The sequence below is a fragment of the Paenibacillus sp. FSL R10-2788 genome (genome assembly GCF_038003885.1).
In the GTDB taxonomy this organism is placed as follows: domain Bacteria; phylum Bacillota; class Bacilli; order Paenibacillales; family Paenibacillaceae; genus Paenibacillus_AQ; species Paenibacillus_AQ odorifer.
The window spans coordinates 4613149-4670466 of record NZ_JBBOQA010000001.1 but is presented as its reverse complement, the minus strand read 5'-3'; the positions used below and the strand labels follow the sequence as shown (position 1 = coordinate 4670466).

64 protein-coding genes, 1 riboswitch and 1 other annotated feature (2 of these 66 cut by a window edge) are annotated in these 57318 nt (G+C 45.1%); of the genes, 54 read left to right on the top strand and 10 right to left on the bottom strand.

Annotation, left to right across the window (positions count from 1 at the left end):
* From NSQ50_RS20835 to NSQ50_RS20780, 12 genes are all read left to right on the top strand, one after another.
* On the top strand, positions 1–240 hold the 3' end of the coding sequence (locus NSQ50_RS20835) for a D-alanyl-D-alanine carboxypeptidase family protein (RefSeq protein ID WP_178420405.1). Its footprint begins 960 nt before the window's first position; the window shows 240 of its 1200 coding nt (coding positions 961–1200); its start codon lies beyond the left edge, outside the window; its stop codon occupies positions 238–240.
* Positions 241–276: 36 nt separating this feature from the next.
* Positions 277–942: a nucleoside recognition domain-containing protein gene (locus tag NSQ50_RS20830; RefSeq protein ID WP_036676157.1), complete on the top strand. Its 666-nt coding sequence runs from the start codon at positions 277–279 to the stop codon at positions 940–942.
* Positions 943–949: 7 nt separating this feature from the next.
* Positions 950–1483 carry a spore maturation protein gene (locus NSQ50_RS20825; protein ID WP_036676158.1) on the top strand — a complete coding sequence of 178 codons (534 nt, stop codon included), beginning with the start codon at positions 950–952 and terminating at the stop codon, positions 1481–1483.
* A gap of 60 nt (positions 1484–1543) precedes the next feature.
* On the top strand, positions 1544–1888 hold the full coding sequence (locus NSQ50_RS20820) for an N-acetylmuramoyl-L-alanine amidase (RefSeq protein WP_036676164.1): 345 nt from the start codon (positions 1544–1546) through the stop codon (positions 1886–1888).
* Between the two features lie 20 nt (positions 1889–1908).
* Positions 1909–2667, top strand: coding sequence for a pseudouridine synthase (locus NSQ50_RS20815; protein WP_036676166.1), 759 nt, complete (start codon positions 1909–1911; stop codon positions 2665–2667).
* 120 nt (positions 2668–2787) lie between these two features.
* Positions 2788–3309 carry a redoxin domain-containing protein gene (locus tag NSQ50_RS20810; protein ID WP_038572444.1) on the top strand — a complete coding sequence of 174 codons (522 nt, stop codon included), beginning with the start codon at positions 2788–2790 and terminating at the stop codon, positions 3307–3309.
* The gene (gene resB / locus NSQ50_RS20805) at positions 3309–4994 is read left to right on the top strand and encodes a cytochrome c biogenesis protein ResB (RefSeq protein WP_038572442.1); all 1686 of its coding nucleotides are present in this window, start codon (positions 3309–3311) and stop codon (positions 4992–4994) included. Before NSQ50_RS20810 ends, resB begins: the two co-directional genes overlap by 1 nt.
* The gene (ccsA, locus tag NSQ50_RS20800) at positions 4991–6253 is read left to right on the top strand and encodes a cytochrome c biogenesis protein CcsA (RefSeq protein WP_036676173.1); all 1263 of its coding nucleotides are present in this window, start codon (positions 4991–4993) and stop codon (positions 6251–6253) included. The genes resB and ccsA overlap by 4 nt, the downstream gene beginning before the upstream one ends.
* Positions 6254–6329: 76 nt before the next feature.
* Positions 6330–7046, top strand: a complete 717-nt coding sequence (locus NSQ50_RS20795) for a response regulator transcription factor (RefSeq protein WP_036676174.1) — start codon at positions 6330–6332, stop codon at positions 7044–7046.
* Positions 7047–8483 carry an ATP-binding protein gene (locus NSQ50_RS20790; RefSeq protein WP_076101492.1) on the top strand — a complete coding sequence of 479 codons (1437 nt, stop codon included), beginning with the start codon at positions 7047–7049 and terminating at the stop codon, positions 8481–8483.
* A 118-nt stretch (positions 8484–8601) separates the two neighbouring features.
* The gene (glpK, locus tag NSQ50_RS20785) at positions 8602–10095 is read left to right on the top strand and encodes a glycerol kinase GlpK (protein WP_076213562.1); all 1494 of its coding nucleotides are present in this window, start codon (positions 8602–8604) and stop codon (positions 10093–10095) included.
* Positions 10096–10115: 20 nt separating this feature from the next.
* A complete protein-coding gene (locus NSQ50_RS20780) occupies positions 10116–10325 on the top strand; it encodes a DNA-binding protein (RefSeq protein WP_076127474.1) in 210 nt (69 codons plus the stop codon).
* A gap of 76 nt (positions 10326–10401) precedes the next feature.
* Here NSQ50_RS20780 and NSQ50_RS20775 read toward each other — a convergent pair whose 3' ends face one another.
* The 7 genes from NSQ50_RS20775 to NSQ50_RS20745 form a co-directional block, all read right to left on the bottom strand.
* Positions 10402–11103, bottom strand: coding sequence for a 3-oxoacyl-[acyl-carrier-protein] synthase III C-terminal domain-containing protein (locus NSQ50_RS20775; RefSeq protein WP_340949704.1), 702 nt, complete (start codon positions 11101–11103; stop codon positions 10402–10404).
* Positions 11103–11384, bottom strand: a complete 282-nt coding sequence (locus NSQ50_RS20770; protein ID WP_256717012.1) for a hypothetical protein — start codon at positions 11382–11384, stop codon at positions 11103–11105. The genes NSQ50_RS20775 and NSQ50_RS20770 overlap by 1 nt, the downstream gene beginning before the upstream one ends.
* Before the next feature lie 54 nt (positions 11385–11438).
* On the bottom strand, positions 11439–11882 hold the full coding sequence (locus tag NSQ50_RS20765) for a hypothetical protein (protein ID WP_248548483.1): 444 nt from the start codon (positions 11880–11882) through the stop codon (positions 11439–11441).
* Between the two features lie 112 nt (positions 11883–11994).
* Positions 11995–12363 (bottom strand): carboxymuconolactone decarboxylase family protein, encoded by a 369-nt coding sequence (locus NSQ50_RS20760; protein ID WP_036676184.1) that lies wholly within the window; start codon positions 12361–12363, stop codon positions 11995–11997.
* Positions 12364–12373: 10 nt separating this feature from the next.
* On the bottom strand, positions 12374–14014 hold the full coding sequence (locus NSQ50_RS20755; protein WP_143760464.1) for a thiamine pyrophosphate-binding protein: 1641 nt from the start codon (positions 14012–14014) through the stop codon (positions 12374–12376).
* Between the two features lie 155 nt (positions 14015–14169).
* A riboswitch (cyclic di-GMP riboswitch) is annotated at positions 14170–14266 on the bottom strand.
* 174 nt (positions 14267–14440) lie between these two features.
* Entirely contained in the window at positions 14441–15691 is a 1251-nt protein-coding gene (locus NSQ50_RS20750) for a methyl-accepting chemotaxis protein (protein WP_036676188.1), read from the bottom strand.
* A gap of 121 nt (positions 15692–15812) precedes the next feature.
* On the bottom strand, positions 15813–16769 hold the full coding sequence (locus NSQ50_RS20745; RefSeq protein WP_076127480.1) for a helix-turn-helix transcriptional regulator: 957 nt from the start codon (positions 16767–16769) through the stop codon (positions 15813–15815).
* Positions 16770–16928: 159 nt separating this feature from the next.
* Here NSQ50_RS20745 and NSQ50_RS20740 point away from each other — a divergent pair, with 159 nt between their 5' ends.
* Complete coding sequence (locus tag NSQ50_RS20740; protein WP_036676191.1) at positions 16929–17762, top strand: SDR family NAD(P)-dependent oxidoreductase; 834 nt, start codon at positions 16929–16931, stop codon at positions 17760–17762.
* A 354-nt stretch (positions 17763–18116) separates the two neighbouring features.
* Here NSQ50_RS20740 and serA read toward each other — a convergent pair whose 3' ends face one another.
* Together serA and NSQ50_RS20730 are read right to left on the bottom strand one after the other, a co-directional pair.
* Complete coding sequence (gene serA, locus NSQ50_RS20735; RefSeq protein WP_036676193.1) at positions 18117–19709, bottom strand: phosphoglycerate dehydrogenase; 1593 nt, start codon at positions 19707–19709, stop codon at positions 18117–18119.
* A 243-nt stretch (positions 19710–19952) separates the two neighbouring features.
* Positions 19953–20183: a binding site (T-box leader), on the bottom strand.
* A gap of 110 nt (positions 20184–20293) precedes the next feature.
* A complete protein-coding gene (locus tag NSQ50_RS20730) occupies positions 20294–21199 on the bottom strand; it encodes a hypothetical protein (protein ID WP_036676195.1) in 906 nt (301 codons plus the stop codon).
* A gap of 115 nt (positions 21200–21314) precedes the next feature.
* On the opposite strand from NSQ50_RS20730, the gene NSQ50_RS20725 reads away from it, so the two are divergent.
* Genes NSQ50_RS20725 through NSQ50_RS20715 form a run of 3 tightly spaced genes read left to right on the top strand, consistent with a single transcriptional unit; the run spans position 21315 to position 23145 of the window.
* Positions 21315–21908 (top strand): CPBP family intramembrane glutamic endopeptidase, encoded by a 594-nt coding sequence (locus NSQ50_RS20725; protein ID WP_036676197.1) that lies wholly within the window; start codon positions 21315–21317, stop codon positions 21906–21908.
* A complete protein-coding gene (locus tag NSQ50_RS20720) occupies positions 21905–22309 on the top strand; it encodes a hypothetical protein (protein WP_036676199.1) in 405 nt (134 codons plus the stop codon). The genes NSQ50_RS20725 and NSQ50_RS20720 overlap by 4 nt, the downstream gene beginning before the upstream one ends.
* Complete coding sequence (locus NSQ50_RS20715; protein WP_051490906.1) at positions 22303–23145, top strand: metallophosphoesterase; 843 nt, start codon at positions 22303–22305, stop codon at positions 23143–23145. Before NSQ50_RS20720 ends, NSQ50_RS20715 begins: the two co-directional genes overlap by 7 nt.
* Positions 23146–23296: 151 nt before the next feature.
* Here NSQ50_RS20715 and NSQ50_RS20710 read toward each other — a convergent pair whose 3' ends face one another.
* Entirely contained in the window at positions 23297–24160 is an 864-nt protein-coding gene (locus tag NSQ50_RS20710; RefSeq protein ID WP_370511381.1) for a polysaccharide deacetylase family protein, read from the bottom strand.
* 103 nt (positions 24161–24263) lie between these two features.
* Between NSQ50_RS20710 and NSQ50_RS20705 the strand changes: the two genes are divergently transcribed.
* The 38 genes from NSQ50_RS20705 to hisC all read left to right on the top strand — a co-directional run.
* Positions 24264–24635 (top strand): hypothetical protein, encoded by a 372-nt coding sequence (locus NSQ50_RS20705; protein ID WP_036676200.1) that lies wholly within the window; start codon positions 24264–24266, stop codon positions 24633–24635.
* 234 nt (positions 24636–24869) lie between these two features.
* Entirely contained in the window at positions 24870–25484 is a 615-nt protein-coding gene (locus NSQ50_RS20700) for a genetic competence negative regulator (RefSeq protein WP_036676203.1), read from the top strand.
* 153 nt (positions 25485–25637) lie between these two features.
* A complete protein-coding gene (gene prsW / locus NSQ50_RS20695; RefSeq protein ID WP_036676204.1) occupies positions 25638–26333 on the top strand; it encodes a glutamic-type intramembrane protease PrsW in 696 nt (231 codons plus the stop codon).
* A 322-nt stretch (positions 26334–26655) separates the two neighbouring features.
* A complete protein-coding gene (gene ypeB, locus NSQ50_RS20690; protein WP_076223048.1) occupies positions 26656–28014 on the top strand; it encodes a germination protein YpeB in 1359 nt (452 codons plus the stop codon).
* A 134-nt stretch (positions 28015–28148) separates the two neighbouring features.
* Entirely contained in the window at positions 28149–28802 is a 654-nt protein-coding gene (locus tag NSQ50_RS20685; protein WP_036676209.1) for a flagellar brake protein, read from the top strand.
* A 206-nt stretch (positions 28803–29008) separates the two neighbouring features.
* Positions 29009–29719, top strand: a complete 711-nt coding sequence (gene cmk / locus NSQ50_RS20680; RefSeq protein ID WP_036676210.1) for a (d)CMP kinase — start codon at positions 29009–29011, stop codon at positions 29717–29719.
* Positions 29716–30303: a lysophospholipid acyltransferase family protein gene (locus NSQ50_RS20675; protein WP_036676211.1), complete on the top strand. Its 588-nt coding sequence runs from the start codon at positions 29716–29718 to the stop codon at positions 30301–30303. Before cmk ends, NSQ50_RS20675 begins: the two co-directional genes overlap by 4 nt.
* 175 nt (positions 30304–30478) lie before the next feature.
* Positions 30479–31801 (top strand): 30S ribosomal protein S1, encoded by a 1323-nt coding sequence (rpsA, locus tag NSQ50_RS20670; RefSeq protein ID WP_170914203.1) that lies wholly within the window; start codon positions 30479–30481, stop codon positions 31799–31801.
* 176 nt (positions 31802–31977) lie between these two features.
* A complete protein-coding gene (gene der, locus NSQ50_RS20665) occupies positions 31978–33303 on the top strand; it encodes a ribosome biogenesis GTPase Der (protein ID WP_036676212.1) in 1326 nt (441 codons plus the stop codon).
* A 12-nt stretch (positions 33304–33315) separates the two neighbouring features.
* Positions 33316–33933 carry a glycerol-3-phosphate 1-O-acyltransferase PlsY gene (plsY, locus tag NSQ50_RS20660; RefSeq protein WP_036676213.1) on the top strand — a complete coding sequence of 206 codons (618 nt, stop codon included), beginning with the start codon at positions 33316–33318 and terminating at the stop codon, positions 33931–33933.
* Complete coding sequence (locus tag NSQ50_RS20655; protein ID WP_036676214.1) at positions 33926–34966, top strand: NAD(P)H-dependent glycerol-3-phosphate dehydrogenase; 1041 nt, start codon at positions 33926–33928, stop codon at positions 34964–34966. Before plsY ends, NSQ50_RS20655 begins: the two co-directional genes overlap by 8 nt.
* A 66-nt stretch (positions 34967–35032) precedes the next feature.
* Positions 35033–35308: a stage VI sporulation protein F gene (locus NSQ50_RS20650; protein ID WP_036676216.1), complete on the top strand. Its 276-nt coding sequence runs from the start codon at positions 35033–35035 to the stop codon at positions 35306–35308.
* 197 nt (positions 35309–35505) lie between these two features.
* Positions 35506–35685, top strand: a complete 180-nt coding sequence (locus NSQ50_RS20645) for a DUF2768 family protein (RefSeq protein WP_036676218.1) — start codon at positions 35506–35508, stop codon at positions 35683–35685.
* A 34-nt stretch (positions 35686–35719) separates the two neighbouring features.
* Complete coding sequence (locus tag NSQ50_RS20640) at positions 35720–36088, top strand: 2Fe-2S iron-sulfur cluster-binding protein (protein WP_036676220.1); 369 nt, start codon at positions 35720–35722, stop codon at positions 36086–36088.
* Between the two features lie 30 nt (positions 36089–36118).
* Positions 36119–36865: a DUF3939 domain-containing protein gene (locus tag NSQ50_RS20635; RefSeq protein WP_256715457.1), complete on the top strand. Its 747-nt coding sequence runs from the start codon at positions 36119–36121 to the stop codon at positions 36863–36865.
* Between the two features lie 436 nt (positions 36866–37301).
* The gene (gene spoIVA, locus NSQ50_RS20630) at positions 37302–38780 is read left to right on the top strand and encodes a stage IV sporulation protein A (protein WP_036676222.1); all 1479 of its coding nucleotides are present in this window, start codon (positions 37302–37304) and stop codon (positions 38778–38780) included.
* A 377-nt stretch (positions 38781–39157) separates the two neighbouring features.
* Positions 39158–39430 carry an HU family DNA-binding protein gene (locus NSQ50_RS20625; RefSeq protein WP_036676223.1) on the top strand — a complete coding sequence of 91 codons (273 nt, stop codon included), beginning with the start codon at positions 39158–39160 and terminating at the stop codon, positions 39428–39430.
* Between the two features lie 115 nt (positions 39431–39545).
* The gene (gene mtrB / locus NSQ50_RS20620) at positions 39546–39794 is read left to right on the top strand and encodes a trp RNA-binding attenuation protein MtrB (RefSeq protein WP_051490908.1); all 249 of its coding nucleotides are present in this window, start codon (positions 39546–39548) and stop codon (positions 39792–39794) included.
* A 92-nt stretch (positions 39795–39886) separates the two neighbouring features.
* Positions 39887–40429 carry a hypothetical protein gene (locus tag NSQ50_RS20615; protein ID WP_038572433.1) on the top strand — a complete coding sequence of 181 codons (543 nt, stop codon included), beginning with the start codon at positions 39887–39889 and terminating at the stop codon, positions 40427–40429.
* Between the two features lie 91 nt (positions 40430–40520).
* Positions 40521–41414: a heptaprenyl diphosphate synthase component 1 gene (locus tag NSQ50_RS20610; protein WP_235219377.1), complete on the top strand. Its 894-nt coding sequence runs from the start codon at positions 40521–40523 to the stop codon at positions 41412–41414.
* A 9-nt stretch (positions 41415–41423) separates the two neighbouring features.
* Entirely contained in the window at positions 41424–42170 is a 747-nt protein-coding gene (locus NSQ50_RS20605) for a demethylmenaquinone methyltransferase (RefSeq protein WP_036676394.1), read from the top strand.
* Complete coding sequence (locus NSQ50_RS20600) at positions 42163–43035, top strand: UbiA-like polyprenyltransferase (RefSeq protein WP_036676227.1); 873 nt, start codon at positions 42163–42165, stop codon at positions 43033–43035. The genes NSQ50_RS20605 and NSQ50_RS20600 overlap by 8 nt, the downstream gene beginning before the upstream one ends.
* Positions 43035–43637: a UbiX family flavin prenyltransferase gene (locus tag NSQ50_RS20595; protein WP_076223050.1), complete on the top strand. Its 603-nt coding sequence runs from the start codon at positions 43035–43037 to the stop codon at positions 43635–43637. The genes NSQ50_RS20600 and NSQ50_RS20595 overlap by 1 nt, the downstream gene beginning before the upstream one ends.
* Before the next feature lie 4 nt (positions 43638–43641).
* The gene (locus NSQ50_RS20590) at positions 43642–44502 is read left to right on the top strand and encodes a menaquinone biosynthetic enzyme MqnA/MqnD family protein (RefSeq protein WP_076101474.1); all 861 of its coding nucleotides are present in this window, start codon (positions 43642–43644) and stop codon (positions 44500–44502) included.
* Complete coding sequence (locus NSQ50_RS20585; RefSeq protein ID WP_036676233.1) at positions 44499–45467, top strand: polyprenyl synthetase family protein; 969 nt, start codon at positions 44499–44501, stop codon at positions 45465–45467. Before NSQ50_RS20590 ends, NSQ50_RS20585 begins: the two co-directional genes overlap by 4 nt.
* 99 nt (positions 45468–45566) lie before the next feature.
* Positions 45567–46010, top strand: a complete 444-nt coding sequence (ndk, locus tag NSQ50_RS20580) for a nucleoside-diphosphate kinase (RefSeq protein ID WP_036676234.1) — start codon at positions 45567–45569, stop codon at positions 46008–46010.
* A 27-nt stretch (positions 46011–46037) separates the two neighbouring features.
* Complete coding sequence (locus NSQ50_RS20575; protein WP_036676236.1) at positions 46038–46841, top strand: CheR family methyltransferase; 804 nt, start codon at positions 46038–46040, stop codon at positions 46839–46841.
* Positions 46842–46895: 54 nt separating this feature from the next.
* Positions 46896–47108 carry a hypothetical protein gene (locus tag NSQ50_RS20570; RefSeq protein ID WP_143760465.1) on the top strand — a complete coding sequence of 71 codons (213 nt, stop codon included), beginning with the start codon at positions 46896–46898 and terminating at the stop codon, positions 47106–47108.
* A 192-nt stretch (positions 47109–47300) separates the two neighbouring features.
* Positions 47301–48470, top strand: a complete 1170-nt coding sequence (aroC, locus tag NSQ50_RS20565) for a chorismate synthase (RefSeq protein ID WP_036676238.1) — start codon at positions 47301–47303, stop codon at positions 48468–48470.
* A 2-nt stretch (positions 48471–48472) separates the two neighbouring features.
* Positions 48473–49576 carry a 3-dehydroquinate synthase gene (gene aroB / locus NSQ50_RS20560; protein WP_036676240.1) on the top strand — a complete coding sequence of 368 codons (1104 nt, stop codon included), beginning with the start codon at positions 48473–48475 and terminating at the stop codon, positions 49574–49576.
* The gene (aroH, locus tag NSQ50_RS20555) at positions 49570–49944 is read left to right on the top strand and encodes a chorismate mutase (RefSeq protein ID WP_036676241.1); all 375 of its coding nucleotides are present in this window, start codon (positions 49570–49572) and stop codon (positions 49942–49944) included. The genes aroB and aroH overlap by 7 nt, the downstream gene beginning before the upstream one ends.
* Positions 49945–50376: 432 nt before the next feature.
* Entirely contained in the window at positions 50377–51942 is a 1566-nt protein-coding gene (trpE, locus tag NSQ50_RS20550) for an anthranilate synthase component I (protein WP_036676243.1), read from the top strand.
* A 41-nt stretch (positions 51943–51983) separates the two neighbouring features.
* A complete protein-coding gene (trpD, locus tag NSQ50_RS20545) occupies positions 51984–53024 on the top strand; it encodes an anthranilate phosphoribosyltransferase (protein ID WP_179087735.1) in 1041 nt (346 codons plus the stop codon).
* On the top strand, positions 53014–53844 hold the full coding sequence (trpC, locus tag NSQ50_RS20540) for an indole-3-glycerol phosphate synthase TrpC (protein WP_036676246.1): 831 nt from the start codon (positions 53014–53016) through the stop codon (positions 53842–53844). The genes trpD and trpC overlap by 11 nt, the downstream gene beginning before the upstream one ends.
* The gene (locus NSQ50_RS20535) at positions 53837–54514 is read left to right on the top strand and encodes a phosphoribosylanthranilate isomerase (protein ID WP_036676248.1); all 678 of its coding nucleotides are present in this window, start codon (positions 53837–53839) and stop codon (positions 54512–54514) included. Before trpC ends, NSQ50_RS20535 begins: the two co-directional genes overlap by 8 nt.
* Complete coding sequence (gene trpB / locus NSQ50_RS20530; protein WP_036676250.1) at positions 54511–55710, top strand: tryptophan synthase subunit beta; 1200 nt, start codon at positions 54511–54513, stop codon at positions 55708–55710. Before NSQ50_RS20535 ends, trpB begins: the two co-directional genes overlap by 4 nt.
* Positions 55707–56531 carry a tryptophan synthase subunit alpha gene (trpA, locus tag NSQ50_RS20525; protein WP_076101465.1) on the top strand — a complete coding sequence of 275 codons (825 nt, stop codon included), beginning with the start codon at positions 55707–55709 and terminating at the stop codon, positions 56529–56531. Before trpB ends, trpA begins: the two co-directional genes overlap by 4 nt.
* A 60-nt stretch (positions 56532–56591) precedes the next feature.
* A protein-coding gene (gene hisC / locus NSQ50_RS20520; RefSeq protein WP_076223090.1) for a histidinol-phosphate transaminase crosses the window boundary here: on the top strand, positions 56592–57318 show its 5' portion. 371 nt of this gene lie beyond the right edge of the window; 727 of the gene's 1098 nt are visible here — the first part of the coding sequence; the start codon lies at positions 56592–56594; its stop codon lies off the right edge, out of view.

Here is a 57318-nt window from a genome sequence, read left to right as displayed (position 1 = left end):
GTCTCAGCCGAAGCTACGCGAGCAAATTTTGGATTGCAAGGGGCGCTTGTGCTGGAGCTGGGCGGAAAAGAAATAGGCCGCGTGCCGGTGTATACTCCTGAGAATCTGCCTCCTGAGCAATCTGCTTATATGAAAAAGTATAGTCCCACACTAGCCCAGTCTTATCCGGCAAACAATTGGTTCCAGGCGCTGGGCAGTGCGCTGAAAGCTCTATTTGAAATGGGAGCGAGTTCGAAATAAGAAAATGGGCTGATGAATGAAGAAGGAGGCGTATCCATGATTAACGGGATTTGGCTAGGAATGATCATCATCGGTTTTCTGTTCGCCGCCGTTAACGGCAGAATGGATGAGTTTACAGCCGCCGTATTCGACGGAGCCAAGAGTGGGGTAACGGTTAGTTTTGGCTTAATCAGTGTGCTTGTGTTCTGGCTTGGAATCATGAAGATAGCAGAAGATGCAGGTTTGCTTAAAAAGATTGCCAAGGTGCTTGGCCCTGTCGTAGCTTTTTTATTCCCTGATGTGCCGAAAGGGCATCCTGCCATTGGATATATTCTCTCCAATATGAGTGCTAATCTGCTGGGACTAGGCAATGCCGCAACGCCAATGGGCATCAAGGCGATGCAGGAGCTGCAAAAGCTTAACCCTGATAAAGAGACCGCCACACCAGCCATGTGTACTCTTCTAGCACTTAACACAGCAAGCATTACGCTTATCCCAGCCACACTGATTGCCATCCGGTTAAACTATGGTTCAGCCGATCCCGCAGGCATAGTAGGTACAACACTTGCAGCAACGGCCGTGGCGACACTTGCAGCGATTGCGGCAGACCGGTTTTTCCGAAGGCTGACTTTACTGCGCAAACCGCCGAAGCCCCCTTCAGCAAAGTCTGGGGTTCCTCCTTTGACGAAGACAACACTCCCTAATTCCTCATTGAAAGGGTGAACGTGATTTGTACCAGTTCATCAGTCTCATATCGGCATGGGCGATTCCGGTCATGATCACGTTCATCCCGCTCTATGCTTTTACGCGCAAAGTGCCAGTCTACGAATCCTTTGTTGAAGGCGCGAAAGATGGGTTTGGCACGGCCATTGCGATTATTCCCCATCTTGTGGGGATGCTGGTTGCGATCAGTGTTTTTCGCGCTTCTGGTGCGCTGGACTTTTTCATGGGTTTCATTTCCCCTGCCCTGCGTGGGCTTGGTGTTCCTGCCGAAGTATTGCCGCTTGGTCTTCTGCGGCCGCTTACGGGGACAGGGTCGCTTGCCTACACTACGGATCTGATCCGTGTGCATGGCCCGGATTCTTTAATTGGTATGATTGCTTCCACCATACAGGGGAGCACAGATACAACGCTGTATGTTTTGACCGTTTACTTTGGAGCTGTAGGCGTACGGAATGGCCGTTATGCGCTTAAGGTTGGCCTGTTCTCCGATGTTGTCGGCTTTGTCGCTGCGATCGCTGTGTGTCTGCTATTATTTGGATAGTCACCCCATTGCCCCCCTGAACATATGCTATTGCAGCAATGTGGAGGGGGGCATTCCGCAATGAACTATAAAGGTTTTATTCTGCATCATTCTAGCTGTACATCCATTAACGGTAAAGGTTTTGACTTCTGGGTAGGAGTGGATGGCGCAATTTATGCAGCACCGCTACTGACAGATCCAGAGTATATTCATATTTGTTTGGAAGGTGATTTTGGAAAGGAAGTGGGCGATCCTCCAATATCCGGAAGGAAGGAGCAGCTTTTTGCAACGGCTAAACTCGTTTTAGAATTAGTAGAACGCTACCAAATCTCCCCTTTAATCATCGAACCCCACAATAATTCCTGCCCAGGAGCATTTTTTCCTTGGAATGAACTTGTGATTTATCCCTCTGATGGTTATCATTGATCTGAGGTGACTAGTCGAATATGGAAAGATTACAGAAAATTTTGGCGCAGGCCGGTGTGGCGTCCAGACGTAAGTGTGAAGAAATGATTTTGGCCGGTAAAGTGGAAGTCAACGGGGAACTCGTAACTACGCTTGGCACGAAGGTGGACCCCGCAACAGATATTATTAAAGTTTCCGGTAGACTGATCCGGGGCGAGAACAAAATCTATATTATGTTCAACAAACCTAAGGGAGTTATCACAAGCGCTTCCGATCCAAAGGGTCGTAAGGTTGTAACTGACTACCTAAAAGGAATTACTGAACGGGTTTACCCTGTAGGCCGGCTCGATTACGATACGGAAGGTTTGCTGCTGCTGACAAATGATGGGGACTTTGCTAACTTGCTAACCCATCCGAAGCACCATGTACCTAAGACGTATCATGCTACGGTCAAGGGTATACCGCATGGTACTGCATTGGACAAGCTGAAAGCTGGCATTAAGCTGGAAGATGGCATGACAGCGCCTGCGGAAGTAGAGTACAAGGATATTGATGAAGCAAATAAAGAAGCGGTAATCAGCATCACGATTCACGAAGGACGTAATCGTCAGGTACGACGCATGTTTGATGCGATTTCACACCCCGTACTCCGTCTGAAACGGATTTCATTCGGGGATATTATGCTGCAAAATCTCAAACGTGGCTCATACCGTCATTTGACCAAGGATGAAATTAACCATCTGCAGCAAATTGCCAAAGCAGGATTGCTTAAAGAAAGAACTCCACGTAAAGAGTCATAAAGACACAGAATATTCACAATTAAACCCCCTAAAGCTGTGACGAAATTCGCTATAATGTTCATAGGATGTTCACACCTTACAACATAAGTATGAGTTGCGTCACAGAAGGGGGCTTTACGTGTGGGTAAAGCAAGAAAACCAATTCAAATCGTGATTCTGTTTCTAATTGTTATAGTGGGCGGTTATGCCATCGGTTCCTCTGTATTTGGGGGAAGCGGCAAACCAGAGGAAGGGAGCAAAGCACCTTCCTTTGATTTGCTTGGGCTTGACGGTCTGGCTCATACCCTAGACGAATATAAGGGCAAGACTATTGTGCTTAATTTCTGGGGCTCTTGGTGTGCACCTTGTGTCAAAGAAATGCCGGCTCTCCAAGCGCAATGGGAGAAATGGAAGGACAAGGACGTAGTGGTCTTAGGCATTAATGTGGGCGAAGACCGGATGACTGTCGAGAATTTTGTGAAGCAAGTAAACATCGATTTTCCGATTTTGATGGACACTGGACGTGATGCTGTACGAAGTTATGGTATTTCTCCGCTGCCAACTACCTTATTCATTAATTCCAAGGGTAAAATTGACAACATTCATATCGGCCAGCTTGATTTGAATTCACTTGATGATCAAATTGGGAAGCTGGTGGATTGATGAGTGAACGCGAGGCATTTATAACCAATACCAAATGTGAATGTGGTCACCAGAACCCTGTAGGCACTGTTTTATGCGAAGCATGCGGGAAGCCGTTGGGTAAAGAATCAGACTGGGGCGAGAATTTGGAAATGCGTTACGATGGCGTAGCTCGCCGTTCTCAGCGCGTTAACCCGGGGATTATTGATCGGGTGTGGAACTTTTTCTCTTCCGTCAAAATAGCGATCTATCTGATCGTGTTGACACTTATAGGCTCTATGTTAGGGACGATTTTCCCGCAGGAGAGTACTTTTCTTAATATTGATGCCTCAATTTATTACAAGCAAGAGTACGGAACAGCCGGATATATTTATCACAAACTTGGACTTTCACATACATACGAATCCTGGTGGTTTGTAACTCTACTCGTAATGATCGGCGCTTCACTTGTGATCTGTAGCTTGGACCGAGTACTTCCGCTCTATAAGGCCTTAACCAGGCAGAAGATTCGGAAACATCGTCAGTTCTTAACTCGGCAAAAAGCTGTGTTAGTAACTGAAGTACAAGAGGAACCAGAAGCTTGGGTAGCCCGGGTAATTCAGCCAATGCGTAAAAAGGGCTATCGCGTGAAGACGGATGGAGGAGCTCTGCTGGCAGAGAAACATCGCTTCAGCCGCTGGGGACCTTATGTAATACATATTGGCTTAATTATTTTTTTACTTGCTGTATTAGCAAGAGGATTGCCGGGACTGAACATGGATCAGCATCTTGCTTTCCCGCAAGGGGAGATCACACAGATTCCGGACACCACCTATTATTTGAAAAATGAGAAATTCACCGTGGAGTTTTATACGGAGGAAGAGATGCCTGAGGAATTTCGAGGCAAAAAAATACTTCCAAAGCTATTCCAGACCCAAGCTGTGCTTTATGAATGCACCGCGGATTGTGGAGACCCTTCGAAGGAACCACAGCTATCCGAGGTGACGAAACATGATATCCAAGTAAATTCACCTTTGGATTATAAAGGATTGAAAGCGTATCAGTTTGATTATGATCTGACCCCGGTGCTGCGTTCGGTACAGCCTGAGCTTAAGAATTCCACCACTGGCGAGGCGTTCGGCAAATTTAAGCTGGACATGAAGAATCCTCCGCGGGCAATTCAGGCGGGTCCTTATACTTTAACTTTGAAAGAAAAGTATATGGATTTTGGTCTAAATGAGGATGGACAGCCGATTTCCAAATCACCTTATCCGAATGCACCTGCTTTTTTGTTCCTGATACAAGGTCCGGATCTCCCGGCGGAAGGGCAGCAGTATTTCTATTTTCCTAAACAGGTGGATAAGGCGCAGTTTCAACAGGCTGCCATTAACGATAAGCTTGGCGGGAGCAATAGATTTCTTGAGCTTGAAGTGGACAACATGAGCGACGTTGATTTTTCGGAATCGACTACTTACTTGAATATACGTATTGATCGTGCAATGCCGTTTGTATGGCTAGGTGCAGCAATCGTGATGCTGGGTTTAGTGCTTGGCTTCTACTGGCAGCATAGACGTATCTGGCTTACCGTTGCTAACGGGGAGCTTATCCTCGGAGGACATACGAACAAGAACTGGTTCGGTTTCCGCCGTGAGATCGTTTCTATTTTAGAAAAAGTAGATCTGGTAGTCGATGAAAAATCATTAGATAATGGAGGAGGCCTTTCATGAGCTTGCTCGACATCAGCAGCGCTGTCTTTATTGCCGCATTTTTATTATACAGCGGTTCGTTTATGTTATTCACTATCGCCATCATGGGTCGCAAGTGGTCAGGCCGCAAGCCGGAGGAACATACCGCACGTTGGGGCAAAATTGCTTTTATTTTCTCTTCAATAGGTCTTATCTTTCATCTTATTTATTTCTTTACACGTTGGGCGGGCTCAGGGCATATTCCGGTCAGCAACATGTACGAGTTCATGACTTTTTTATCGATGATGGTCATGGTTGCCTTTACTGTGATGTACGCTATTTATCGTAAGGTAATCTTGGGTCTCTTTGCAGTTCCAATCAGTATTATTGTGATGGCTTATGCCGCAGTATTTCCACAGGAAGTACAGCCGCTGATTCCATCTCTTCAATCGAACTATTTAAAGATTCACGTAACACTGGCTGCACTAGGTGAATCCTTCTTCGCAGTAGGGTTTGCGGCGGGACTGATGTATCTGCTGCGAACAGTCAATTTTTCCAGTAAAGAGAAGGCGGATCGCAAGCAACAGAGGCTGGTCGAATTTACTCTCTTTTCAATCATTGTTATAATTGGGTTTCTGGGTTCTGTTTTTGCATTCCGCGGAGCAGGCTACGAAACTGTTTTTGTCCGTCCGAACGTTACGATTGACAGCCCCGGGCAGGAAAATAGTACAATAGAGAAAGTGAGTTATCGAATGCCGCCGATTGTGGCACCTCACAATAGCGAAATTGAGAGCTTCCAGTCGTTTCTTGGCATAAAAGAACCACTCTTTGAGGCACCATCTTGGATGAATGGTGTAAATGCTGGACGGAAGTTTAATACTGTAATTTGGTCACTCCTTTCCGGATTAATCCTCTACGGAGTTCTTCGCTTGATCGTACGTAAACCGCTGGGCACTGCTTTACACCCAGTGATGGACGGAATTGATGAGGGCGATCTAGATGAGATTACGTATAGGGCGATAGCCATTGGCTTTCCTATTTTCACATTAGGCGCTTTGATCTTTGCAATGATATGGGCGCAAATCGCTTGGGGAAGATTCTGGGGATGGGATCCTAAGGAAGTCTGGGCGCTTGTCACTTGGCTCTTCTATAGCGCTTATCTTCATTTACGTTTGGCTCGTGGATGGCAAGGAAGAAAATCTGCCTGGCTGGCTGTGCTTGGCTTCCTGGTCGTAATGTTTACTCTGGTTGGCGTTAATTTAGTCATCGCCGGACTTCATTCTTACGCGGGGACGGACTGAGCATAGTTTACCTGTTAACGTTGCACAATGGTTTAAAGATTACGTTCTACTGTATTGATGAAGGGGTTGTAGTGAAATGGCAGATCATTTAAACAGAATTCTGGTAGTGGATGATGAGGAACGTATTCGCCGCCTGCTAAAGATGTATCTTGAAAAAGAAGGTTATGAAATCGATGAAGCGGAAGACGGAGAAATCGCTCTTCGTAAAGCAACAGCAAATGACTACGGTCTAATATTGCTGGATGTTATGCTGCCTGGCATCGATGGGATGGAAGTGCTGACAAGACTCAGAGGAGTGAAGTCAACACCGGTGTTAATGCTTACAGCTAAAGGCGAAGAGATCAACCGTGTTCAGGGCTTTGAGATGGGCGCAGACGATTACGTTGTGAAGCCCTTCAGTCCACGTGAAGTCATTTACCGGGTGAAGGCTATTATGCGCCGTTCTTCGGCAACTGCTTTCTTGTCCAAGGAGAGCAATTCCAGCAATAACATTGTATTTACTCATCTTATTATTGAGCATGATGCTCACCGTGTGACTGCTGGTGGTGAAGAAGTGAGTTTGACACCTAAAGAATATGAACTTCTGCATTATTTGGCTATTTCGCCGGATAAAGTATTTTCTCGTGAAGAACTGCTTAAGGATGTCTGGAATTATGAATTTTTCGGAGATTTGCGTACTGTAGATACTCACGTAAAACGCCTTCGTGAAAAACTGAATAAAGTATCACCGGAATCCGCAGCGATGATTACGACCGTATGGGGCGTAGGCTACAAACTAGAGGTACCTAAATAAGTGAACTTCTGGAGAAGTCTTGTCGGCAAACTGTGGGTTACGATCATCTGCCTGGTCGCTGTCGTACTTATTACCTTGGGGTTATTTTTGCTTCCCTACATAGACAGTAACTTTGCCAATTCCGGAGATATCAAACGTTTATTTATGTATACTTGTATGATCGGATTTTCTTTGACTACATTTTTTGCGTTATTTTTGTTTACCAAAATCACCCAGCCGATGCAGCGTGTCATTGAAGCTGCGAATAACATTCGCCGGGGAGAATACGGAACAAGGCTTACGCTGGTCACAAGTGATGAAATTGGCCAGTTGGCGACTTCCTTTAACCATATGGCTGAGGAGCTTGAAGAGAATATTCGCAGTCTGCATCATGAGAAGGGGCATTTATCTAGCGTACTGCGCAGTATGAGCGATGCTGTGATCACCTTTGATATTGAAGGGCAGATTATTTTGACCAATCCGCACGGCCAAGCTCTGCTAGAGAGCTGGAGCGATTTGCAGTGGGAACATGCGAGTGATGCTGAGCTCCATCCCGAAACGGCTGAGAGCAGTGTTCCGCCTCCCCTGCGTCCTTTATTTTTAAGCACCCTGAAACAAGGTGGCGATGACCGCTCCAATGTACATGTGCGGCAGGGCGTCTGGTCTGTTCATATGGCACCATTATATTCTGAAGGCAGCATCCGGGGAGTAGTTGCTGTACTGCGGGATGTGACGGAAGAGGTGCGTCTGGAAAAGATGCGCAGAGACTTCGTTGCTAACGTCTCCCATGAAATACGCACTCCGTTGTCGATGATGCAAGGGTACAGTGAGGCTTTATTGGACGGGATGGCTTCATCCCCCGAAGAAAGCAGTGAGCTGATCCAGGTCATTCATGACGAATCACTGCGTATGGGGCGTCTGGTTAAGGATTTGCTTGATCTTGCCCGAATGGAAGCCGGACATACGGATATGATGAAAGCTCAGGTGGACATGAATGAACTGCTGGAACGAGTCTACCGTAAATTTTCTGTACGTGCCAAAGAGCGCGATATCCATCTTCACTTGCAGCAACAGAGCGATATTGCTGTTCTGAAGGCAGCGGATGAGGATAAACTGGAACAAGTCCTAACCAATTTACTCGATAATGCTTTCCGCCACACACAGGGTGGCAAAAAAATCACGGTTCATACAGGAACTTGTGTATTAGAAGGCCGTCGTTATCTTGAGATTAAAATTCAGGATGAAGGGGTTGGAATTCCACCAGAGGATCTGCCGTATATATTCGACCGCTTCTACAAAGCTGATAAGGCGCGTGTACGGGGAGAATCAGGTGGAACGGGACTTGGGCTTGCGATTGTTAAAAATATTGTAGAGTCGCATCACGGGACCATCTCAGCTTCAAGCAAACTAGGCGAAAGTACAACCTTTACGCTAAGACTTCCTGTCGAAAAACAGTAATTCCAAACACAATGTGTGATAGCGCCTCTGACAGCAGAGGTGCTTTTTGTTGAAACAAACACATTAATCTTGTTCATCGTGGAACATATCTTGTAGGTTTTGCTTGGGAGGGCATAGAATGATTTTATCTTTAGACCAAGGTACTACCAGCTCACGAGCCATATTGTTCGATACGGAGGCTAAATGGGTCTCACAAGGTCAATATGAAGTTAAACAATCCTTCCCCCATCCAGGCTGGGTAGAGCATGACCCTGAGCAAATCTGGGCGTCACAGCTCGCAGCGGCAAGAGATGCGATTGCGCGGGGTGGCATAGCAGTTGAGGAGATCTCTGCCATCGGAATAACCAATCAGAGAGAAACAGCTTTAATCTGGGATAAAATAACTGGCAAACCGATATACCCTGCGATTGTGTGGCAGGACAGGCGTACTGCAGAGCAATGTGAAGAACTTAAAAGTAAAGGGCTGGAGCAAGTTATTGCGAGCAAGACGGGCCTTGTTGTAGATGCTTATTTCTCAGCTACCAAAATCTCCTGGATACTGGATCATGTGGATGGCGCCCGAGAACGGGCGAATCGTGGGGAACTTCTAGCAGGGACGATCGACAGCTGGTTAATTTGGAGACTTACTTGCGGAGCCGTACATGTCACGGATGTTACCAATGCCTCACGTACGATGCTGTTTAATCTTCATGAACGGTGCTGGGATGAAGAGCTAATGGAAGAGCTCCGTATTCCGCGTGCCATCCTGCCAGAAGTAAGAATGTCTGGCGGCGAATTTGGAGTAGCAGACAAACAGTGGTTCGGGGCGGACATTCCAATTCGCTCTGTACTTGGAGATCAACAGGCCGCATTGTTTGGACATACTTGTCTAGAACCCGGCAGTGCCAAAAACACCTATGGTACAGGCTGTTTTATTCTAATGAACACAGGCACAGAAGCTGTAGCCTCCAGTCATGGCTTGTTGACCACTGTAGCTTGGGGTATGGGAGATGAACTCTATTATGCCCTAGAGGGCAGTGTGTTCGTGGCCGGAGCGGCTGTTCAGTGGCTGCAGGAGGGTCTTGGTCTTATAGAGGAGCCAGCAGGCTCAGAAGATAAAGCACGGGAAGTAGAGGACAGTGAAGGGGTTATCGTTGTGCCTGCGTTTACCGGACTGGGGGCACCCTATTGGGATATGTATGCCCGTGGAGCCATATTTGGCCTTACTAGAGGCACTACCTCAGGACATCTGGTGCGAGCTACATTGGAGTCCTTAGCCTTTCAATCTAGAGATGTAATAGGAGCTATGGAAAAAGACGCAGGCATGCCATTGACCGGCCTTCGTGTGGATGGCGGAGCTGTGCGTAACGATTTGCTGATGCAATTCCAGTCTGATATCCTGGGCAGTGAGGTTACTAGAACAACCTATGCGGAGACAACAGCTTTGGGTGCGGCGCTTCTGGCCGGGTTAACGTCCGGAGTCTGGACACGTGCCCAGCTAGAGAGCTTCAACAAGGCTGAGAGGGTCTTCTCGCCTGAGATGGGTATAACTGAGCGGGAAGGTCGTTACAACGCCTGGAAGGACGCTGTAGCGCGTACCATGGGTTGGGAGAAGCATGAAGGATATCAGTGATAAAGGAGCTGTATATATCTATGGTCAACGGAACCGAATCTGATCTGCCGGGCGGACTATCTAAGCCGGCGCTTCGAGCCCTGCATGGGGCTGGATATGTTCAGCTTCAACAATTCAGCAAGCTTACTGAAGCAGAGCTTCTGCAGCTACATGGATTGGGGCCAAAGGCGATCGTCCTATTACGGAGTGCTCTCGCGGAAAAGGGGCTCACCTTTGCGAGTAAGTCCTGATGTTGCGTTCATATTTATATTAAAAAGCAGCAAGCTTAGGTGAATCCCTAGCTTGCCGCTTTTTGTTATACAGCTCCTAATATTCAATAACAAATGCTACATTTTGCCAACCGGCACCCACTGTCCAGAACAGGACTTTATCACCACGTTCGATCTTTCCAGTAGTTACAGCTTTATGTAGAGCAATAAATGGGCTGCTGGTAGAGGTATATCCGAATTCATCCCCTATGTATACCGCTACATTGCGATCAATGCCGACTTTCTCACACATCTCTAAGATATTAGGCAGTGAAAACTGTGAGAAGCAGGCTGCTTTAATGGCTTCAGGCGCGATATTGTTGTTAGACAGTAGAGTACGAATAGACTCAGAAGCAGCATCTATGCAAATGGAATTATCAAAAGGAATAAACTTCACATTAAACTCTCCAGCCGCTACACCTTGTTTACCCAGTTTAGCCAGGCCTGCGCACGGGAACTTGGAATTATCGCAAACACAAGGATCCGTTTGGTAGATAGAGTCAATGAAACCGACCACATCCTCAGCTTGTTCAAGAATGACTGCCGCCGCTGCATCACCGAAGTTAGCGTAATAGACTGGATCATTCTTATCGGCATGAGGGGTTACATAATCGGAGCCGATGACCAACGCTCGTTTAATCCTAGGATTCGCTTGCATCTGACGGCTAACCTGTTCCACAGAAGCCGTCATACCCGCACAATTAGCATTACTGTCAATGCAGATCGTATGGGATGCGCCTTTGATCAAACGGTGAATCATTAATGAGTTGGTAGGAAAGATATACTCAGGAGTTTGACTTGCATAGGCAATAAGGTCGATATCGGCACCTGTGACTCCAGAACATTCCTGGCAGCCTCAAAAGCCATCGTAAGGGAATTCTCATCCGCATCCTTAATACTATACCGTGTAATACGACCTAATGCGGATAATAGACCTCGAATATCAATGCCTTTTTCGTCAAAATGCTTAATGAAAAAGTCGTTACCAACTATATTGCTGGGATGATAGATATCAATGCCTTTAATACGAATTCCGGTCATAATACGCCTCCAGGAAAGCAGTAAAATGTGGCCTACATATTAAGATTAAAAGATCTAGACTGTAACCGCAGAAATGATCTCGATGTTATCGAGTCCAGCTTTACGGCCAAGACGGGAAAGCTGCATTTTGAGGATCGGGTTATTTTCAAGCGTTAGATTTACTTTTACAAATCCATCATTCTTAAACATTACAAAGCAGCTTTCTAAAAGAGGTACAACATCTGGTGCAGTTACATTTAGCTTTCTGCAGTCGATTTTTAGTTCATAGTCAGCTGGAGTAATTGGATTGATAGTTTGTTGATAAGCTTGAATAGATTTTAGACCATCTTCTTCAGAAAATGTTCCATCTAACTCAATGTTAATAACCTTGTTTGTAGTGTCTGTCTTCAAAACGAAACTTCCCATGCCTAAATCTCTCCCATAGATTGAATTTGTCCAAAACAGTTCGACTGCAATATCCAGCCATGTATATCCATTTAGCTGTTTTATAAAAGTCAAAATTCGACACTATACAGCAAGTAATGGGATATTCCGACTCTATTATAGGCATATTTTTCAAGTGTATGCAATAATAAAGTCGAATTTTGTATATTGTTGTCGAACTGTTGGGTTATTGGATTTCTTCTATGGTTGCAAGCAGGATATTAAAAGCTGTAATGATTCTAGGTGCCCCTATAACGGGTACTAAGTGTAATAGAATACCTTTAAGCTGTTCTACGGTAACTCCAACACGAAGGGCCATGACATAATGAACGCCCAACTGTTCGAATTGACCCATTGAAATTAAAGATGAAATGACTGCGATTTCCTTCCAGTCAGGGGCTATAGTATTACGTTGAAAAATATCGCCATAGGCATTCCCCATAATAAATTCAGCCAAGTCAGGGAAGTGGTCTTTAATTGGAGCTAGTGCTTTTGCGCCATAGTCTCCTGATAGATTCGTGAAGTGGTTGAGACCACTGTTGATATTTTCCTTCATGGTTAGCCTCCTAGTTTAGGTTCAAAGTACGGTGTGCAGTCGGAGGGACTTCATCACGGTCTGTTAGTAGTTCAATAACGGCAACATGGTTTAGAGCTACCGCATCTTTAATTGCAGCTGTGAATTCATCCGCATTCTCACATTTGTAGCCTTTAGCACCTAGAGATTCAGCGAATTTTACGGCGTCCATTGGTACTTCATATAGAGTTCCATCGATACGACCTGTGGTTTTCTCCATACCCTTAAGAGCCATATCTAGTTGCTTATTATTGACCACGATAAAGATGACAGGGATATCTTTGCAGACAGCGGTGTTAATCTCAGCGCCGAGCATCATGAAACAACCATCACCTGTAATGCAGAGGATAGTTTCTTCAGGAGCAGCAACTTTTGCACCAATAGCCATGCCGATCGAATTACCCATGCAAGCAAAATACGCATCAAAAACAAAGCTGCCCGGTTTCTTAACCTTGTACCATTTTGCAGCGTGGAATCCATGACTTCCATCATCAACGAAAATTGAATTATTATAAGGGATCAAATCACTTAAAGTGCTCATTACCGAAGCAAGGGAAAGATTCTTGAGGGTTGGAAGCTCTTCTGAATAATCCGCATCGGCCAAAGCCTCACGTTTGGTGATTGTGTTTGGGTCAATATGATTTAGGCAGTGCACCAAATTATCGCGCAGGTCCCCAGTGACCGGTATCGTTTTGGACAATAGTATTTTTCCGACAAAGGTTGGATCAATATCAAATTGAATTAAAGTTGCTGGATGATTCTCCCGTTTAAGATTACAGATGGTCATATCACTTAAACGTGATCCAAGCACTATAAATAAATCGCTTTTATTCAATAAATCGTCCCCGTGGGTCGAACCGCCAACGCCAATAGGACCATGATAGAGTGGGTGATCCCAGACTATAGCCCCTTTTCCACCTGGAGATGTTACTACAGGAATATTAAAAGTTTCTGCGAGTTGAACAAGCTCTTTATGTGCTCCGGAGCGGTTAATTCCTTTACCCGCAATAATCAAAGGATTCTTAGCAGCTTGAATAGCATCGATGACTCTATCGATATTAGCTTGACTAATTAGAGATTCTCTTTCTGGGATTACTATATTGCATTCTTCCAATACTTCAGTTTGTACATCAAAAGGAATACAAAGATGAACAGGACCCCGTTTGGTCAGGGCCACAGAAATCGCATGATTAAAAATAGTACCAAAGTGATCCCCACGTTCAACCAATTTACTGAACAAGGTGGCAGGTTTGAACATATCAGCTAAATCAGCCAGAAAAGAGGTGGAGTCCTGACATTGAGGAATTCCAAGCTCTGTAATGGATTGGTGGCCGGTAATAAATAGGACAGGTAGGTTGTTAGCTTTCGCATGTGCTGCTGCTGTAAGCAGGTTAGTTCCCCCAGGACCCGAAGTACCAAATGCTACGCCTAGGTTACCCGTTTTCAGCGCATACCCTGCTGCTTCGAATCCGGAGCTTGCTTCATGTCTGCCGGGAATAAATTCAATACCGTAATCCACCATCTTTAGAACTATTGGACAAATGGATTTGCCAATGATCCCAAAAGAATGGGTGACTCCAAGGTTACGTAGTGCTTCCGCCATGTAATCTGCGACTGTCTTCAAAAGAAACACCTCACAAGTTTTTTGATATATATTAGTTATTAATCTACCGAATAGATACGATAGATCAATATACTCAAAAAGTAAAAACCTGTGCTCTATAGTAAGCACAGGTTGGTGGCATAAGGCACCGCTAAGACTGAACAATAGTTCAGCCGTCCTGGTTCCTCTGCAACCTGGCAATCATGGCCTCAAACGAAAAAATGAGGCTGTAGATCCATGGTTTTGCGTCATCCTCTTTCGAGGATTTTGCCAATATTAATTTATAGTTGATAAGAATAATTTTCCTTTACAATATATTCCTCATTAATTTTTGTCAACATAATCCGCTAAAAAAACTCGAAATTTGACGAAAGTCTTGTCCAAGAGATGAAGTTTTGCCTCGCGAAAAAAACTGCCACCTAAGACTCAGCTTAGGTGGCAGTTGATAGTTTTGAACTAGAATTTAAAGATATGAATGGTTTTTTGCAGATTAAATACGGCCTGGGTCATTTTTTCCGTTTCTTCTGCAACAGACTGCAGGGCATTAATCTGTTCATTCATAGCCGCCGATACCTCTTCCGTGCCAGCAGCAGTTTCTTCGGTGATTGCTGAGATATTCTCAATTGCACTGGAAATTTTCAAGGCACTTTCTAGCATAAGATCACTCTCCGCAGAGAATGAAGAGATTTGCTCGGTAATGTACTGCACGCTTTGTACAATTTGTGCGAAAATATGGGCAGATTGAGTGATCATTTCATTCTGAACCTGCACAACCTCTTCATTGATGGCAATATTATCGATGGCTTGTTTAATATCTGACTCAATGCTGCGGACCAAGCCGAATACTTCTTTTGTGGATGCCGTAGATTCTTCAGCAAGCTTGCGAACCTCTTGAGCTACAACGGCAAAACCCCGACCATGCTCTCCGGCACGAGCAGCTTCGATGGAGGCATTCAGTGACAGCAGGTTGGTCTGCTCAGCGATCTCTGTGATGGTCTTGGTGATCATCGTAATCCCGCGGGCATTTTGTGAGAGAGCTTCAATAGTATCAGCCACTTTTTGTGTAGCCTCTATGTTTTTGCGCATGCCTTCAGCCTGTGTATCTACGGATTGGCGCCCTTGCTCAACAAGTTCTAAGGTATGTATTGAACGTCTGTTCATTTCTTTGGTGGAGTTCGTATAATTGGATACTTTGGTCTCAATGTCTTTAATGGATTCTGTCATATCAGCGATATCCGTAGATATTTCATTTGCACCAAGAGCGAGCTCAGTAGAAGAAGAGGCTACTTGTGCCATGACAATCTTCAGGTTCTGGTTCTTATCTTCGATTCCGCGGCTTGCATCCATAACTTGACGGGTGATCTGCGATGCATCGGTCAGAATCTTCTTGAGCTTATCAATCATTGTGTTAAAGGAGCGGCTTACGTCACCCATTGAGCCATTTTCGTCCGCTCTGCTAGTGAAATCGCCCTTCGAAATACTGTGAGATACATTAGCAATATCATCAAAAGATGATGTAAGCGTTCTCTCCACGAAGCGAGCAACAGGTAAAGTCAGACCTGCAAGAACAACTACTAGTATAATTCCTACGAGAAATTGACCTAGAATCATTAACGTAACTAAGACAGGAATAGCAAACAGTGCGGCAACGAGGTAACATCCGGCAACAATTCTTTGTTTTAACGGAAGTTTGTGCATCCAGCTCATTGGTAAAATGTCCCCCTTATTAAATTTTATGTAATGGTGTTATTATAGGGGATTTATAGGTCATTGGTCTATAGAGAAGTGTCATAAATCTTCTTTAAGTAGTAGATATTTAGAATTCATGTCAAAATTCCTCATATATTGTGGAAATTGTTTTAATAGCAGACTTTACCATCCCTACTAGTTCGATAGGAGCTAAAACAATAACTGAAGGAGAGAAAGAGAGTACGATACGACAGGCAGATTCTATAGCATTAAACTCGGCCTCCACGTTCATCCACCCAGTATTAGCAGAGGGTTCTACTAAAGTTATAGTTACATATCTTTCACGTTGTAATTCTTTAAGAATAGACTCATTCACCTTTAAGTTCACTACATATTTTGGCAGTGCTGCTTTAAAAGCTAAAGTCGATTGTTCCCAGTAGCTTTTTAAATCAAAAGCCTCAGGTCTGACAAATGATTCATAAGTTGCGTCAGCTTGTATTAATCTCGACACGCGAAAAGTCCGCATTTCACCCTCGGTTCGTGCCACTACATACCAAACTCCACGTTTTGCGACTAACCCGAGAGGTTCAATGAAACGCTCCTTCATCTCGTCATTCCGTGGGTAAGTGATCTTCACTTTACGGTCTTCCCAAACAGCTTCCTGCAAGACAGATAGGAACGGGTACGTCTCGTCGGAAGGGTGCCAGCTGGCACCATCAATATGAATGCGCTGGCTCAGGTAACTGGCTGGATTATTCGGCCTGGATGGGGAAGCAGCCTCCAGCTTGAGTACGGCAGAAGAAAAGTCGTTTTGTATACCCAGATCTTTTAAAATCGAGGAGTCTGCGGACAGCAGCAGAGTAGCAATCTCTGAGGGCTTCATACCCGTTAACGAGGTTCGGTATCCTTCCGTGAGCATCCAGCCCCCTTCGCGTCCCCGTTCGGCAAGAATCGGTATTCCTGCTGTACATAAGGCTTCCATATCTCTAAACACAGTTCGTTCAGACACTTCTAAGGTCTGGGCTAGCTCACGGGACGTCATCTTTCCACGATTTTGCAGCAAAAGTAAGATGGATAACAAACGATCGGCTCTCATTAAGGGAACATGCCTCCTCCTAATAAATGTTAGTCAGTTCTTAATTAATTATTATATTATATATGTCAGTTGATGTCATATTAAAGAATTATACTTATATAAGGTAAGGATTAAATATAGAACATTTAGAGAAAAACAAATGTAGAAAGGATTGAGAACATGACTTTAAAAGGAAAAGTAGCATTGGTCACCGGAGGCAGCAGAGGTGCTGGTAGAGGAATTGCATTGGAGCTGGCAAGGAAAGGTGCATTCGTTTATATTACGGGCAGAACGACAGAGGCCTCTGGCACAGGGCAAAGCAAGCGGAGCATTGATAACGTGCTTAGGGAAATAAAAGCGGAGGGAGGGTCCGGCAGCGCCATACGATGTGATCATACAAAAGATCAGGAGACAGAGACGGTCATTCGCCAGATTGCTTCAGAGCAAGGGCGGCTTGATATTTTAGTCAACAATGTATGGGGCGGCAACGATTTACTTATTGAGCAGAAGTCTTTCTGGGAGCTTCCAACAGCGCATTGGGACAATATGTTTAATGCGGGTGTGAGGGCACAGTTGGTAACAAATTATTACGCCATACCTTTAATGCGCGAGGCAAAAGCTGGCGGTCTAATCATCCACACAACCTTTTGGGATCATTACAAATATCTCGGAAACTTCTATTATGATCTTTCTAAAAATACACTTGTGCGCATGGCCTACGGGTTATCGATTGAGCTTAAAGAGGACAACATTGCAGTTATTCCTCTTACTCCGGGCTGGATGAGGACAGAGGCGGTGTTGGAGAGCATGAACACGGATGAGGAGCATTGGCATGAGGTTGAAGAATTGCAGATGACTGAATCCACAACCTATATCGGTAGGGCAGCCGCTGCTCTCGCAACCGATCCTGAGGTTATGTCTATGACCGGTCAACCGCAGCAGGTTGCTAAGCTCGCTGAAAAGTATGGATTTACCGACATCGATGGGCGGACTGTTCCCGCATTCTTAGTCTAAACAGCAAACTTGATCTGTTTGATCCCATTTCTGTGTACGAAGCAGTAAAGGACAGAGCTGATCTTAAATGCAGCATTTTCGTATATTTAGGACGCTATCGGTCCCCATAGATGCTATTGATAGGCAAAACACCTGATTTAGCTCTCTTTTTGAGGAATAGCGGCACTGGAGTCCGAAACACTGCTTCAAAGGTGAAGTTATTGCTTATAAGGCCATCTGGGTCCGTAAGTCTCCAGGGGAACTCGATTCGGTGTTGTAAATGAAGCCGAAATAGGTCGACGATCAACAACAAAAGCAGCGAAACTCCTATAAGGGGAGAGTCGCTGCTCTGTTGTTTGATTTCTATCTTATTGCTTACAGAAGAATGATTTCTTCGGCAGTGTTGATTTCTGGCAGGCCAGCAAGCTTCACAAGCACATGAGTAGGTACAGCTTTATCAACGGTCAGCAGCATGATTGCTTCGCCACCAACGATTTTACGTCCCACTTGCATGGAGGCGATATTGACATCATTTTCACCCAGCAATGTGCCCACAAGTCCGATAATCCCTGGTTTGTCGTTATGGGATACGACGATTTGATGTCCTTCAGGAGCGATATCAACTGGGAACTTGTTCACTTGAACAATTCTTTCTCCATAACCTTGCAGCAATGTTCCGGCTACGAGACGTTCTTGGTCGTGATCTGTTTTAAGGGTCACGGTAATCAGATTAGTGAACCCTTTAGTTTTGGAAGCTTTAGTTATTACTACATTAACGTCGCGTGTTTTTGCCAAGTGCATGGAGTTAACGATGTTAACATCCTCAGCGAAGTGGCGGGAGAGCACGCCTTTCACAATATAACGAGTAAGTGGTTGGGTATCGACATCTGACAGATCACCCGCATACTCAACATGGATTTCACGAATAGCACTATCTGTAATTTGGGTAACAAAGCTGCCCAGCTTCTCACCAAGTGTGAAGTAAGGCTGGAGTTTGTTCATTACGCTTGGAGCAACTGGAGGAATATTTACAGCATTGATGAACGGTTCATTACGCAGAATATGCAGTACTTGTTCCGATACATCGATCGCTACATTCTCCTGAGCTTCAATTGTAGAAGCGCCCAAGTGAGGAGTCACGATAATTTTTGGATGCGACAAGAATGGGTGATCTGCTTGTGGCGGCTCTTTTTCGAATACGTCAAATGCAGCGCCAGCAACAATACCGCTATCAATAGCTTCTACTAACGCCATTTCATCAATTACACCACCACGGGCACAGTTGATGATGCGCATTCCCTTTTTCATCACTTCAAATTGCGGGCGGGAAATCATATGGCGTGTTTCCGGAGTAAGTGGAGTGTGCACAGTAATGAAGTCTGCTCCGCGGACTACATCGTCAACGGAAGCTAATTTTACTTCCAGTTTCTCAGCACGCTCAGCAGTTAAGAAAGGATCAAAAGCAAGGATTTCCATGCCGAAAGCTTTGGCACGTTTAGCCACTTCGCTACCGATTCTGCCCATTCCCAGTACACCTAAAGTTTTGCCGCGAAGCTCTACACCCACGAAGGTTTTTCTATCCCAGGTTCCACCAATTGTTTTTGCATAAGCTTGTGGAATGTGACGGGCCAGTGCCATCATCATTGCAAAAGCATGCTCACAAGTTGTAATGGTATTTCCATCAGGAGCGTTGATAACAACAACCCCACGTTGAGTAGCAGCTTCCAGCTTGATATTATCTACACCCACACCTGCACGACCAATGACCTTTAAGTTTTTTCCAGCTTCGATAATTTTTTCAGTTACTGTAGTTTGACTGCGGACGAGTAGACCATCATATTCACCGATGATTGCAACGAGCTCATCTTCACTGAGACCTGTTTTTTTGTCTACAACTACATCTGTTGCGTCCATCAATTGCTGAATGCCCAAATCACTGATTGGATCCGATACTAATACTTTAAACATGGTTTCTTATCCCCCTTAAAGTTGAAAAGCTTTATATGTCGAGGACGCCCTGATGGGCAGTCCACAATACCAGAAGGTTCACGAACTAGTAGAGAAAAACATGTAATAATAGTAGATCAACGCGGTGTCGCACAAAAGAAACAGCGTGCAAGAGTACCGCGAAATCGGTAACTTTGGGCATAAGGTAGTATTTATGGGGGATTAGGGAATTAAAAAAACTCCCAACCCCATACTACTGCCGTAGTAAGGGACGAGAGTTATCTTCGTGGTACCACCCTAATTCACTGCAACTTGGAAGAAGCAGCCTCATTGGCCTGCATAGGCCACACTGTTAACGGAGTTGATCCGATTGTACCTACTTTAAGGTTCGATACAATATCTCAGGAGCGCTAAAGATAGCTGTTCGTCACCGGTTTGCACCAACCACCGGCTCTCTGAAGACTTCCAGGATCTTTGTTCCATCATCGGTTTTGAATGATTAATTTTTTCATAATGTAACACGGTATGCAAGTTGTGTCAATAGGCTTTACAAGTAGCGTTTCTTGAAGTGAACTTCATTTTTCGTTATGATTCAATAACTGGTTCTATTCAAAAAAGAACGGAAGCTGAGGGAGTGTCTCCCTGTTATAATACTGTTCCCGCCATTTTATAAAATCCTGTTCCTGCACAGCACCTGTAGAAATCAACAAGGTTACTGAGGACTGGATATCCGAAAGATTTAATGAGTTTGCAGTGCCTGAGTAAATCATATCGTCTATTTTAGCAGTGATGTCCTGAGGATCATAACCTGCAAAAATTCCGCGATTCAACATCATGTCAGCGATAGAAGCATTCTTCAAAAGAAGGGGCATTTTTTTCCACTGAATGAAAGACATCGTTTTTAGTTCGCCAGGTGCAGAAGGTATTTTCTGGTTTGTCTTAGAGCCCCATTTTAGCATAGAATCATAGAAGTTCTTTTGTGCTAACAGACCGTACTTCACGGCGCCAGTTGTAAATTCATCATTTTTCAATAACTTTGCGGTCTCTGCACCAGATGCACTAGTAGAGACTTTGCCGGAGGCCTTAGAAAATAAAGTTAAGCTTTTGAGTACATTGACCTGTGACTGATGTAATAGAGGAGAGTTAGTGAAAATAGAATCTTGATTAACTCTCTTATATTGCTGGTCTGCTAGAATACTTAGATTCTTCATTACTGCCGCATTCATACGAGCATCTGTGCTGCGCGCTAACTTATCTACTTGAATGTTCCAATTCCGCTTGAATTCCCGATAGGGCAAAAATACGTTATGATAGAAAGTAACCAGATCCTGCTGTTGATAAGAGCCCGTGAATTCTACTAAACCATTCATACTTGATTGATTGTCATATTTGGCTTCAGTTTTGTCTGCGCCAACCTTGACACCAGTAAAAAATGCGGCGAAGGCGCAAACTAGGAAAAACAAAAAAACTAGCGTGTATAACATTTGATTGCGGGACTTACGTTTGCTCATAATAAATGCTCCTTTTTCTGGGGGGATTATCCTATGTATTATGTATTGATAGCAACACTATGGACGGTTTCTCTCTCGGAGCTGCCCGAAAAAAATAAAGAACAGGCAGGTCACGATGAAAAAATTCAAATTTGGCGAGATTAAGGTTAAAAAGGTAGAACCAGGCCAGTTGACAGACCGTCTTCTGCTGCTCAATCTCTATATCACTCAGGGGCTCACATTAATTATCGGTTTGATATGGATATTATTTCAGAAAAGAAATCCTTTTCAGCTATTAATTATTCCAGAAAAAGTACATTTTGTGGCATGGGGCCTCGGACTTGCTGCTGCAATGCTAATTGTTGACTATTTATTGACACATATTGTCCCTGAGGAAAGCATGGATGATGGTGGAATAAACGACCTTTTATTTCGAAATCGCCCTGTGTGGCATATTATCGTCATAGCAGCAATTGTATCGGTATGTGAGGAGCTCTTATTCCGCGGTGCCATCCAATATTCCATTGGCCCTTATTGGACGAGTATAGTATTTGCTCTTATTCATGTCCGTTATTTACGTCACTTTGTACCTACCGGCTGGGTGTTCTTAAGCAGTTATGGTCTTGGATATATTTACATTCAATCGGGCAGCCTCTGGGCCCCTATACTATGTCACTTCTTCATCGACCTGATCTCAGGTCTGGTGATCCGCTATAGGAGGGAATCATGAGTGAGGAATTAAGCCGGGTAAAGTCTCGACAAAAACAACACAAAAGTGAAAGCAAACATCCTGGCAAAAGTAAAAAAGAGAAGCGGACTTCGGAGGCTGTAAAAAAGGCTACTCCTGAAAAGAAGTCTGCTCCTATAAAGAAAAATGCTACCGCTCGGGTCTCTACGGCAACTTTATCAAGAAAAGCTCGCCGCCCAGCAGGTTCTGCAAAGCGCTCTTCCACAGGAAGTAAAGAGAAGGACGAAGAATCTGCTCCTTCTCGTTCAGATACTTATTCTTCAGAAAAAGTTCGTCTAAGCAAGATGTTTGTGAACTCTTTGATTTTTATCTTTGTTATTTTGCTGATAGGGCTGCTTTGGTGGGGAATTGAAGGAGCGCCTCCACTGAGTACATTATGGTGAGTACATGGGCATGGGGAGTGGTCTTGGCCATTCTATTGATAGCTGCGGCTGTTGTCATAATCATGGTGATCAACGCGTTTAGAAACAGAATTATTACCGAGGAAATAATGCTAGATTCGCTACCTGAAGAGTTCGATGGATTTCGTATCTTGTTTATAACAGATATCCATCGCCGCCGCCTTCCGTCCGCGCTTCTGATGCCATTAAAGGGTGGAGTAGATGTTGTCTTTCTGGGAGGAGATCTAACGGAAAAAGATAGCCCTTTAAATCGTCTTGTCGATAATATGACTCTAGTTACTTCTATTGCATCTACCTATGTAGTGCATGGAAATCATGATTATCGGGCTAATATTACAAGGGTGGATGAGATTATTCAGGGCAGTGGTGCAAAACTGTTAATGGATGAAAATGTGGCTTTTGAACGTGAGGGAGCTAAACTTTGGTTAACCGGAATTGATTTTCCGAAAAATGGGGGTAAAACTCCATACCGTCCTTTTCCGCAATTAACCACAAACACTTCTGCTGAAGATACCTGTCGTATAATTCTTGTACATGATCCGCTTTGGTTGTCCAAGCGCCAAAGTGTGCCAGCGGACCTGATTCTGGCAGGTCATACGCATGGGGGCCAGGTGATCCTTCCGTTTGTGGGTCAAAGACATGTTGAGCATTTCTATCATAAATATGACGCTGGAAAGTTTAGTTGGCCAAGAGGTGACGGTTCCGCAAAAAATGCGCTGCTGCTGATCAGCAGAGGGTTTGGAACAGCACATCTGCCAATTCGCTGGGGCAGTCCTGCTGAAATGCATGTGCTGACACTGCGTAAATCAACCCAATAGTGCTTACTCTTTCCAGTAAGAAAAATAGGTAGCGTAAAAAAAGGGGGGTCCAAAGCCATGCAAATGGCTTTTGGAACCCCCTTCTATTTTTCGTTTGATTTGAAACATTTGCACTGACGAAGCAATTATCGGACATGTACGGATAATGAGATCAACGCATTTTTAGCTCAATGCTGCGCGGATCAACAAAGCTATATCCTTTGCCCTCAAGTGTAGTGAGCAGGGTATCCAGACCTTCAACGGTCCATGGTAGCTCATGCATCAGGATATTACTGCCAGAATGCAGCTGATCGGTAACATTGCTGATCAATTTTTCTGTCTTACCCGTTTCTTTTTCTTTCATTTCCCAGTCAAGAGAGCCTACAGACCAGGTCATGTATAACATTCCATTCTCGGCAGCGACCTTCTTGCCAACATCCCCGCCAGCACCATGTGGCGGACGGAAAAAGTGAGGAGCTTCTCCCAGCGTTTCTTTGACAATATTTTGAACATTTTCGATTTGCTTTTTAACCTCAGTATAGGACTTGTCTTTCAATACAATATGATCCCAGCTGTGGTTGCCGATAATTCCACCGCGGTTATGTATTAACTCCAGAAGCTCAGGATGCTCCTTAACACGATAACCATTCACGAAAAAGATGGCTTTAGCTTGATGTTTGTCCAGAACATCCATCAAAGGGTTAATCATTGCCGCATCTTTAGGACCGTCGTCAAAGGTGAGCAAAACCACTTTTTTATTTGTAGCTTCCTCATTAGGGACGATATCGTAATTTTTGTTCATATGGTACAGCAGTGGAATTTCAGCGGATGCTTCGCCCTTACTGGCAGTACTATTTCCTGTAGTACCTCCATCTGCTGTTGCTTCAGGTGATGGCGCCGTAGTTTCTGCGCTTTGTGTAGCTGCCGCCGTGGGCGGATTGTTTGAGGCATTTGTTTCCTTAGCTGTATTTCCATTTGCACCGCTGTTGCCACAGGCAGTAAGCAACAAGGTAGCCAATAGGAGCACTGATGTCATTTTACCCACTTTTTTCAACTCGCTTTCTTGTTATTAGGTTGTATGAGCCGGAATCTTTCCGCGAACACTAAACATGATTTTACCATACAAGGAGGCTGGAAATATGAATACTTCGTCATTTTTATGCGGGGTGCTGATGGGCGCCGCAGCCAGTATGATTATGTCCAAAAAGCGGAATTCTTTAATGTCTTCGCTAGGGCAATCGGGTGGTTCCATGAGTGGAGCTGCAGATAAAGCAAAAGAAAAAATAATCGGTATGGCCACGACTGGTTTTGGTAACACTGCTGTTTCAAGCAGTAATGCTCAAAGTAACGGTTCAAGTAGCGGAACCACTGAGCATAAGACTGAATCACCAGTGAAGTCGAAGGAATCCAATCTTAAATTGTTAAAGGAATTCATTCGCAGCAATCCTGAAGTGAAGAGCGAAGTAGAGCAGATTCTTAAAGAAACGCATACAACCATACCGGGATTGTAACCGTAAAGGACTCCATCAGAATCATTTTGGGGATGAAATATTCCGCAGAATGATTCTTTTTTATTATTCAGGGCTCTGAAAATGGTTTATTCAATAGAGAGGATTTTATATATTTATTTACGTGCATTTATCTCGGCAAAATGATAACATACTTACATAGTAACCATTTTTGGCTCATTACTCGGGACTCATCATACATTATAATAAATGAGCTTGCAAAAGGAGGATCCTGTCATGAGAATAGAGCGATTAAGTCAAGATAAGATACGGATTTTCCTCACTTTTGACGACCTGAGCGAGCGGGGCATCCAGAAGGAAGACATGTGGCAGGAAGTTCCTAAGGTTCATGACCTGTTTACGGAGATGATGGATCAAGCATATAGTGAACTAGGTTTTGATGCCACGGGTCCGCTTGCCGTAGAAGTTTTCGCATTGCCCGCGCAAGGTATGGTCGTTATAGTGACCCGAGGAAAATATGATCACCATCAGTACGGTGCGTCCGGGGAAGAAGAATTGCCAGAAGAGATTTATGAAATGGAAGTTACTCTTGAACAAAGCGACTCCATTGTATATGCATTCCGCGATTTCGAGGTTCTGGTTGAAGCGGCCCATGTGCTCATCGGTAATATTACTTCCCAGGGGAAACTGTATTCTTATAACAATAAATGGTATCTGTATTTCGATCCAAAGGAATTTGAAGAAACGGCGTTGTCAGGTCTTGTTGGCGTACTAGCTGAGTTTGGAGATTCCTCACCGGTCACAGAAGCTGTTCTCGATGAATATGGGAAAACAGTGATGCCGGAGAATGCGGTCCAGTTATTGTGCACTCATTTTAAGCGTCAGGAGTAATTAGGCAAGATCTAGGGGCTGATGACCATTGTTTAGGCCGATCAGCCCTAGTCTTGTTGTTGGTGATATGTCGGTCATTCTTGTATCAAAGTTATCATCTACCTTGCTGTGTAACGGCAGTAATAGGGTTTAGGGGTGTAGGGAGGTTATTCGGTGCTCGTGTTATCGGTTATTTCGTCGGCAGTGGCGCCGGGACTTGCTCTGTTGACCTTTTTTTATCTGAAAGACAAGTATGATCAAGAACCGCTTCATGTAGTCATTAAAGTATTCTTGCTCGGCCTTCTGATTGTGTTTCCTGTCATGATCATTCAGAGAGGGCTGATGCTGGGACTAAATGGCGGTCCGTATGTGGAGTCGTTTCTCATATCCGCTGGCGTGGAAGAATGTCTAAAATGGTTTGTGCTTTACCATATGATTTACAATCATACCGAATTTGACGAGCCATATGATGGGATACTATACGCTGTGGCGATTTCGCTCGGCTTCGCAACAATAGAAAATGTAATGTACGCTTGGTATAGCAACGCTTCAATCGGATCAATGTTTCTGAGAGCACTTCTTCCGGTTTCTGGACACGCTATGTTTGGTGTGATCATGGGCTACCATATGGGGAGGGCGAAGTTCACAAAAGGTGTTAAGACCCGGAGAATTCTGGTTTTTTCGCTACTGTTGCCATGGATGTGGCATGGGATATATGACTTTATTTTGAGTACGACAGCTAACTATTGGATATGGTTTATTGTGCCTCTGATGGCTATCCTATGGTATGGAGGTATGGGAAAGGTAGCTAGGGCCAACAGCCGTTCTCCTTTCCGCTTTCTGAAACGTGAAGAAGAGGTTAACCTATAATCGAGATGGACACACTTATATTCGAAGGGCAGTTCCTAGTAAGGAATTCCAGAGAGGAGAGAGGTGTCTTTTTTTGCGTATAAAAGTACGTATCGTTTGCAAACAGTGCGGTGAGACCTACATATTAAGAGGGATTAAAGAGCATGGTATCATTCAAACCGGCTTTAAACAATGCCTTTGCAGTAATAGCAGTGGCTTTGAGATTGAAGAAAGAGCATGAGCGGACGTTATAGTCACATGGTGTAGCAACTTCAGTGCATAAGACTCCTAGTTTATTGTCAAACTAACGCCAATAAGCTATCGAAAGGAGTCTTGTAGCCCTATGTACAAAAGATTAAGTGCTGTAATGTTCCCGCTGACCGCGCTGCTGCTGATTGGTGCGCTTGTGTGGGGTTATCAGGAGAACCAGGAGAAGAATTCAATACTAATTAAGGCGGAAAACCAATATCAACGCGCCTTTCACGATTTGTCCTATCATGTGGACCGTCTTCATGGTGAGCTTGGAAATACGCTTGCGGTTAATTCTGCTTCTAACGGAATGCACCGCAAAGGACTCGTCAATGTGTGGCGGATGACCAGTGAGGCCCAAAATGAGATTAATCAGCTGCCGCTGACCTTGCTGCCATTTAGCAAAACAGAGGAGTTTCTGTCCAAAATCTCCAACTTTTCTTATAAAGCCGGGATTCGTGACTTCACTAAAAAACCTCTGACAGATGGAGAATTGAGTAATCTAAAAGCATTGTATAAGAACTCGGGAGAAATCTCTAAGGATTTGCAAGAGGTACAGAATAAAGTCATTGGCAACCGGCTGCGCTGGATGGATGTTGAAACGGCATTGGCAACAGAAAATAAAGCGGAGGACAACACGATTATTGACGGTTTCAAAACGGTGGATAAACGTGTTGGCGCATACCCTGAGCTAGACTGGGGCCCTTCAGTAGCAAGCATTTACGATAAACGTTCCGTCAAAATGCTCGGAGGTAACCCCGTGACTGCCGAAGACATCAAACGTAAGGCATTGAAGTTCGCGGATGCGGGCTCCAACGCTAAAGTCGATGTTAAAGAAAATGGGAAGAACACCGAATGGCCATCCTATACGGCAACAGTTAGTGGTTCGAATGAAAAGCACACCATCAGTATGGATTTCACAAAAAATGGCGGATTGCTGATCTCTTATTATGATAACCGTGAGATTGGACCTGCCAAGGTAGCTATTAAAGAAGCAGTTACCAAAGCCGAGAAGTTTCTTGAGAAAAAAGGATATCCCCATATGACTGCAGTTAGCGCTGATCGTTATGATAATATCGGGAATTTGACCTTTGTGACCAAACAGAATGATGTATTGATTTATCCTGAAAAAATGACTATTCGTATGGGGCTGGATACAGGTGATACCATCGGTTTTGAGGCCAGCGAATATGTTAAAGAGCATAAGGACAACCGTCAGCTTCCAAAACCAAAGCTTACTCTTGCTGAGGCGAGAAAATTTCTGAATTCTGATTTCAAGGAGCAATACAATCGCTTGTCCTGGATTAAAAATGATGATTCCGTCGAGGTCTTGACTTACGAGTTCGGTGGAGGGGTCAATGGCTCAAAGTATCGTATTTATATTAACGCTGAGGATGGAATTGAAGAGTCTGTGGAAGAAATCAGACCTTCTTCGGGGTCTGAGGCAAAATAAAAGGGAGGGCGCATCCAGCAGTTGGGTGCGTCCCTTTTTTTTGCAATATCTATAAAATATATCTGACTGGCTGATATTCCCATGCTATAATCAGGCTTAGTGATAATTACTAAACTGATGTGGCGGTGACATCTTTGTATCCTAAAATTAACGAATATCTATACATACAGGTTGCTTCCAGTGACGCTGCTGAAGCAGAAGTTGAATATAGATCAAGAATTGCAGAGACGGAAGAAGACGCATTTCTGATTGAAATTCCTATGCAGGAGAGCAATGGTCGTCTAAAAAGGCTCTTTATGGGGGACGAGCTTTCGGTCTATTTTTTAACTGAGGGTGGCATTAAAAATTACTTTAATACTTATGTGCTGGGCTTTAAAGAAGATGTAATTCGTATGGTCAGGATTCAAAAGCCGGAGACAGATTCGATATTTAAGATCCAGAGAAGAAGCTTTTTCCGAGTGAATGCTGATCTAGAGCTTGCTGTGAAGGATAGCCTTGGCAAACGGTTCCTGGTTCGTACAGATGATATTGGTGGCGGAGGAATCTCCTTTTTGGTGGATAACCAGGTTAAGCTGGAGGTTGGTAATAAATTGTCCTGCTGGGTACTGGTTCCTTATCGAAACGGAAGCACGGAGCATGTCAATTTTGAAGGTGAAGTAGTGCGCATTAAAAAGCTTGAGAATGGACGTCTTTTAGCCATGTTGAAATTTGTCGCTATTTCAGATTTGGAACGCCAGAAAATTATCCGTTATTGCTTCGAACGTCAGTTTGATTTCCGCAACAGATAAGCATTTTTAACAGCTCTATTAAGCTGTCTGATTTTGCACTGAAGTATAAACTGTGGTATAATTTTATAAGTCGCAGGCAATGCCTGCTTTTTTCTTGATAATATCATCAAGCATAACAATTTATGTGTGCTCCTTGATATTGCAGGAATAGTTTTCGTAACGCTAGATGTTTTTTTATGAAAGAGTGTTTGAGGAGGAATGCCCCGTTGGATAGGCAGGGTACACATACTTATGACAGAATAAACGTCGCCATCGACGGACCTGCCGGGGCAGGCAAGAGCACTGTAGCCCGATTGGTAGCCCAGAAGTTGTCTTATATCTATGTTGATACTGGTGCAATGTACCGGGCAATCACCTGGTATATGATCCAAGAAGACATTGAACCGGAAGATCAGCAGCGAGTGAACGAGAAGGTTCGCGACATGGTGATTGAACTTATTCCGGAACGAGACATTCAGAAGGTGCTGATTAATGGGGAAGACGTGACCCCACATATTCGGAGCCTTCAGGTTAGCGGCCTTGTGTCGCAGTATGCGAAGATCGAGGATGTAAGATCCAGACTGAGTCAATTGCAGCGTCAGATGGCGCTTCGCAAAGGCGTGGTAATGGATGGCCGCGATATCGGTACAACCGTGCTGCCGGATGCCGAGGTAAAGATTTTTATGACGGCAAGTGTGGAAGAACGAGCTCTCCGTCGTTATAAGGAACTGAGAGACGCGGAATCGGTGACGCTTCAGCAGCTTGAACACGATATTGCAAAGCGGGACCGTCTGGATGAAGGACGGGAGATTTCACCGCTGCGCCGTGCAGAGGATGCTATTCTTCTGGATACGACCTTAATGAATATCGATCAAGTTGTGGAGGCCATTGTATCCCACTGTAGATCTCATGTTGACGGGGAGAGAAATCATTTATGATTTATGCAATTTGTGTTGGATTGCTTCGCTTGATTTACGCAATCCTTTTCCCGCTTAAGATTGTGGGGAAAGAAAATGTGCCAAAGGAGGGCGGGGTACTGCTCTGCGCTAACCACATTAGTCTGCTTGATCCAATGACTATTGGAATTAAGCTGGACCGTCAGGTAAAGTATATGGCTAAGGCTGAACTGTTTGAGGTTCCGGTGCTCGGCTGGCTCATTAATAAATTGGGTGCTTTTCCGGTGAAACGTGGCGGCGTAAGCAAAGAATCCATAAAAACGGCCCTTAACACACTTCGTAATGGTAATGTCATGGGTATCTTCCCGGAGGGTACGCGTAACTCTGATGCCGGAGTGGCCAAGAAGGGTGCTGCTAGCTTTGCACTTCGAAGTGGCGCAGCAGTTATTCCAGCGGCTATTATCGGCCAGTATAAACCTTTTCGACGCATGGTCGTTGTCTACGGTGCTCCTGTAGACCTTAGTCAATTTGCCGGTGCGGGGAGCGAATCTCTCGAGGCTGTTACCGATGTCATTATGGATCGCATCCGTGAGATGAAAGAGACAGGTAAACCAAGTGCTAGTTAAGGGATGAGCAGAGCAATAAATTTTGCTCAATGTTTTGATTAAATAACGGCATAGCCGCTATTTTTTGGAACATACTATCATCAAGTGTAAGTGGCAATATCAAGCATTGCTTGTTTTGAACTCTGCTATACGCAGGTTTAAATAAATGGGGTTTTGAATCGAGGAGGCTAATCACATGTCTGAAGAAATTAAAAATCAGGAAGCTGCGGAAAAGAATGAATCCGTAGAAGCGGTGGATTCCGCTGTGACAGAAAATAACGGAGCTGTAGAAGAAGTTGCTGCCGTTAACGAAGAAGAAGTGACTAACCAAGCTGACTTGGAAATCATTTCTCTGAAAAAAGGCGATACCGTGAAAGGAACAATCGTCAAAATCGAAGATAACCAAGCTTATGTAAGCATTGGATATAAATACGACGGTGTGATTCCAATTCGCGAATTGTCCGCAGTACAACTGGACAACGCTGCTGCAGCAGTAGAAGTTGGACAGGAAGTAGAATGTAAAGTTGTCAGCATCAACGACAACAAGGAAAGCCTTGTTCTTTCCAAACGTGCAGTTGATAGTGAAAAATCATGGGAAGATCTTGAGAAATACTTCGCTTCCCAAGAAGCTTTCGAAGTTACTGTGGCTGACGTTGTTAAAGGCGGCCTAGTAGCTGATGTTGGAGCTCGTGGATTTATTCCAGCTTCCATGGTAGAGCGTCATTTCGTTGAAGATTTCAGCGATTACAAAGGCCGTACCTTGCGTGTTAAAGTGAAAGAACTTGACCGTGAGAACAGCAAAGTAATCTTGTCTGCTAAAGAAGTTCTTGAAGAAGAATTCGAAGCTAACAAGCTGAAAATTATGGCTGAGCTATCTGAAGGCCAAATCATCGAAGGTACAGTACAACGTCTGACTCAATTCGGCGCATTTGTTGATGTGGGCGGAGTTGACGGTCTTGTACACGTATCTGAAATCGCTTGGAGTCACGTAGAGAAACCTTCTGATGTAGTATCCGAAGGTGATAAAGTACGTGTTAAAGTATTGAAGGTTGATCCTGAAAAAGGAAAAATCAGCCTGAGCATCAAAGCTGCTGCTCCAGGTCCTTGGGACTCTGCTGCTGGCGAAATCAACATCGGTGATGTTGTAACAGGCGTTGTAAAACGTCTTGTGAACTTCGGAGCGTTCGTAGAATTGCTTCCGGGTGTGGAAGGTCTTGTGCACATCTCACAAATCTCCCACAAACACATCGCTACTCCACACGAAGTATTGAAAGAAGGACAAGAAGTTCAAGTGAAAGTTCTGGACTTCAATCCATCCGAGAAACGTGTTAGCCTGAGCATCAAAGAAACTGAAGAAGCTCCAGCTCCATCTGCTAGACCTGAACGCAGCAATAGCAGAGACAGAGCTCCTAAAGAAGTTCTGAACAACCCTAACGTTTCCCTTAGCAACGAAGGCCTTAGCTTTACGCTTGCTGAACGTTTTGGTGATAAGCTGGACAAATTTAAGGGTAATAACTAATCCCTAAACGAGCTTTTGAATATACGGGTAAAGTAATCGGCGAGCCCTCGATACGGGGGTTCGCCGATTGTCTTTTTTTCGGAACCGGCAGGATTGATGAGAGTTAACATGATTGTTAGCCAATTTAAATGTTTTTTGCTATGATGAGTAACGTAAGGATGACAGGAGGAATGAATATGGCAAGACCCGTTGTGGCAATCGTTGGGAGGCCTAACGTCGGGAAATCGACGATATTTAATCGGCTGATTGGCGATAGATTAGCCATTGTAGAAGATAAACCGGGGATTACACGTGACCGGATTTATGGTATTTCAGATTGGAACGGTAAGTCGTTCAGTGTGATTGATACCGGAGGTATTGAAATTGATGGAGAAGACACAATTCTGAAATCAATCCGCGTTCAAGCGGAGCTGGCGATTGAAGAAGCGGATGTTATTGTATTTATGTGTGAGGCAAAGAGTGGTGTGACGAATTCAGATGAAGAGGTAGCTCAGATTCTGTTCCGTTCAGGTAAACCGGTCGTTCTTGCCATCAACAAAGTGGATAATATGAAGCGTGCGGATGATATTTATGAGTTCTATAGCCTTGGTTTTGGGGATCCAATCGGAATTTCTGGTAGTCACGGAACCGGACTCGGCGATTTGCTAGATGCTGTAGTTGAGCGCCTACCTGAGAAAATAGATGATGAATACGATGAGGATGTCATTCGTGTAGCTTTGATTGGCCGTCCGAATGTAGGGAAATCCTCTTTGGTCAACGCGATTTTGGGCGAAGAACGTGTTATCGTCAGTGATATTGCAGGGACAACAAGAGATGCTATCGATACTCCTTTTGAACGTGATGGGCAACGTTATGTGCTTATCGATACGGCAGGTATGCGTAAAAAAGGCAAGGTATACGAGAACATTGAGAAATACAGTGTTATGCGTGCTATGCGTGCGATTGAACGGGCTGATGTGGTCCTCGTTGTAATTAACGGCGAAGAGGGCATCATCGATCAGGACAAGCATATTGCTGGTTATGCACATGAAGCTGGTAAAGCATCTATTTTTGTTGTGAACAAATGGGACGCCATTGTGAAAGACGATAAGACTATGCAAAACTTTGAGACTAAGATTCGTGACCATTTCTTGTTTATGAGTTACGCACCGGTTGTCTTTTTGTCGGCCTTAACCAAACAGCGTTTGCAAAAACTGCTGCCTGTTGTACAGCATGTATCTCAACAGCACGCACTGCGCATTACTACACATTTGGTGAACGACGTTGTATCTGATGCAATCGCGATTAACCCTCCACCAACTGACAAAGGCCGTCGCTTGCGTATTAACTACGTAACGCAGGTTGCGGTGAAGCCGCCTACGATTGTGGTGTTCGTGAATGATCCATCGCTGATGCACTTCTCCTATGAACGTTATCTGGAGAATAAAATTCGCGCAGCGTTTAATTTCGAAGGAACACCAATCCGTCTCTTTACACGGCGCAAATCCGAAAACGAAGGTTAGGGGAGAAGAAGTGTGGCGCTTGAACTTCTGGTTATCGTTGTAAGCTATTTGCTTGGTTCTGTCAGCTTTAGTGTACTGCTTGCAAAGTTGCTAAAGGGAATTGATATCCGTCAATACGGAAGCGGAAATGCGGGGGCTACCAATACACTGCGTGTATTGGGTAAAGGTCCTGCAATATTAGTGCTGTTGCTGGATGTGCTGAAAGGGGTTGCCGCTGTATGGTTAGGAACCTGGGTCGGCGGATGGGGAACCTGGGTTCCGGCTCTTTGCGGAATCGCTGCCATCATCGGACATAATTGGCCGCTCTATTTTCGTTTTCGTGGGGGGAAAGGCATTGCTACTACGATCGGTGTTATGGCTACGCTTTGTTTATGGCCAGCGCTGCTCGCCGGTATCATCGCCATCCTGTCTATCTTTATCACACGTTACGTGTCCCTTGGCTCATTAATTTTTGTAGCACTGACACCAGTGGCTTTATTGTTGACAGGATTTACACAACCTGTGCTCTGGACCAGTATTATTATTGCGGTCTTCGCCTTCTGGCGGCACCGGACGAATATTGTAAAGATCGTAGAAGGCCGTGAGAACAAGATAGGCTCAAAAGTTAAAGGAGGGAATCGTGTTGTCTGATAAAGTTACCGTACTTGTAGCGGGGAGCTGGGGAACTGCGCTGGCTAGTGTGCTGGCTGCAAACCACTCGGAAGTTTATCTGTGGACACGCAACTCTGATCAAGCTGCCGAGATCAATGGCTCTCATACGAATAATAAGTATCTACCTGGCATCGCTCTGCCAGCTAACATTATTGCAACTACGGATATGGAAACGGCAGTGTCCGGTTCTAAGGCGGTTGTAATTGTGGCTCCGTCTTCAGGAATGCGGCAGGTTGCTCGCAGTCTGAAGCCATTCTGGAAGGATGACATGTTATGTGTCCATGCTACGAAGGGCTTTGAGTCGGAAAGCAATAAGCGGATGTCTATCGTAATTGCAGAGGAACTGGGCTGTGACGAAGGGCAGATCGTTGTGCTCTCCGGTCCAAGTCATGCAGAGGAAGTTGTACGTCTGTGCCCTACAACAGTTGTAGTTGCTTCACCTGATGACAAGCGTAGCGCCGAAGCGCAGGAATTGTTCATCAACAACGATTTCCGTGTATATACGAATCGTGATCAGGTTGGGGTAGAGCTTGCCGGTGCTCTTAAGAATATTATTGCCCTTGGTGCAGGCCTATCCGATGGCCTTGGATATGGGGACAATGCTAAAGCAGCGCTTTTAACCCGTGGACTCGCTGAGATCTCTCGGGTGGGAGTTGAGCTTGGAGCCAATCCTTTGACCTTTGCCGGCCTTGCCGGAATTGGCGATCTTGTTGTGACAGCTACTAGTCAGCACAGCCGTAACTGGCGCGCTGGGTCCATGCTTGGTCAAGGTAAGCCGCTGGCCGAGGTGCTGGAATCCATGGGGATGGTAGTCGAAGGTATTCGTACTACCGAAGCAGCTTATGCAATTTCGCTCAAACTGGGTGTGCAGATGCCGATTACGGATCAGATTTATCATGTGCTCTTTCAAGGAAGAAGCCCACGCAGTGCAGTTGAAGCCTTGATGGGTCGTGATCGTAAACCTGAGCTTGAGTCGATCTCCCAGGAAACTTGGGAGCAGTGGCATTCCTGATCCTGTTCACCTTTTTCCGCAAATTCTCATATGTTGTAATGGGGATTGACGGAGGAGGGATGAAAAGTGAGCAGAGATTTTTCCAAGGATGCATTGAACGCCATTAACAGAAAGGCGGGCAAGAACATTACGGAAAGTGCCGTCAAAAAGCTAGCCAGTACGGTAAAGCCAGGAACTACGCAGAATGAAGCCCAGCTCCGCCAGTTAATTAAGCAGGTGTCATCAATGGCGAAAGTGCCGGTCAGTGAAGCTACTGTGCAGGAGATTATCAATGCCGTTAAAAAAGGCGGCGCAGGTTCCAGCACAATGGAGTCTTTAATGAAAATGATGCTTAAAAAATAGCTTTATGTTGGGTGAGCAAAAGAAAACGGATCAATGAATGATTCCGTCGTCTTTTGCTTTTTTTTATATTCCTGATAATTTTCACGAAGCGTAGTTTATTTAAAATAATACATAAAAAATGATGTTTTTTTACAGAAAAGGATAAGGTCATGATATAATAGTCCCTAATAAATTACAGGCGAATGGGGGCTTTGACCATGGATCCGATGACAAAAATGTGGTTATCCCTGATTGCGATGCTGATTATGGGATTATCAGTATTTCTTATAACTTTTGCTCGGAGCAAAACCAAGGGCTTGCTTAAGGCTGTACTGTCTATACTTGCTTTTGTCATCATGTTAGTGGGCCTATTGGGCGGAGTTGTTTCAATTATGTAAGCAATTACATAGTGTTGAGGAAGGAAGTAACATCATGAAATCTCAAAAAGGAGTTACCGTTGTATTTCAACCAGAAGGCCGTAAAGCTGTTGTGAACCGTGGCATTTCGTTATTAGAGGCTGCTCGTAAAGCAGGAGTGCCAATAACAACTAGATGCGGAGGCAAAGCAGGCTGTCTGATGTGCAAGGTTACAGTCGCGAAGGAAGAGGCTGCTGCAGTAAGGCCTCCCGGTGATATTGAGCGGCGTAAGCTTGGATCGGCCTTAGAAGAAGGAACGCGTCTGGCCTGTCAGGCTGCCGTATGGAGCGACGTAACCGTTCAGGTGCCGGAAGATCCACTGAAGGCTGCGGTGCGCCGTAAGCTTGAAGCAGCGCGGCGTGGGGAAGAAGATGAGCTGTGGTAGCGTAAGAATGTCACCGTGGGAGGGACTCGGTTGGAGTTTATAGGATATAAAATGAAACTGAAGGCAGGGGCCAAGATTTTGCTAGGGATGGTATCGCTCGCGCTTACGCTTTCGGGCTGTCTATACCCAGGTGAAGAGAAGCGGGCTAGTGTTAATTATCGGGAAAGTGTTAAACGGATACAAGCAGCCGTTGATGATTATCAACAGGAGGAAGGGGTACTGCCCATTCTTAATGCGGATGAAACTACTCCAAGGTATGAGAAGTTTCGTATCGACTTGGGGAAGCTGAATAATAAGGGATATTTGGATGATATACCGGCTACCGCTTTTGAGCAGGGTGGAAGTGCTTATTTTCTTATTTTGAATGAGGAAATTGATCCTGTGGTGAAGGTGATGGACCTTGTTACGGTTCAAAAGGTGAATGACGTGCAACGACAGGTTAACCGCTATAAATCAGCTCATGGCGGCAACCTGCCTGTGCTTGATGAGCTATACCCCGGATTGTATACTATTGATCATAAGCAGGCGGGTACAAGCTCTATAACGTTAACTAGTGTCTATTCCGGTCAAGTTCTTGACTTTATCATGGATAAGGATGGAACTGTCTACGTAGATTATGTTTTTGATATCATGGCTGCCGTCGATAAGAAGGGTGGAGAGCGCGACAAGAATCAGGACTTGCGACTGGATCTGGAGGAAGCTTCATATTACGTTCCCGTAAAGTCTTTGCCGTATCTATGGATTAATAATCAGCCGATCCCACAGCCTCCAAGTTAGAGTTATAGTTTAAAAGCGTCTAAGCTTCGGTTTTATCCGGGGCATTAGGCGTTTTTTGTTTATAACCTTTTAATCTCAGCATCCACTAAAAATAGTTCTATCAAAGAATCCTAGCTCATAAGATGGATGAGTAAGCTTCCGGGCGTCAGACGCCTTGCGGCGCGCAGACTTAACTTTTTTGAAATTACATTGGGAAATGCGCGAATACGGGTCATAAATTCGTTCCGGATACATATGATGATACTAGTCCAAATGCATGTCCGAGCATTCGGAGTTTAGCGCGGGGCAAGTACGTCCCGGTCGAAAGCAGCTAGGCTTCGGGCGGGCATACGATAAGTCCGGTTGATGTCCTGCAAGGGTCAGATTACCGGCGGAACGCGAAGTCGATGCTCTTCAGGCATTTTTTCTTCGGAGTAATATGAGGAGGGGATCTCTTTTGGAAAAAGTGGATATTTTCAAGGACATTGCCGAGCGTACCGGCGGAGACATTTATCTTGGCGTCGTCGGCGCGGTTCGCACGGGGAAATCGACATTTATCAAGCGCTTCATGGAAACAATTGTCCTGCCAAACATCACGAATGAGGCTGATCGAGTAAGAGCTGTGGATGAGCTTCCGCAAAGCGCAGCAGGCAAAACGATTATGACGACAGAACCGAAGTTTGTGCCTAACAACGCAGTCCAAATCAAGGTTGCGGAAGGGCTTGAGGTTAATGTTCGTCTGGTAGACTGTGTGGGTTACGCTGTAGAAGGTGCAAAAGGCTACGAGGATGAAAATGGACCACGAATGATCTCTACACCTTGGTTTGAAGAGCCTATTCCTTTTCAGGAAGCGGCAGAAATCGGGACACGTAAGGTTATTCAGGAGCATTCAACGCTAGGTGTAGTGGTAACAACAGATGGTACGATTGCAGAAATTCCGCGGAACTCGTACGTGGACTCTGAAGAGCGCGTCATTGCAGAGCTGAAGGAAGTGGGTAAGCCATTTGTGCTTGTCATTAACTCCACCCGGCCACGCAGTGAGGAAGCGCAGCAGCTCCGTAACGAGCTAGCCATCAAATACGATATCCCAGTTATGACGCTAAGCGCCGCAAACATGAGCGAAGATGACGTAACTGGTGTGCTGCGGGAAGTGCTTTATGAATTCCCAGTGCATGAAGTAAATGTAAACCTGCCAAGCTGGGTTATGGTGCTTGGAGAAAACCACTGGCTGCGTAGTAGTTATGAGAACTCCGTTCGCGATACGGTAAAAGACATTCGCCGCTTGCGGGATGTTGACCGCCTCGTATCTCAGTTCACCGAATATGACTTTATTGATAAAGCTGGCCTAAGTGGTATGAACATGGGTCAGGGCGTAGCAGAGATCGACCTGTATGCTCCAGAAGAGCTGTACGATCAAGTTCTGATGGAAGTGGTCGGGGTTGAGATCCGCGGTAAAGATCATTTGCTCCAGCTTATGCAGGAGTTCTCGCATGCGAAACGAGAATACGACCGATTCTCAGAAGCATTGGAAATGGTCAAGACTACAGGTTATGGTATCGCGGCTCCATCCTTAGCCGAAATGGCGCTCGACGAGCCAGAACTGATACGTCAGGGCTCTCGCTTCGGGGTTCGCTTAAAGGCTACTGCACCGTCCATTCATATGATTCGGGTGGATGTGGAGTCTGAATTCTCGCCAATCATCGGAACGGAAAAGCAAAGCGAAGAGCTGGTTCGTTATCTGATGCAGGACTTTGAGAATGATCCTATTAAGATTTGGGAATCCGATATTTTTGGCCGCTCCCTGCACTCCATTGTTAGAGAAGGCATTCAAGGCAAGATAGCTATGATGCCGGATAATGCACGCTACAAGCTGCAAGAAACGCTTGGCCGCATTATTAACGAGGGTTCCGGCGGACTTATTGCAATTATTCTCTAAGCTGAATATAAATAAATTCAAAGAGTGGGAGAAATCCTGCTCTTTTTATTTGTATATATCCTAAAACTTGATTCCTAGTTCCTATAATAACGGTGAATCTGACTCAATTATTCTGATGAAATAAAGACCTAAACTGCTCCTATAGGTCTAACAAATTAGATCGAATTTAGATAAATATGCACGGATAGATGATAATTTCTGCTCCTTTTTTGAGTAACAGCTTGAATTTATGGATGGGCTGTATTACTATAAGTTTGTTGCGCTTCAAGGTCTAAGGGCGCCAAAGTTAAGTTTTAAACGGGATTATCACGTATATTTTACGTTGAAACGGAAACAGTGTATGATACCGGAGAATTTACTCAGGGAGGTGAGAAAACATGAATAAATCAGATTTGATCAATGTAGTTACAGAAGCAACTGAACTTCCCAAGAAGGATGCTACTAAAGCTGTAGATGCGGTTTTCGAAGCAATTACAGAAGCACTGCAAAGCGGTGATAAAGTACAACTGGTTGGATTCGGAAACTTTGAAGTGCGTGAGCGTTCTGCACGTAAAGGCCGTAACCCGCAAACTGGTGAAGAAATCGAAATTCCTGCAAGCAAGGTACCGGCATTCAAACCCGGTAAGGCGCTGAAAGACGGAATCAAATAAAGATTTCTACATACCTATCCCATAGTCTTTTAAGAACAACTATGCCGCCCTCCAAGGCGGCATTTGTTTTTTGAAATACTATGAACTGTATAATAGGTTTAGAGGAGGATGAGTGATGATGGATAAAAATACGGGTACTACTCCGCTTCCAACGGGCAGCGACTATATTGTGGTTAAAGCTAAAGATAATGGCGTTCAGGTCATTGGGCTAACCAGAGGTACAGATACACGTTTTCATCATACAGAGAAGCTGGATAAGGGCGAGGTATTGATTGCCCAGTTTACTGATCATACCTCAGCGATGAAGATTCGCGGTAAGGCTGAAATATGGACAAAGCACGGACAATTGGAAAGTGAAAGCTGAAAAGCAGGCATAGCCTGCTTTTTTTCAAAATATAGTAAAGATAAATGATCGTATTAGCTAAGAGTGGGAATTATGGATAAGGAGGCGTGTTCATGAACAAGGCCTGGTGGGTCGGAGCCGTATTACTCTTGACTGCAACCTCTGCTGTAATATTGCCCAAAGTGGCAGATATGGATTCTACCTTACAGCAACGCAATGGTGCAGTAGAGACTTTTACTGGCGGCCATAACACAGTGCTAGACAACGATAATCTTGTTGATGTTCTTGGCGCACTTCCATTGACCTTATCCATTGATAGCGTAGGCTGGGAGGATCACGTTCTGTCACTGGATTTAAAAGTGAGCGGAAATGATCATGAACCCCAGGAGCTTTATCGAAATATGGCGCAGGCTATTTCTTTTGCTTTTCAAGAAACCTCGAATGTGGATCAGCTTTTGCTGCGCATCGTGGTCATGGATAAATGGCTGGATAGCCGCCGGCTGCTGCTAGCAGGGGATATCAGACGCACGGAGTGGTCGGCTGAACTCCAGAATGAACTTCAGTCTGCGGGTAATCTCCCCATATCCGAGCGACTCAAGACGGGCTTCCGTATTAGTGAGACTGAGCTCTGGAAGAAGCAGTTCATTTATCCTTGAGAAGAATAAAAGAAACTCAGTCGTACCACAGTGCGTGACAAAAAAACATGTGATATAATAGACAAGATTGTGAACAAAGGAATTATTATTAATGTCAATGGCTTCGGAGGCTGAAATGAAACCGTACTGCATACCGCAACTGGCAAAACCCTACACCGACTACGACATGATTCAGAAGCATACGGATTTGCCGCCGTTTTCTGATGGCCGGGGTCATTTGTTATATATTTTTCTAAACCATGGATCTTCTGTTAAAGGAAATGCTGGTGAGTTGTATACGCTCGTAACAGCACTTATTCAACTTGGACTAGATACACATGAGGTAATTGACCGCTCGAATGATAGACGCGGTGGAGATCCTATGCGTTCCCGTCAATTAAAGGTATTGGCTGGCGATTATTTCAGTAGCTGGTTTTACCATCTGCTTGCAAAGAGTGATCAAATTGAGATGGTTGGAATCTTGAGTAAGGCGATTGCTGATTTTAATGTCTTGAAAGCGAACCTCTATGTGAAGATGAGAGGAATCCGTCTTTCGGCTGAACAATACTTGCGGCACATGGTACAGCTCAATATGCGGCTGTTCCTTTCTTTTACGCCCATGATCGAGAATTCCTTAGTGGAGTTGTGGGAGAAGTTATTGACAGAATTCAGTCAGTGCGAAACTGTTGCCATAGAGCTTCAGCGTTGTGATAACCTTGAGAATGCTAGCAATGGTTATTGCTACTGGAAGATGCTGGAGTCAGCGACAGAGGAAGAACGCAAACAGCTTCAAGACCAGAACCTTGATCAGAAGGACTGGAAGATGCTGAAGATGAAATATAAATGTGATTCTCTGCTGACGGACAAGCTTCATCAGTCGATTCAGTCGATTCAGGGACTATTACAAAGCGTTAAAGACGAAAGCCTGCTTAGAGAGCTTGAGATAGCGCTGGATCGTATTCTCCTGCAGATGAAAGTCTCAGGACAAGCAGCCGTGGAGGGTTAGTGGATGACTATGGACAAAACTACAACTGCTGTGGGTGATAACAGCAAGCCGAAGGAACAGTTTGTGCACTCGGTGTTTGAGAGTATTGCAGGTAAATATGATTTGATGAATGATATCTTAAGCTTTCGCCGCCATAAGGCTTGGCGCAAGTTCACGATGAAGAAGATGGGCATGAAGCGCGGGGATTCAGCTGTAGACTTATGCTGCGGCACTTGCGATTGGAGCATTGCCTTGGCAGAAGCCACACAGACAGGGAATGTGATAGGACTTGACTTTAGTGCTGGCATGCTTGAAGTGGGGCGCCGTAAGGTGGAGGAGCGCAAGCTTCAGGACCGGATCTCTCTCGTACAGGGCAATGCTATGGAGTTGCCTTTTGAAGACAACGCATTCGATTATGCAACGATTGGTTTTGGACTCCGCAACGTACCGGATCTTGTTCAAGTGCTGAACGAGATGAAACGCGTGGTAAAACCCGGAGGAATGGTGGTCTGCCTGGAGCTTTCCAAGCCGATGAAACAACCGTTTAAAGGTATCTATTTCTTTTATTTTCAGCGTGTACTTCCATTGCTGGGCAAGTTATTCGCTAAAAGGTATGAGCAATACAAATGGCTGCCAGAATCGCTGGCGCTGTTCCCTGACCGGGAGCAATTAGCTGCTATTTTCCGTGAAACCGGACTGCAAAAAGTGGAATCCTTCCCCTTGACCGGAGGCATCGCGGCATTACATATTGGGCTCAAGGAGAACGGGAATGTTTAAGAAAATCGGTATCTTTTTACAAATGATCAAGTTTGAACATACGGTATTTGCTTTACCTTTTGCTTTTATGGGCGCTTTACTTGGTTCCGTTGTCATGTCTGGCACGCTACCTTCCTGGAGCCAGATTGGTTGGATCGTAGTGGCTATGTTTGGGGCACGGAGCGCTGCTATGGGGCTGAATCGACTGATTGACCGGATAAGTGATGCTAAGAATCCTCGCACAGCGGGAAGGGCTATTCCTGCAGGATTATTGAAGATCGGTGAAGTCGTCATTTTTATTGGCATTTCGTTTTTCTTACTCTTTTGGGCAGCCTTTAAGCTGAATCCTTTGTCGGCCAAGCTCTTGCCAATCGCAGTTTTCCTTCTTGTTATTTATTCATTTACGAAGCGCTTTACATGGGCTTGCCATCTTATCCTCGGTCTGACCATTGCGCTTGCACCTTTAGGCGGTTGGGTAGCTGTGACCGGTAGCGTGAATTGGACTTCAATGGTATTTTACTTCACTATTGTGTTTTGGACTGCAGGTTTTGATGTAATTTATTCTTGTCAGGATGTTGAGTTTGATCTAAAAGAGGGCTTGAAGTCCATTCCGGTTCGGTTCGGGGTTCAAGGTGCACTCATTATTGCCCGCGTATTTCACATTCTCACGGCGATTGGATTCGTATCGTTGCTGTTTATGACGGATTTAAGCTGGTGGTATGTAGCAGGCATGATCATCGCATATATTATTCTCTTTTATGAGCATTACATTGTATCTCCGAGTGACCTGAGCCGTCTGCAGACTGCTTTTTTCACTATGAACGGCGTATTGAGCATCGTAGTGTTCTCTTTCACTTTGATTGACTTGGTGGTGCAGTTCTACTAATGACGCTTACTAAACCGAAAAACATCGTGGTTGGAATTACAGGAGCAAGCGGTGCGATATATGGTGTTCGTCTAACTGAAACCTTGCTGTCACTAGGCTACTCCGTGCATTTGGTGGTTAGCAATGCGGGCTGGCGCGTATTTAAAGAAGAACTTGGCTATATCGCATCAGACCGGGAGGGCTTTTTGAACGAAAGGTTCAAAGGCTATCCCGGTTCTCTGCTTTATCATCCAGTTGCGGATATCGGCGCATCCATTGCAAGTGGTTCGTTTCGTGTGGAAGGGATGATTATTATGCCTTGCTCTATGGGAACATTGTCCGCGGTAGCGAATGGGACCTCTGATAATCTGATGACACGTGCTGCTGACGTTATGCTCAAGGAAGGACGCCCACTGGTGCTTGTTCCTCGTGAGACTCCACTGCATGCCATTCATCTAGAGAATATGTTGAAGCTGTCCCGTCTGGGAGTTCGGATGATTCCCGCAATGCCGGCTTTTTATTTCGGGCCGCAAAGTATGGATGATCTGATTGATTTCATGGTGGGCAAAGTGCTTGACAGCTTTAATATTGAACACAATTTATTTCGAAGATGGGGGGATTGAAAGGATGGACAATAACAGCCACACCATCATCGGCAAAATCAGCTATACCAACTCATGGCCGGTATTTCACAATTTTCATCCCTCTGCATTAAAATATCCTGCAGAGATGGTGAGTGAGGTACCTGCCATTCTTAATCAGGGGATGAGCCGTGGAACTATTCATGTAGGTGCTTTATCCTCTTTTGCTTATGCTGAGGCCAGTGACAAATTATTACTACTACCTGATTTATCGGTTAGCGCGGACGGTCCTGTGAGATCAATATTCCTTTTTTCCAGGGTGCCATTTGCTCAGATTGGTAGCGGTAAGATTGCTGTTACGAATACTTCTGCAACCTCGGTAAATTTGCTGAAAATTTTAATGGAAAAAGCTTTTGGCAATAAACCGGAATATATTAGCGCTAATCCTGATTTGGATGCCATGATGCATGAAGCGGATGCCTGCTTATTAATTGGTGATAATGCTATTAAAGCCTCATGGCAGGATCAAGGTTATATCGTTACTGATCTAGCTGAGGTTTGGAAGGAATGGACGGGCTTAGGGATGACCTTTGCGGTCTGGGCAGTGAACCGAAAGGCTGCTGAGGACAAACCGGAGGCTATTTCTGAGATTGCAGAGGCTTTTGCCGAGAGTAAAATGCGGGGATTGAGAGATTTAGATCCTATTGTACAAGCAGCTTGTTCTAACATTGGAGGAACAAAGTCTTATTGGGAAGGGTACTTCCGCAATTTATGTTATGATTTTGGAGAAAGGCAGCAGCAAGGTTTGAACCTCTATTTCCGCTATGCCTATGAGATGGGCCTGCTGCCGCAGGAAGTGAAGATGGAGATTTGGAGCCATAAACTGTTGACACGGGTGAAAGAATGAAACGACTGCAAATATTCGGATTACTGAACAGAGATATGGATCAGATTGAAAAAGAGCTGTACCGTAGTGTACAGGGGGATGACGATCTGCTTACAGAAACCTCCCTGCATTTATTAAAGGCAGGCGGCAAAAGATTACGTCCCGTATTTGTCCTGATGGGCGGGAAATTCGGTAAGTATGATCTGGAAAAGCTGAAACGGGTGGCGATACCGTTAGAGTTGATCCATAGCGCTTCACTGGTCCATGATGATGTGATCGACGATGCAGAATTGCGCCGTGGTGAACTCACCGTAAAAGCAAAATGGGGCGATAAAATTGCCATGTACACTGGTGACTACATATATGCAAAAGCGCTGGTAATGACTACGGAGCTGAAGAATCCACGAATTCATCAAATTCTGTCTAAGGCGATGATCGAAATGTCGATCGGAGAGATGGAGCAGATTCGTGACTTTTTCAACAGTGAGCAAAGTGTACGTCATTATCTACGGCGTATCCGCCGCAAAACAGCCCTGCTGATTGCAGTTAGCTGCCAACTCGGCGCACTTGCTGCTGAGGCAGATCCAGAAGTAGCTCGCCTGCTTTATAATTATGGATATAACGTGGGTATGGCGTTCCAGATTCGTGATGATTTACTGGATCTCTCAGGCACAGAGAAACAGATCGGTAAACCTCCGGGTAGTGATATGCGTCAAGGAAACATTACACTTCCAGTGATTTATAGTCTTGAGGATGAGCGGCTGCGCGAGTCATTGCTTGAGGAACTGAAGTCTATACGTGAGGGCCATAGCACGGTAGGACGTGCGATTGATCTTATACTTTCCGGAGACGGAATCGCCCGCTCTGAGGAGCTCGCTTCACGTTATATTGACAAGGCGCTGGCGGCGCTGGAACAATTGCCTAATAATAAGACTAAGCGCAATCTGCGTGATATTGCTTATTTTATAACAGGAAGAAGTTATTGATCTTCTGGTGAGATTGAAATTAAACGTTTCCAGAAAGCAATGTTTCTGTTAAGATAGCGTCAAAACAACCCTTCAAATGGGAAAATGGAGAGTGCTTCTATGGAAAAGACGTATCTGATGGTCAAGCCTGATGGAGTTCAACGTGGATTAATAGGGCGTATTGTTACCCGCTTTGAGGATAAGGGGTTTAAATTGGTCGCTGCTAAGCTGATTACAGTTAGTGAGGATCAAGCGAAAAGACATTATGCTGAGCATGCAGGCAAAGACTTTTTTTCGGAGCTGGTCTCTTTCATCACTTCAGGTCCAGTGTTTGCAATGGTATGGGAAGGCGATGATGTTGTTACGTTATCCCGGACACTCATAGGCAAGACAAAAGTTGGAGAAGCTCTGCCAGGCACGATTCGTGGCGACTTTGCCAGCCATACACCACTTAATCTAATTCATGGATCAGACTCGCCTGAAAGTGCAGAACGGGAAATTGCTAATTTCTTTGCTCCAGATGAACTGAATCAGTATAACAAAGACATCGCAGTCTGGATGTAAGGTCCAGGTGGGAGGCAGGGGATTAACATGTCTGATCGTAATGTTGCAGCATTAACAACAGATCCGGATTATAGCGGATTTATTCACAACGTTAAACAAAGCACCGGAATTGATCTGGCTCAATATAAAGAAGCGCAGATGAAGCGGCGTTTGACGACTCTTCGGATGAAGAATGGGTATCATACCTTCAGTGATTTTTTTGCAGCGATGATGAAAAATAAGGACTTATTTTATGAATTTTTAGATCGAATGACGATCAATGTCTCTGAGTTCTGGCGGAATCCGAATCGCTGGGAAGTTTTGCGGGATATTATCCTTCCTGACCTCCAGCAGTCAGGCCGCAAATTAAAGCTGTGGAGCGCGGCGTGTTCCACTGGCGAAGAGCCTTACACGCTGGCTATGATTTTGTCGGACAAGAATATATTGGCGCAGACAGGCATTCTTGCCACTGACATTGATGATGGCGCTTTATCCAAAGCAAAGCAAGGTCTTTATTTGGAACGTTCTTTAAAGGATGTGCCGAAAGACGTGGCAGCACGTTACTTTACACCGGAAGGCCCTGTTTTCAAGGTCAGCGATTCACTTAAGAAAAACATAGATTTCCGCAAACAGAATCTGCTCTTGGACAAGTTCGACGAAGGTTTTGATCTTATTATTTGTCGCAATGTAATGATCTATTTTACTGAAGAGGCGAAGAACAAGCTCTATCATAAGTTTTCGGCTAGCTTACGTCCGGGTGGTTATTTGTTTGTGGGCAGCACAGAGCAAATCTTTACACCGGCTCAATACGGTTTTGAATCGACGGAAACTTTTTTCTATCGTAAAAAATAAATATTTTTTGCTCCTTCGCCATTAACTTCAAAGGTATACTTTCGCAAAAGTTCAGTGATACTGGATAGTAGAATCTGTACGCTAAGTGAAAGGAAAGTTAAACCGATGGACAAAAGCAAGGTCATTGCCGCGTACAAACGAGGCTTTATCACCGTTCGTGAGTGCGGGCAAATTCTCGGTGTGGAAGAAATGCAATTGGAGCGCCTTCTGCAGCTGGAAGAGCGTAAGTCTACATTCCCTCCACCAAGTCAGCGGCTCGGCAGCTAACAAGCTGAGGACCCAGCCGAGGAGCGCCATTCATACTCTTAAGGGTATGGATGGCGCTTTTTATTTCGATATACATAGAGTGTTTCTAGGGAGAGCCCTTTCTTGTCAAAGCGGATTCCCTATACTATAATGAGCAAAGATCATAGGATTTTAGCGGTTTACAGTTTAAAAGTATAAAAGGGGGAAGACATCATGAGTTTACGCTATTTAACAGCGGGGGAAACGCACGGCCCCCAGCTAACGGCTATTATTGAGGGATTGCCAAGTAATTTAACTTTGGATTTTGAAGAGCTTAACTTTCAATTGCATCGTCGACAAAAGGGATACGGACGTGGACGCCGCATGCAGATTGAGAAAGATACGGCACAAATAGTCGGTGGAGTACGTCACGGCTATACTACAGGTGCTCCGGTAGCCTTGGTAGTAGAGAACAAGGATTGGACTCACTGGAAGAACATAATGAATATTGAACCTATTCCAGGCAGTGATGAAGAAAAACGCCGGGTAAATCGGCCGCGTCCTGGACATGCAGATTTGAATGGTGGATTGAAGTACAATCATACGGATCTTCGCAATGTTCTGGAGCGCTCCAGTGCCCGCGAAACAGCAGCCAGAGTTGCATGTGGCGCTGTAGCCAGACAGCTGCTGGCAGCTTTTGGTGTGAAAGTAGCAGGTCAAGTCATTCGTATTGGTGAAATTGAGGCACCTGCTAATGATCTGCCTATCGATGAGCTGATTGAACGCACAGAACAGTCCTCTGTCAGAGTTGTCGACAAAGAAACGGAACAGAAAATGGAGGCTTACATAGATCAAATCAAGGAAGAGGGCGACTCCATCGGTGGAATCGTTGAATGTATCGTCGAAGGACTGCCCATCGGACTTGGCAGCTATGTACAGTCAGACCGGAAGCTGGACGGGGCGATCGCTGGGGCAGTGATGTCGATTAATGCCTTCAAAGGCGTTGAAATCGGCATTGGGTTTGAAGCAGGTAAATTGCGTGGATCGCAAGTCCATGATGAAATTATGTATGAAGCTTCTAAAGGATACTATCGCGCAAGCAATCGTTTAGGCGGTTTTGAAGGCGGGATGACGAATGGTATGCCGATAGTGGTTCGTGGTGTTATGAAGCCTATTCCTACCTTGTATAAGCCACTTCAAAGTGTAGATATCGATACGAAAGAACCTTTTACAGCTCAAGTAGAACGTTCGGATGCATGTGCAGTTCCAGCGGCATGTGTGGTTCTGGAAAGCGTAGTGGCATGGGAAGTTGCCAAAGCTTTTCTTGATAAATTCGGCGGGGATTCTCTCGAAGAAATTAAAGCGAACTATGAAAACTATCTTGCACAATTGGAGAGTTATTAATCATGCGTACGATCAATGTAGATTTAGGAGATCGTTCTTATCCAATTCACATCGGTAGTGGTCTGCTGCAGAACATTGGCCAGTACTGTGCTGAGGCTGGACTGTCCACTCGCAGCCCAATACTGGTTGTGAGTGATAGTGAAGTAGCTCCACTGTATTTACCGTCGCTTGAAGAAGCTCTACGTCAGCAAGGCTATACCGTAGTCAGCCACATTATGCCGGCAGGGGAAGCATCCAAATCATTAACCGTGTATGAAGAGGTTATGACGACCGCGATTCAAGCGGGACTGGATCGCAACTCAGCGGTGTTGGCTTTAGGTGGCGGGGTTGTTGGTGATTTAGCTGGTTTTGTAGCAGCTACCTACATGCGCGGAATAGGATTTCTACAAATTCCAACGACGATTCTAGCCCATGACAGCAGCGTAGGCGGCAAAGTGGCTGTCAATCATCCACTAGCCAAAAATATGGTTGGTGCGTTCTATCAACCTTCGCTGGTGCTTTACGATTTGGATACCCTTCGCACGCTTCCGCCACGCCAAGTCTCTTCTGGCCTGGCTGAAGTAGTGAAGCATGGTCTGATTATGGACAAAGAATTCGCATATTGGTGCCGTGAACATGCTGATGAGCTGCTTGCTCTGAATGCTGAAGCACTCGGCTATGCCCTTGAGCGCGGTTGTGCAATCAAGGCTCATGTCGTAGCGAACGATGAACGTGAGCATGGACTTCGGGCGATTCTGAATTTAGGACATACGATCGGACATGCTATTGAAGCGGTTGGCGGATATGGCGTATTTTTGCACGGTGAAGCGATTGCGATTGGTATGGCGGGTTCGGCGCTGCTGGCTGTAAAGCTTGGACATGATCGATCCATTTATGAGGATACAGTATCTATGTTATCTGCACTTTCATTGCCTATACAGCTTCCTTCTGAATATGATGAAGAGGAGCTAATGGAAGCAATGATGCATGATAAGAAATTCAAAGAAGGCAGAATGACTTTTATTGTGCCTGATGCCATAGGAGCCGTAAGCATTGTAAACGATGTACAGGAATCGCTTGTGCGAGAGGTTCTCGCAGAGCTTAAAAAGGAGGGGAAACCGTGGTAAATCGAGGGATTCGCGGAGCAACTACCGTGATTAATAACGAAGAAACAGAGATTTTGCGTGAAACCGTTGTGCTGCTGCGGGAGATCGTAGAACGTAATGATGTTATAGCTGAGGATATTAGCAATGTATGGATTACGATGACCAATGATCTGGATGCTACTTTTCCGGCAAGAGCCATTCGTGAGATTGAGGGCTGGGAAATGGTGCCACTTATGTGTTCAACGGAGATCCCTGTTAAAGGCAGTCTGCCGATGTGTATCCGGTTAATGGTGCAGTTTAATACGGATAAATCACAGCGTGAGATCCGCCATGTATATCTGAATGAAGCTCAGAAGCTTCGTCCGGATTTGTCGCAGAGTAAGTCTTAAATTTGAGTTGTGGGTTGTCAATGACCCTTGTCATCATGTATAGTGTAATTAGCCGAGTATAGAAGAGTTTAGTTGAGTTGAGATGAGTATAGTTGAGCAGAGTGCAAGAAATTTTTGCGAATATAAGAAAGTATAAGCTTTGTTCTATACATTCTTATATTTCACGCATATACGCTTACCGTCCTTATAAGGACGCTGAAGACGTTTATGCCTGATTAGCAGTTTTTGTGTACGCAGAGTCTTTATTTTGATATGTACTGGAGTGTTATTTCACATCCGTGATGTATCTTATTTAGAGATAAGTCTGTAGGCACAACATAACGATGCTGATCATTGCTCAAAAACATATACTTACTTACACAAACCCTCTACTTTGGTAGAGGGTTTTTCTGTTTTTCGGAAAGATTTATATAACTAAGGGGGCATCTAAAAATGACGAATCCGAGTGTTCAAGAGGTGGTAAAGCTGTCGCAGGATTATAATCTGATTCCTGTTGTGAAGCGGCTGCTGGCTGATATGGAAACACCTATCCGGTTATTCCAACGTTTTGCTGAACGTGACCGCGCGTTCTTACTAGAAAGTGTAGAGGGCGGCAAACAATGGGCCCGGTACTCGTTCATCGGCAGCGATCCCTTTTTAATGATATCGGGAAAAAAGGGTGCAATTAACGTAGAGATCGACGGTAAGAAAAAACAGCTGCATGGAAAGCCGATTGAGGAGCTTAAAGCACTGCTTCGTTCATACCGTAGCCCTAAGCTGGATGAGATGCCGCCATTTACTGGAGGAGCTATCGGATTTTTTGGATATGATCTGCTGCAATATTATGAGAAGCTGCCTGAGCATCCAGTAGATGATCTCCAAATGGATGATATCCGGTTTATGTTCTGTGATCGCATCATTGTTTTTGATCATGTGAAACAACAAATTCTCCTAGTTGGCAACCTGCATGTTAAAGACGGTGATACGGACTCAGATATCAAATCCAATTACGAAAGCTTAAGTCGTAAGCTTGAGGATATGGCCGAAGAGCTGCAAAAGGAAGGGCCAAAGGAAAATGTGAACCGCCGCAGCATTCCGCAGGATATTGAGCTGGGTGAGATTCATTCCAACCTGACTAAAGAACAATATATCAACAACGTAGAACAAGCGAAGGAATACATTCGGGCTGGCGATATTTTTCAAGTGGTGTTGTCGCAGCGCCTGCATATTGAAACGGAGGTTTCTCCACTGCATGTATACCGGATGCTCAGGACGCTTAACCCATCTCCATATATGTATTATTTGAAAATGGATGAAGAGATTATTGTTGGAACCTCACCGGAAGCGCTCGTAAAGGTAGATGGAAACCGTGTGGAGACACGGCCGATTGCCGGAACAAGACCAAGAGGTGAAAGTGAAGCTTCGGATCGTGCTTACGCCGCGGAGCTGCTGGAGGATGAAAAAGAACGTGCAGAGCATTTGATGCTAGTTGATCTAGGTCGTAATGATCTAGGAAGAGTGTCCAAATTCGGTTCTGTAAAATGCGATTCCTTTATGGAAATTGAAAGATACTCTCATGTCATGCATATGGTATCGAATGTGTCAGGCACGCTTAGCGAGGATAAAGATTTCTTTGATGCCTTTCTCTCCTGTCTGCCAGCCGGTACTGTCTCAGGAGCACCTAAGCTACGGGCAATGGAGATTATTGCTGAATTGGAGCGAGAAGCCCGTGGTGCTTATGCGGGGGCGATTGGATATTTGGGATTCTCGGGAAATATGGATTCTTGTATCACCATCCGTACAATTATCTTCCGTAAGGGCAGAGCATATGTGCAGGCTGGGGCGGGTATCGTTTGGGACTCGGTTCCGGAGAAAGAGTATGAAGAGACGGTGAATAAAGCGAAGGGCATGCTAAAAGCTATTCGTATGGCAGAGGCTATGTTCCCACCCGAGATAAAAGAGAAACAAGTCATCAATCAAGATTACATGTACACATATACCCCTGAACAGGTGGTTTGATTAATATAAAAGATTACATTAAGGCTGGGAGGATGAACATTATGGATGCAACAAAATTGATACAATCAGGAATCGCTGGACTAATCGAAGGCAAAAGTCTGACACGTGGAGAAGCACGGGATATAATGGGTGCAATCATGCTGGGAGAGGCTTCTCAGGCGCAAATCGGATCACTGCTGACCGCTTTACGGATTAAGGGAGAGACCGTGGAGGAAATTACGGGGTTTGCGGAAGCCATGAGAGGTTTCGGCACACCTGTCCTTACTGAAAAAGCGCGTCTGCTAGATACATGTGGTACGGGCGGTTCCGGCATCCATAAGTTTAATATTTCTACCGCCTCAGCGATTATTTCATCAGCGGCTTCTGTACGAGTTGCCAAACATGGCAACCGCTCAGCTTCCGGTAGAGCAGGAAGTGCAGATGTACTTGAAGCTTTGGGCGTCAACATTCATCTGAATGCGGATCAGGCTCGGGAATGCTTGGATCGAATCGGCATTTGTTTTTTATTCGCGCAAATCTATCATCCTTCGATGCGGCATGCGGCGGCACCGCGTAAAGAGCTTGGAGTGCGGACGATTTTTAATATGCTTGGTCCGCTTACGAATCCCGCGGGTGCTGACCGTCAGCTGCTGGGGATTTATGATCGGAATAAGACAGAGACGGTGGCTAATGTACTGAAGGAGCTGGGGTCCAAGCGTGCGATGGTTGTCAGCAGCTTGGATGGTCTGGATGAAATCAGCATCTCGGCCCCTACATTAGTGTCTGAGCTAAAAGAGGGCACCGTAACCACGTATGAGGTAACGCCAGAGGCATTAGGTCTTAACAGACATCCACTGGAAGCTGTGCTGGGTGGAGATGCAGCTGAAAATGCAGCGATTATTACCTCGGTCCTTCAAGGGCAGATTAATCCTTATCGCGATATCGTTCTTGCTAACGCCGGAGCCTGTATATATGTTGCTGGTCTGGCAGATACCATGGCCGGAGGCGTAGAGAGAGCAAAAGATGTAGTGGATTCAGGCAAGGCATTATCCAAGCTTAATCAGCTTGTAGCTATGACGGAGGAACTTAATTATGTATCTTGATAAAATTGTCGCGACTAAGATTAAAGAGGTTGAATTGCTCAGTAAAAACTTTTCGTTGGCACAAGCAGAGCGTGATATTGCGCTTCTTCCGGCAACAAGAGGCTTTCGTAAGGCTCTGACCCAAGGGAAGAACAGAGATATGGGCTTGATCGCTGAGGTGAAGAAGGCTTCTCCTTCCAAAGGGTTGATCCGTGAAGATTTTGATCCTGTTTCCATTGCAAAAGGATATGAAGCTGGAGGCGCTGATTGTTTATCTGTTCTGACGGACACAGAATATTTCCAGGGCAGCGCAGCTTATCTGCAGCAAGTGAAGGAAGCTGTAAATCTGCCGCTGCTTCGCAAAGATTTTATTATCGATGAGAAGCAAATCTACGAAGCACGTCTTCTCGGAGCGGATGCCGTGTTGTTGATCGTCGCTATTTTGACACCGGCACAACTGTCTCATTTTATAGATATAGCTTCAGGGCTTGGATTGGATATCTTGATTGAGGTGCATGACCGAAATGAACTGGCGGTTGTACTGAGCACAGAAAAGATAACCCAACCTAACGTCCTGCTAGGAATTAATAACCGTAATCTACGTACCTTCGAGACCTCTTTGGAGACAACAGCCGAGCTGGCAGCTCTTGTGCCGCAAGGTGTTCCAGTGATCAGCGAAAGTGGAATTTCCGGGTCAAAAGACATCGGCTACCTAAGAACTACTGGTGCTCACGGAGTGCTCGTTGGGGAGTATCTAATGCGTCAAGCTAACGTAGAGGATGCGGTTAACGGTTTGCTCGGTGAGCTTCCTAACGGAAAGGACCGTGTCCGGCATGGCTGAGACATTAGTAAAAATCTGTGGACTTCAGGACGTTGAAGTGCTAAAATCTATGTTACACTTACCACTAGATTATATCGGATTTGTTTTTGCACCTAGCCGCCGGAAGGTATCCATAGAGCGTGCTGCCGAACTGATTGCAGAACTTCCAAATTGGAAGACTGGTGAAATTCCTAAGGCTGCAGGAGTTTTTGTTAATCCGGAGCTGGATGAGTTGAACGAATTGTTGTCTGTGGTGCATTTAGATGTAATTCAGCTCCATGGACAGGAGAGCCCGGCTTTTTGCCAGCAGGTTCGCCAAGCTTATCCACAGGTTCAGGTATGGAAGGCACTGTCCGTTGCTGATCAAGAGCGGGATAAAGCTGAAAATGAATATACCTTGGAAGATTACGCAGCTGCAGTAGATGCGGTTTTATTAGATACTTATGATCCATTGCAGAGCGGCGGCTCTGGCCGAACCTTCGCATGGAACAAATTACCTGAGTACCAAGAAATTGCAGTACGACATGGCTTGCCCTTGTTTGTGGCTGGAGGGCTTCATTCAGATAATGTTGGTGAATTGCTTGATACCTATGTCCCGTATGGGGTAGACGTATCGAGTGGAGTAGAGACTGACGGCATTAAGGATATTCAAAAAATGACAGCTTTTGTGGAAAGGGTGAAGCAATCATGATACAAGTACCGGACCAGCATGGACGTTTCGGTTCATTCGGAGGCCGCTTCGTGCCCGAGACTTTGATGAATGCATTGATTGAGTTGGAGGAGGCCTACCGTAAGTTTTCGGCAGATCCAGCTTTTCAGGAAGAAATAGATTATCTATTAAAGCAGTATTCCGGACGGGAGACCCCGCTGTATTATGCGGAACGTCTGAGCAAACATCTGGGAGAAGCTAAAATATATTTGAAGCGTGAAGATTTGAATCATACAGGTGCCCATAAGATTAACAACGCGATTGGTCAAGGGATTTTGGCCAAAATGATGGGAAAAACGAAGGTAATCGCTGAGACTGGCGCGGGTCAACATGGTGTAGCCACAGCTACAGTTGCAGCTCTGCTAGGTATGGAATGTAAGGTGTTTATGGGGGAAGAGGATACGCGCCGCCAGGCCCTTAATGTATTCCGGATGAAGCTGCTTGGTGCAGAAGTGATTCCCGTTACTTCCGGATCGCGCACTTTAAAAGATGCCGGCAACGAAGCGCTTCGCTACTGGGTTAGCAATGTAGACGATACCTTCTATATATTGGGTTCAGCTGTAGGACCGCATCCTTATCCGATGATGGTCCGTAACTTTCAGCGGGTTATTGGGGATGAAACACGGCGCCAGATTCTGGAGGCTGAAGGAAGGCTGCCGGATCTGCTCGTAGCTGCTGTAGGCGGTGGCAGTAATGCCATCGGTATGTTCTATCCATTCGTTGAGGATGAAAGTGTCGGTATGATTGGTGTAGAGGCGGCTGGTAAAGGCATTGATACCCCTTTTCATGCGGCAACAATGAGTAAAGGAACTCATGGCGTATTCCAGGGTTCGATGAGTTATCTCCTGCAGGATGAGCATGGACAAGTAACAGAAGCACATTCCATCTCCGCAGGCCTGGATTATCCTGGTGTGGGTCCTGAACACTCCTATCTAAAAGATATCGAACGCGCAAAATATGTACCGATTACAGATGCAGAGGCGCTAGATGCATTGAAGCTGCTATGCGTAACGGAAGGCATTATTCCAGCGTTAGAATCGGCGCATGCGATAGCACATGTTGTAAAAATGGGTCCAACCCTTACTAAGGATGATATTGTTGTCATCTGCCTGTCAGGCCGGGGAGACAAAGATGTAGAATCCATTATGGCGTATACAGAAGGGAAGGGAACTGAATGACAACCCAAACTACAAACCGGATGGATTTGGTATTCCGGAAGCTTAAAGCTGAGAACCGGACCGCATTGATTCCTTTTCTGACTGTTGGAGATCCAGATTTGGAGACTACTCTTGCCATCATTACTGAACTGGAGACAGCAGGTGCAGATATTCTGGAGCTGGGAGTACCTTACTCTGATCCGCTTGCAGACGGCCCTGTAATTCAGCGAGCATCTGCCCGGGCACTGCGGGGTGAAGTTCACCTGCGCACTTGCATGGAGACCGCGTTAAAGGCTCGTGAAGCCGGCAGCAGTTTGCCATTTATCTTGTTTTCTTATTACAATCCTATCCTGCAAATGGGTCTTGATACGTTTTTTGCTGATCTGAACAAGCATGAAATTAGTGGACTTATTATCCCGGATCTTCCCGTTGAGGAATCAGCGGAGATGCGGCGCCGTAGTGATGAAGTTGGAGTCAACCTCATTCCTTTAGTTGCACCAACCTCAAGCGAACGTATTGCAAAGATTGTATCCGGTGCGAGCGGGTTTATCTATTGTGTATCTTCATTAGGGGTGACTGGAGAAAGATCCTCTTTCCATGCGGATGTAGAAGCCTTTATTGCTTCCGTTCGTCAAGCTACGGATCTGCCAGTGGCTGTAGGATTTGGGATCTCTACTGGCGAACAGGTTGCCCGTTTTGCTCAGATTTGCGATGGTGTTGTAGTAGGGAGTGCCATTGTCCGCAAAATAGAAGAAGTAATTCCGCTGCTCGATCATCCTGCTACGCGGAATGAGGGGCTGTTGCAAATTCGAGAATTTGTGGCACAATTAAAAAGACCATAACAGTGTCATTCTGACCTGTGTATAGTGGAGTAATCAACTATGGAGAGCGAGGACTATTCAATGAATCCAAAACCGAATATAGTTAATCTCCCTGTCTACAAACCAGGGAAACCTATAGACGAAGTCAAGAAGGAGCTTGGCTTAAGTGAGGTTATTAAGCTTGCATCCAATGAGAACCCGTATGGAGCTTCACCGAGTGCAAAAGAGGCAATTCTAGCAGAACTTGAGAATCTTTATCTTTATCCGGACGGCTCAGCCGTTGAATTGACTTCAGCACTTTCCAGCCGTCTTGGCGTGAATAACGACAATATTATTTTTGGCTGTGGCTCAGATGAGATTATTGCACTTATTGCTCGTGCCTTTTTCTTGCCAGGTGATGAGACCATCATGGCGGACCAGACCTTCTCCGTGTATAAGAGTAACGCAGACATCGAAAGTGCGGTATCTATTGAGGTGCCACTTGTAAAAGGGACACATGATCTGGATGGAATGCTGGCCCGTATAACAGACCGTACTAAGGTTATCTGGATCTGTAATCCGAATAACCCAACAGGTACGATTGTACCAGAGGAAGCTTTGGTTTCTTTCCTGGATGCTGTGCCTTCCAATGTAATGGTTGTCCTTGATGAGGCATACTGTGAGTATGTAACAGATCTTTCATACTCCAATGGCATCCAGTTACTGACTCGTTACAAGAATTTGGTTGTGCTTCGCACATTCTCCAAAATTTATGGCTTAGCTGCATTGCGTATTGGATACGGTGTTGCAAGTCCTGAGATCATTTCGT

Excerpts from the sequence above, each read along its gene's own strand:
- NSQ50_RS20830 (WP_036676157.1), top strand. The coding sequence starts at position 277 with ATGATTAACGGGATTTGGCTAGGAATGATCATCATCGGTTTTCTGTTC.
- NSQ50_RS20820 (WP_036676164.1), top strand. The coding sequence starts at position 1,544 with ATGAACTATAAAGGTTTTATTCTGCATCATTCTAGCTGTACATCCATT.
- NSQ50_RS20815 (WP_036676166.1), top strand. The coding sequence starts at position 1,909 with ATGGAAAGATTACAGAAAATTTTGGCGCAGGCCGGTGTGGCGTCCAGA.
- resB (WP_038572442.1), top strand. The coding sequence starts at position 3,309 with ATGAGTGAACGCGAGGCATTTATAACCAATACCAAATGTGAATGTGGT.
- ccsA (WP_036676173.1), top strand. The coding sequence starts at position 4,991 with ATGAGCTTGCTCGACATCAGCAGCGCTGTCTTTATTGCCGCATTTTTA.
- NSQ50_RS20795 (WP_036676174.1), top strand. The coding sequence starts at position 6,330 with ATGGCAGATCATTTAAACAGAATTCTGGTAGTGGATGATGAGGAACGT.
- glpK (WP_076213562.1), top strand. The coding sequence starts at position 8,602 with ATGATTTTATCTTTAGACCAAGGTACTACCAGCTCACGAGCCATATTG.
- NSQ50_RS20780 (WP_076127474.1), top strand. The coding sequence starts at position 10,116 with ATGGTCAACGGAACCGAATCTGATCTGCCGGGCGGACTATCTAAGCCG.
- NSQ50_RS20775 (WP_340949704.1), bottom strand. The coding sequence starts at position 11,103 with ATGATTCACCGTTTGATCAAAGGCGCATCCCATACGATCTGCATTGAC.
- NSQ50_RS20770 (WP_256717012.1), bottom strand. The coding sequence starts at position 11,384 with ATGACCGGAATTCGTATTAAAGGCATTGATATCTATCATCCCAGCAAT.
- NSQ50_RS20760 (WP_036676184.1), bottom strand. The coding sequence starts at position 12,363 with ATGAAGGAAAATATCAACAGTGGTCTCAACCACTTCACGAATCTATCA.
- NSQ50_RS20750 (WP_036676188.1), bottom strand. The coding sequence starts at position 15,691 with ATGAGCTGGATGCACAAACTTCCGTTAAAACAAAGAATTGTTGCCGGA.
- NSQ50_RS20745 (WP_076127480.1), bottom strand. The coding sequence starts at position 16,769 with ATGAGAGCCGATCGTTTGTTATCCATCTTACTTTTGCTGCAAAATCGT.
- NSQ50_RS20740 (WP_036676191.1), top strand. The coding sequence starts at position 16,929 with ATGACTTTAAAAGGAAAAGTAGCATTGGTCACCGGAGGCAGCAGAGGT.
- serA (WP_036676193.1), bottom strand. The coding sequence starts at position 19,709 with ATGTTTAAAGTATTAGTATCGGATCCAATCAGTGATTTGGGCATTCAG.
- NSQ50_RS20730 (WP_036676195.1), bottom strand. The coding sequence starts at position 21,199 with ATGAGCAAACGTAAGTCCCGCAATCAAATGTTATACACGCTAGTTTTT.
- NSQ50_RS20725 (WP_036676197.1), top strand. The coding sequence starts at position 21,315 with ATGAAAAAATTCAAATTTGGCGAGATTAAGGTTAAAAAGGTAGAACCA.
- NSQ50_RS20720 (WP_036676199.1), top strand. The coding sequence starts at position 21,905 with ATGAGTGAGGAATTAAGCCGGGTAAAGTCTCGACAAAAACAACACAAA.
- NSQ50_RS20715 (WP_051490906.1), top strand. The coding sequence starts at position 22,303 with ATGGTGAGTACATGGGCATGGGGAGTGGTCTTGGCCATTCTATTGATA.
- NSQ50_RS20710 (WP_370511381.1), bottom strand. The coding sequence starts at position 24,160 with ATGACATCAGTGCTCCTATTGGCTACCTTGTTGCTTACTGCCTGTGGC.
- NSQ50_RS20705 (WP_036676200.1), top strand. The coding sequence starts at position 24,264 with ATGAATACTTCGTCATTTTTATGCGGGGTGCTGATGGGCGCCGCAGCC.
- NSQ50_RS20700 (WP_036676203.1), top strand. The coding sequence starts at position 24,870 with ATGAGAATAGAGCGATTAAGTCAAGATAAGATACGGATTTTCCTCACT.
- ypeB (WP_076223048.1), top strand. The coding sequence starts at position 26,656 with ATGTACAAAAGATTAAGTGCTGTAATGTTCCCGCTGACCGCGCTGCTG.
- NSQ50_RS20675 (WP_036676211.1), top strand. The coding sequence starts at position 29,716 with ATGATTTATGCAATTTGTGTTGGATTGCTTCGCTTGATTTACGCAATC.
- rpsA (WP_170914203.1), top strand. The coding sequence starts at position 30,479 with ATGTCTGAAGAAATTAAAAATCAGGAAGCTGCGGAAAAGAATGAATCC.
- der (WP_036676212.1), top strand. The coding sequence starts at position 31,978 with ATGGCAAGACCCGTTGTGGCAATCGTTGGGAGGCCTAACGTCGGGAAA.
- NSQ50_RS20645 (WP_036676218.1), top strand. The coding sequence starts at position 35,506 with ATGGATCCGATGACAAAAATGTGGTTATCCCTGATTGCGATGCTGATT.
- NSQ50_RS20640 (WP_036676220.1), top strand. The coding sequence starts at position 35,720 with ATGAAATCTCAAAAAGGAGTTACCGTTGTATTTCAACCAGAAGGCCGT.
- NSQ50_RS20625 (WP_036676223.1), top strand. The coding sequence starts at position 39,158 with ATGAATAAATCAGATTTGATCAATGTAGTTACAGAAGCAACTGAACTT.
- mtrB (WP_051490908.1), top strand. The coding sequence starts at position 39,546 with ATGATGGATAAAAATACGGGTACTACTCCGCTTCCAACGGGCAGCGAC.
- NSQ50_RS20615 (WP_038572433.1), top strand. The coding sequence starts at position 39,887 with ATGAACAAGGCCTGGTGGGTCGGAGCCGTATTACTCTTGACTGCAACC.
- NSQ50_RS20610 (WP_235219377.1), top strand. The coding sequence starts at position 40,521 with ATGTCAATGGCTTCGGAGGCTGAAATGAAACCGTACTGCATACCGCAA.
- NSQ50_RS20605 (WP_036676394.1), top strand. The coding sequence starts at position 41,424 with ATGGACAAAACTACAACTGCTGTGGGTGATAACAGCAAGCCGAAGGAA.
- NSQ50_RS20600 (WP_036676227.1), top strand. The coding sequence starts at position 42,163 with ATGTTTAAGAAAATCGGTATCTTTTTACAAATGATCAAGTTTGAACAT.
- NSQ50_RS20595 (WP_076223050.1), top strand. The coding sequence starts at position 43,035 with ATGACGCTTACTAAACCGAAAAACATCGTGGTTGGAATTACAGGAGCA.
- NSQ50_RS20590 (WP_076101474.1), top strand. The coding sequence starts at position 43,642 with ATGGACAATAACAGCCACACCATCATCGGCAAAATCAGCTATACCAAC.
- NSQ50_RS20585 (WP_036676233.1), top strand. The coding sequence starts at position 44,499 with ATGAAACGACTGCAAATATTCGGATTACTGAACAGAGATATGGATCAG.
- ndk (WP_036676234.1), top strand. The coding sequence starts at position 45,567 with ATGGAAAAGACGTATCTGATGGTCAAGCCTGATGGAGTTCAACGTGGA.
- NSQ50_RS20575 (WP_036676236.1), top strand. The coding sequence starts at position 46,038 with ATGTCTGATCGTAATGTTGCAGCATTAACAACAGATCCGGATTATAGC.
- aroC (WP_036676238.1), top strand. The coding sequence starts at position 47,301 with ATGAGTTTACGCTATTTAACAGCGGGGGAAACGCACGGCCCCCAGCTA.
- aroB (WP_036676240.1), top strand. The coding sequence starts at position 48,473 with ATGCGTACGATCAATGTAGATTTAGGAGATCGTTCTTATCCAATTCAC.
- trpE (WP_036676243.1), top strand. The coding sequence starts at position 50,377 with ATGACGAATCCGAGTGTTCAAGAGGTGGTAAAGCTGTCGCAGGATTAT.
- trpD (WP_179087735.1), top strand. The coding sequence starts at position 51,984 with ATGGATGCAACAAAATTGATACAATCAGGAATCGCTGGACTAATCGAA.
- trpC (WP_036676246.1), top strand. The coding sequence starts at position 53,014 with ATGTATCTTGATAAAATTGTCGCGACTAAGATTAAAGAGGTTGAATTG.
- NSQ50_RS20535 (WP_036676248.1), top strand. The coding sequence starts at position 53,837 with ATGGCTGAGACATTAGTAAAAATCTGTGGACTTCAGGACGTTGAAGTG.
- trpB (WP_036676250.1), top strand. The coding sequence starts at position 54,511 with ATGATACAAGTACCGGACCAGCATGGACGTTTCGGTTCATTCGGAGGC.
- trpA (WP_076101465.1), top strand. The coding sequence starts at position 55,707 with ATGACAACCCAAACTACAAACCGGATGGATTTGGTATTCCGGAAGCTT.